Here is a 56,304-nt window from a genome sequence, read left to right as displayed (position 1 = left end):
CTTAACGGGCTTTCGTCTGATCAATGGCGTGCTGTCTCAACGGCAACTGAATGGCGTCAACATGGCGCAATTTGACCATGGCTCATTCTGCGGCAACAACCCAGACTGGCTTGATTTAAACAACAAGCACGACTTTGAATTCACCAATATTCGTTTTTGCAGGTTTCAAGCCAATACGCCCAATCAGGTCACAGCGCATTATGAACAGAACTGCAACTCGGTGATTGAGAACAACCCGGAATCCAATATGTTCTGGATTGCCATGTTCAAAGCCAAAATTGGCAACAACCTGACCGAGGGACAGTACGAGGAGGCCAGGATCATTCACCTGCTGAACACGACGCGGGTAAGGGTTGGATCATGAAAAAGTGGCGCAGCTTGCAAGAGAAATTACAAACCGGCGCACTCGGCGTGTTTGTATGTGTAGTGTTGGTGATTGTGTTCGGGCTCATCAGTCTACAAAACATCACCACTACAAGCCTTGATCTTTATTTGTCCAACTCCAAACAGCACATTGAAGAAGCCCGTCAACTGGCCTATGCCGGCCTTCGGCACTACACCCACAACTTTGGTAACGATGCTGCCATTCAGCAATTAATCGATTCTCACCGCGGCGACACCCGCATCATCGGCGAATGCTCTTTGACGGTTGCCTTGCCTGAAACGTTGAACCCGCAAATACAGTTGGCCAGCCCTGACACACCCGTCGATGTGCGGCAGGACATCGTGATTCGGGGCATTGTGGTTCCTTACAATTGCGACCACGCCATTTCTGATGAAAATTATCGGGCGACTTTTGAAATTGTGGCCAGCGTGAATTGTTCCGGAAGTGACGGTGTAGATTCAGGCTGCGTTAAACGCTCATTTGTATTCAACCGGGAAGACAGCAACGGTCTGCCCTACAATCCAATTCAAACACCGCCACCCCCACCTCCACCGCCCAGGCCACCTGACCCCAATCCGCCACCGCCACCTCCACCAGCGCCACCGGTTCAACACCCACCTCCTTCAGAGCCACCGCCCCGGGAAGAACCCCGGCCACCACCTCCGAAATCAAAGGGTAAACATGAAGTTGGATTCTAGAAAAAACGGGTTTGCAATGGTTGATGCCTTGATAGCTATACTGGTGCTGTCGATTGGTTTGGTGTTGTATGCCAAAAACTGGACCGCCAATTTTGGTGCCAAAAACTCGACCCATGTGCGTTCAATCGCGGCGACTCAGGTTGCGGAAATTGGCAATGTGTTGTTGGCCAATATTTCAGACCTAGACAGGGACACGCCACGTGGGCAAATCATTTCCCGGATGCAACAGTTCTCGGGGCGACTGGAAGACCACTTGAACAGTTATGCGGGTGCAAGAGGCTACGAATGCACCAGCAATGGACCAAGGGCCTTGGGGGCACCCAATAACGCAATTAATGTGAACCAGGCCACCTTGCCCCGAGCATGGTCACAGGGGGCTGCTTCATGCATCAGCATCCGGCCCTTGCCCAGTTTAAACACGCAAACCAACGGGGTTTGGGTGCACATTGAAGCCAGTTGGATTGATGCGCACACACGAGACAACCAAACAGAAAACGTCAGTGTGTACACTCTGGTTAGCCCGCTGTGAGGCTACTTTGAATAAAGTTGTGGGCCCAGGCGGTGATTCAGGCGATCGCTGACAAACGCGTGAATGACTGCAAACTGCTCATCGCCCAAGGACTTTAAGGCAAAGCCGTAGCTTGATGAAGTGGGGCCAGAGTCACGCGGTTTTGAGACCACCTCGGCGTCGCATTCAATCAGGTACTTGCGGTCATCCAGGATAATTTGAAATGCAATAGAAATGGATTGCCCCATGTTGAACGACACCGCTTTGGAAAACAACAGCTCAAGCCCACCTGTGGAAATGTTATCGATCACCGCAGTGATCGACTCGACTGAACCACCTTTACTGTCATTCAAACGAATGGTTGCGGGCAAATCACAATTCACCCGCCTGGCTCGGCGAATGGCCTGCGACTCGAGGTGAGTTTCATGCGGCCATGACATCACAATCAGTGGGTGCGGCGACAACAATACCTTTTCGATCATTGAACTAAAGCGGTAAATGGACAAACCGTAGGTGGCTTGAAATTCCCAAACCTGCCCCTCTTTGGCAAATACGCATTTACCATCCCGCATGGGGTGCGTGATCAAAATGGCTGCTTGAGGAATGCTGCCAATTAAACGAACGTGGAAGGGATCTTTGGCCTGACCGGGCGCGAACATTTTCAGTTGACTGCCCGTTTCGAAGGGGTCCTCGAACGCCTGCTTCGCCGGAAGCATTCTAGGCAAAGCCGTTGAATCAAGCTGAGGTTTGCCAGGTTGAATAACGAAGTTGGAGGCCCACCGGGGATTGTGATATAGGCCCTTGGCAGCCAGTTCATCAAGCTGTTTCTGACTGTTCACCGCTTGGCCTTCAGCCAGCAGCAATACACCACTTCTGTCAAAAATCGCGAATGGCAGCGCTTTACCTATTTCAATGTCGCCTTTGGCCAGTGGCGAAAGGTCTTTGGGATTGTCCACACTGCCTCGCTTGCTTACTCCGCTTTACGGAGTCTCAAATTCTTTGTCTTTTTTCACGGGTTTCACCAGGTCTTCCCTGGTCAGGCCCATCCACATCAACATGGGGCTGGCCACCAATACTGACGAATAGATACCGAACAGAATACCGATAGTTAAGGCCAAGGCAAAGCCATGTAAAGTGGGACCACCGAAAAACAACATAGAACACACCATGATTTGGGTAGATCCATGCGTGATAATGGTGCGTGAAATTGTTCGGGTAATTGCATTGTCAATTGTTTCTGACACTGTCATCCGACGAACTTTCTTGAATGTTTCCCGAATTCGATCAAATACCACCACCGATTCGTTCACCGAATAACCCAAAACTGCCAACACAGCGGCCAGTACCGACAGGGAAAACTCCCAGCCGAAGAAGGCAAAAAAACCAAGAATGATGACCACGTCGTGCAAGTTGGCCACAATCGCTGAAACTGCGAACTTCCATTCGAAACGAAGGGCCAGGTAAATCATGATGCCGATGATGACCACCATCAATGCGATCACGCCGTTTTCAGCCAGCTCCCGACCTACTTGCGGCCCAACAAATTCAACCCGCATCAACTGCACATCTGGGCCGCCCAAACTTAACACCTGTTCGGTCATTGCTTGCTGATTCAGTTTGCCCTCAGTACCCAATACGCCCGACTGCAGATCTTTCACCGCCAGGCGAACCAACACATCACGCGCGGTACCAAAGTTTTGAACCTGGGGTTCGTCAATTCCTGTGGCGCGCAAACCTTCGCGAATTTTCTCGAGTTCAGCCGGCTGGGAATAACGGGCCTCAACCAGCACGCCACCCGTGAATTCCACGCTCAAGTTCAAGCCTTTGGTGGACAGGAAAAACACCGCTGCCGCAAAAGTGAGGAATGAGATGATATTGAAAATTTTGGCATGCCGCATGAACGGAATGTCTTTTGTAATTCTGAATAGTTCCATTTGCTTTTAATTCACTTGGTTCGGTTGGTGTGAGTCACGCTTTTTTTGCGACAGCAGTGCTGTCAGTGGGGCGCCAGATTTGCCCAATGCTGACAGAGTCCAATTTCTTTTTACGGCCGTACCACAGGTTGACCACGCCACGAGACACCACAACCGCACTGAAAATTGAAGTCAAAATTCCCAGGCAGTGCACCACGGCAAAACCACGCACTGGGCCTGAGCCGAAAATCAGCAAAGCCAAACCAGCGATCAAGGTGGTGATGTTGGAATCAAGAATAGTGGCCCATGCACGCTCGTAACCAGCAGCAATGGCTTGTTGTGGCTGTGCACCGTCCCGGAGTTCTTCTCGAATACGTTCGTTGATCAGCACGTTGGCATCAATTGCCATACCCAAGGTAAGCGCAACAGCAGCCAAACCGGGCAAGGTGAGGGTGGCTTGCAACACCGACAACAAAGCAAACAACAGCAACACGTTTACTGCCAAGGCAAACACAGAAAACACACCAAACAACAGGTAATACAGCATCATGAAGATGCCCAAAGCAACAAAACCGTACAAGGTAGAGTTAATACCCTTGTCAATATTGTCGGCACCCAGGCTTGGGCCAATGGTGCGCTCTTCAATAATATCCATGGGCGCAGCCAGCGAACCCGCACGCAGCAACAAGGCGAGGTCAGCAGATTCAACCGTATTCATGCTGCCTGAAATTTGAACGCGCCCACCGCCAATTTCACCGCGAATGACAGGGGCAGTTACGACCTCGCCCTTGCCTTTCTCGATCAGCACAATCGCCATGCGCTTGCCGATATTTTCAGCAGTGATATTCCGGAAAATACGGGAACCCTGGCTGTCCAGCGTCAAATGCACCGCGGGCTCTTGAGTTTGGTTGTCAAAGCCGGCTTGCGCGTCGGTCAGGTTATCACCAGTCAAAATCACTTCCGACTTCAGCAACAAATCCCGGCCACCGCGTTCGGTGTATCGCTCCAGACCAAAAGGCACAATGCCGCTGGCCAAAGCTGATTGCGCTTCAGGGCTATCGTCCACCATCCGAACTTCCAGCGTAGCTGTGCGGCCCAGAATGTCTTTGGCCTTGGCCGTGTCTTGCACACCAGGTAGCTGAACCACAATGCGGTCTGCCCCCTGGCGTTGAATCACAGGCTCGGCCACACCCAGTTCATTAATTCGGTTGTGCAGCGTGGTGATGTTTTGCCGCAATGCATATTCACGCGCCTGCTGTTCAATTTCTGGTGCCAGCGTTGCCACAAGCGCAAATTCCGAGCTGTTCTCAGGCGTGGCCAACTGCAAGTCCGGGTATTCCTTGGCCAAAGCAGCTTGTGCCTTGTTGCGAGCTTCTGCATCGCGGAAAGTCAGGTTAAAGCCAGCAGGCGTGCGCGGCGCACTGGCATACCGCAAATCTTCTTCACGCAGGGTTTGCTTGGCACTGGCCAGCAATGCGTCTTTGCGTTTTTCGAGCGCGGCGTCCATGTCCACTTGCAACAGGAAATGCACACCACCTCGCAAATCGAGGCCCAGGTACATCGGTAGGGCATTGATGTTGGTTAACCAGTCGGGTGAACGAGACAACAAGTTCAGGGCCACAATGTAGTCGGGGTCTGCCGGGTCTGGGTTGAGCTTGCTTTGAAGAAAGTCCCTGGCCTTAAGCTGCTCTTCAGACGAGTTGAACCTGAGTTTAAGCGTTCCACCGCCCAGTGTTTCTTCGAAAAACACCCCGTCGGGCTTGATACCCTGCGCCTCAAGCTGGCTGGACAATTGACCAGCCAGATCAGGAGACAGTTTCAATGTGGACTTGCCACTTGAAACCTGCACAGCAGGCGCTTCGCCATAAAAATTGGGCAGGGTGTACAACACACCCAGCACCAAAACAATGGCGATCATCAGGTACTTCCAGACAGGGTATCGATTCATGACAGCAAATTAACGTGTTTCTTTCAGGGTGCCGCGGGGCAGCAGGCTTTGTACAGCAGCGCGTTGCAGCACAACTTCAACGGGCTTGTCACCCATTTCAGCCACTTCCAGCGTGATATACGACTCGTTGATCTTGCTGATTTTGCCCAGCAAACCACCCGAGGCAATGACTTCATCGCCTTTCTGCAGGGCTTCAACCATGGCTTTGTGTTCTTTCTGACGCTTCATTTGAGGACGAATGGCCAAGAAATAAAGTACGCCAAACATCAAAATGAGGGGCAAGAAGCTTAAAAGGCCACTTTCCGGGCCAGCGGCTGCGGATTGCGCAAACGCGGATGAAATCACAGTCATCTCCTTAAAGTTGTGATGGGTTCGCGCCGAGTATACAACGCTTGACACTTAAAATTCAGACCAAAAGGCTTGACTTGGGTTCCACTTAAAGATTCACTTAGCGATTGTGGGAACAATAAAAACAGGCTTTGATCTATGTCGAGCAAGATTGAACAGGCAACCTTGGGCGGGGGTTGTTTCTGGTGTACGGAAGCCGTTTTCCGGCAACTCAAGGGAATTGAGTTGTGTGAATCGGGCTACAGCGGGGGCAGCGACCCCAACCCCAATTACGACAAGGTGTGCGGCGGGAGAACCGGGCATGCCGAGGTGATTCGGCTGCACTACGACCCCGAAATCATTTCGTTTCGCAAAATTCTGGCGGTCTTTTTTGCCATCCACGACCCCACCACCTTGAACCGTCAAGGCAATGATGTGGGAACCCAATACCGCTCGGTTATTTTCTTTCACACGCCCGAGCAGCGCGACACAGCCGTGGCGTTCGTCGAAGACTTGGAGAAACGGAAAATTTTCCGAGACAAAGTGGTGACCGAGATTTCGCCGTTGCTGAATTATTTTCCGGCTGAGAAATACCACCAGGAATATTTCGAGAACAACCCCATGCAACCCTACTGCGCCTACGTGGTGGCGCCCAAGGTTGAAAAAGCCGAAGACCTGTTCGGCGACCTGTTTAAGCGTTAGTTATCTGGCGTTTATCCATGCAGTTCGCGATGGCCCACGCAGCCATTTGCATGCCCATGGTGGCAGTCACTGTGACCACCGAGCCGTAACCCGCGCAATTCAGGCCAGCCGCTGGTTCGCAGGTGTCACTGCGCTTGACTTGCTCTGCTGAATAAAAAACCGCCACACCCAGTTTTTTCTTGGGGTCTTTGGCGTATCCATGCTCGCGGCGCAGTGTGTACCTCACCTTGGCAAGCAGGGGATCGTTGGTGGTGTCGCGCAAATCGGCCGGTTGCACCAGCCAGGGTTTGGTTTTTCCGCCAGCACTGCCAGACAACACCACGGAAAGGTTCAAACGCTTGGCCCAATTCACCATGGCCACCTTCGCACGCACATTGTCGCAACAGTCCAGCACCACTTTGTATTCGCCAGCCGCAGCAGCAAATTCAGTCAATAGCGCCTGTGCATTGTCTGGCTCCAGAAATGCATCCACCAAGGTAACTTGGCACTGCGGAAAATAGCCATGAATGTGATCAGCCAAAGCCTTGATTTTTTCTCGCCCCAAGGTGGCATCACAGGCCTGAATTTGCCGATTGATGTTGCTTTCAGCAACGTGGTCCATGTCGACCAGCGTAATGCGCCCCACCCCGCTGCGCGCCAAAGCCTCAACTGCCCAGGAACCCACGCCACCCACACCCACCACCATGGCATGAACGAGCTGGTTGAGAAACGCATGTGTGCCATCACCGTACAGGCGACTTATTCCGCCAAAACGTCGATCCAGATCCGAGTGCTCGTCCGTTGGTTCAACCATTAACGTGCTTCCAGATCCACGATGGTGACAGCCACTTCTCGCGTGTCATCGCCCCGCATCACAAGCAGCTTGGCAGTGCCGCCTACGCCGATCGCCTCCAGTGCTTTGGACAGCTGCAACACATTGGCCACTGGCTTGCGGTCTACGGCAATAATGATGTCGCCCACCACACCAGCCTGCAAATCAAAGGGTTTCAAGCCAGCTTGGGCTGCAGGCGAACCTGGCTCAACACCCATGACTGCAATGCCACGAATACCCAGGCGGCGGGCCAGCGACTCATCAGCCACCGCAATTCCGATACCGGGGCGGGGTAAAGTGCCACGCTCAATCAATTGCGGCACAATTTCATTGACCAAATCAACAGGAATTGCAAAGCCAACGCCTGCCGAAGTACCGCTTTGAGAAAGAATGGCGGTGTTGACACCGATCAGGCGCCCAGCGGAATCCAGCAAAGGCCCCCCCGAGTTGCCTGGGTTGATGGCCGCATCGGTTTGAATGACATCGGGTATTTCGCGCCCGTTGCTTACAGGCAGGGTACGCCCAAGGGCGCTGACGATGCCCGCTGTGAGCGTTTTGGACAAACCGAAGGGGTTACCAATTGCAAATACCGATTGCCCCACCAGCAAGTCGCCAGACGTTCCCACAGGGATAGGCCGCAAGTTGGCGGGCTTGTTCACCAAACGGATCACTGCGAGATCGTACGAGGGGGCGATACCCACCAAACGAGCCGGCAGTGGTTCCGAATCATCAAGCTGAACGCGAATGCGACTGGCACCCTCCACCACATGGGCATTGGTCACAATGTGACCGGCATCGTCCCAAATGAAGCCTGAGCCTGTACCTTCAGCCACACGCCTGAAAAACAGTTGACCCTGCACGCTTTCCGTAAAAATGTACGCCACGGAGGCCTTGGACACCTCGAACAGCTCAACCACGCTTTTTTCGCCAGCGGCGAGATCACCCCGTGCCTCCACCACGCGTGGTGTGACATTTTCGGGGCGACTGGTGAACAGGTTTTCGATGCTCGACTGGTTGTAAAGCACATACAACAAGGCCACAAACAACACAAAGGCAAGCAATGCGGTGACTGACGCACCGCGTTGATTCTGGTTCGGTTTCACGAATTTGGATCCTGCTGGTTAACTTCGGGATTCGGGTTGAATTGAAAACGTTGCGCCACCGTGCTTGATTCGATGGGCACCAATTTCAACGTGCAAGTGCGTTGCCCCGTGGACGTGCTTTTATCGCGACGCAGTTTGGTGCGGGCCGCAATCAGGGTATCGGGATCTACTTCGGGCACCGCCCAACTGGCATCGTGAACCAGCTCGCTATTGCTTTCGTGCAGACCCTCAGCAAGAAGGTCCATGTCATTGCTGTGCAACAGACCAATGCCGTGCTCTCCCTCAATCAGCACCCTACCCTGTTCATCCTGATACATGCCCAACGGCCAACACACAAGGCCGGTGTGAGTGCTCAACATTAAAGCGCCGTGCTCCAGCGGGTGAATTCGATACACCCAAGGTGTGTAGGCCAGGTGCACATAAGCCTTTTGAGGGCCATTCTGAAAATAGTAGCGGCCATCGGCCTCACAGCCGTAATTGCGCGCCATGAAATTCAAAATCCGCGGATGGCTGATTGTCAATCCTTCCGGCACCGGCCCGGTGAGCAACCAGTCGCCCTGCAGGCTCAGCTTGAGCCAACCGGCGATGGCCGGCACATTGGGCCAACGTGCCAGTGCTTTTTCAACAAGATCATCCACCACTTGCTCCTGTGTGCTTCGCCGAGTGCTGCGCAAAGAAAGCATCGCACTGCTTGGGCAACCAGTCCAGCCCCAAGCGCAAGCTGCGACCATTGGCAAAGCCCACATGGCCGCCATGCTCGGTAAACAGGCACTTTACTTTCGAAGAAACTTCATTCGGTGTCGGCAAATGTTGACCGCTCATAAAGGGATCATTTTTTGCGTGAATCATCAACGTGGGCACTGCAATGTGTTTCAACAAAGGCTTGGCCGAGGACACGGCGTAATAATGTTCTGCATCCCGAAACCCGTGCCAGGGTGCTGTGACACGATTGTCGAAGTCGAAGAAGTCTTTGCAATTGGCGATGTCTTCAGCCTTGCCCAATTCGGGGAAGCGCTTGACCTTGTCAATTGACTTTGGAATCAAAGTACCTAAAAACATGCGCGTGTACACCAGGTTGAATCCTTTGGCGAGCGACACAGCACCCGCCAGCAAATCAACTGGCGCACTCACAGACGCTGCGGAACTGATTATTTCACCAGCCTGTTCCTGCTGCTCACCCAACCACTTCAACAACACATTGCCGCCCAATGAAACACCGGTGACATGCATGCTTCTTACGCCAGGAAGGGTAGTGCGCAGGCGGCGCAAAATCCAGTCCATTTCGGCAGAATCGCCAGAATGATAGGCGCGCGGCATCCAATTGTTTTCGCCCGAACAGCCCCGAAAATGCACAACCACCCCCAAGGCCCCTGCCAAGCGAGCCTGATTCATCACGGCAAGGCTGTAGTGGCTGCGCGAGCAACCCTCTAGCCCATGAAACAGCACCCAGAGTGTGTGATGTTTTGCCGCGTGTTCAGGAGATTCTGTGAAATCAAGGTCGATGAAATCGCCGTCTGGCGTGTTCCAGCGCACACGGTGATAGTGCACGCTGGGTTTGTTGGCCCAACGAGCGGCCATGATGGTTTGAGAGTGGCCATCGGGAAGCCACCAGGGCGGACGATACACCATACTGCCTAAGCCCGGTTAATGCAGCGTAGGCTGCGGGTCGAAGTCGGACAGGTCGTCCTCGACCATTTCTTCGGAATCCATGGCTGGGCTTGCGTGATGCATCACGATTTTCCAGCCATTCGGTCCCTTGTGATACACATTGGTCGCATTCACCTGCACCACATGGGGTTCACCTCTTGAGCTACTCATCATCACTTGCTCAACAATGTTGTGCACCGACACCATCACGCCTTCTACTCGGTGCACAGGCACCACACGAATTTGCAGAGCGCCCGCAGAAAGAATTTCTTTCCACGAGTCACGTACATCGTGATAACCCTCCACACGTGGGCCGCCAGGGTGAATGCACACCACATGCTCATCATCAGCCCAAAGGTCCATCAGGGCTTCCAGATCGGCCGCTTCGAGTGCCTCGTAAAAAGCTTGCTCGATGTCTTGCGGTGAAGAATGAATAACTTTGGCTCGGGACATTCAACGCACTCCAATGGGTATTAATGTGTTTTGAATGATGTTTTTAACGGGGCTCACTGAAACACCACTGTTTTTGATCCGTTCAAAACCACGCGGTGCTCACAATGCCATTTCACCGCACGGGCCAACACCATGCATTCGGTGTCGCGCCCTCGGGCGGTCAATTCCTCTGGGGTTAATGAATGGTCAACGCGCGCCACGTCTTGTTCAATAATCGGCCCCTCATCCAGATCGGAGGTCACATAGTGCGCTGTTGCCCCAATCAACTTGACACCCCGATCAAAGGCCTGTTGGTAGGGCTTGGCGCCCTTGAAGCTGGGCAAAAAGCTGTGATGAATATTAATCACACGTCCCAACATGTCGCGGCACAATTCAGGCGACAAAATTTGCATGTAACGGGCCAGCACCACCAAGTCAATTTTTTCGCGCTCAATAATTTGGCGAATTTGTGTTTCCTGAAGCTCCTTGGCCTCCGCTTTCACGGGCAAGTGGTAGAACGGCACACCATACGAGGCTGCCAGCAACGCAAAATCCTGATGATTGGAAACAATGGCAGGAATTTCACAAGGAAGCTGGCCACTTTTCCAGCGAAACAGCAGATCGTTCAAGCAATGCCCGAACTTGGATACCATCAGCAACACGCGAGGCTTCACACGGGCATCAAAAAACTGGTATTTCATGGCGAAAGGCGCTGCGACCTTTGCGAAATTGGCCTGCAATTCCACTTCGGTCAACTGGCTTTCAAGCGGCAATGAGAAATGCACTCTCAGGAAAAAGAGATTGGTGGACTCGTCACCAAATTGGGCAGAGTCAAGAATGTTGCACTGTTGGTCAAACAAAAATTTGCTGACGTTGTAAACAATGCCCGTGGTGTCGGGGCAAGAAATTGTCAGGATGTAATCACGCATGGTAAGGCCAGGGTGCGTTGAAAATGGGCTTGTAAGATCATACTCCCTGAGAAGCAGGCACCAGCTGTTCGGACACCATTTTCGGGTGGAGCTTTTTCAGGCAATCGGTGTGGCCCAGTGGGCACTCCCGCTGAAAACAGGGGCTACACTCCAGATTGAGGTAATACACCTTGGCCTTGCTGCTCAAGGGCGGCGTGTGGTGCGGGCTACTGGAGCCGAACACGGCATGCACCTGGACATTCAGGGCAGCGGCCACATGCATCAAGCCGGAATCGTTGGTCAGCAACTGGCTTGCCGCCGACATCAACGCGACAGCCTGCGCCAAACTTGTTTTACCCGCCAGGCTACAGGCGCGGGTTTGCAAATCCAGAGGCAGCAGACCGAGAATTTCCCCACAAAAACCAGAATCCTTGGGGCCACCAAACAGCACAGCCCTCTGGGCGGGGTTGCGCAGCAAAAACTCGGTGGCCACTTCAGCAAAATGCCCGGCTGGCCAGCGCTTGGCTGGACCGAACTCAGCACCTGGCGCAATGGCCAAAAAACCGGGTTGGAGATCAAACTCGGCACATGCCTCAGTGCGCATGCCCGCCTCAACATTCAACACCGGAAACTCAAGTACATCAGCGGAATAAGCCCCAAGTTGTCCGTACCACTCGATCATGGGTGGCTTGGCTTTTTTGGAAGGCTTGGACAGAGCATGCGTCAGCACCGCCGTGCGTAGTTCTCCGCTGTAGCCAACCCGTTTTGGTATGCCAGCAAACCAGGGCACCAGTGCTGATTTCAGGGAATTGGGTAAAACCACCGCCATGTCGAAGCCGCGCCCGGCAAGGGAGGCGCCCACTTGTTTGCGCAAGCGCCACTGTAATTTGCCATGGGAAAAGGGTTCAACCTGCACAGCACGAACAGCGTGGCTGAACTGGTATACAGGTGCTGTCACCGGCGGAGCGAGCACATGAATTTCACAGGGGCGGCCGTCAGCAAACCGCAGGGTGTTGTCTTGATGCAAGGCTTGGATCAGCGACAGGCTCATGACCGCATCGCCAATCCAATTGGGAGCAACAATTAAAACCTTCAATGTGCGTGTACTTTTGCACCAGGCTTCAAGGTATACACCGTGCCGCAATAAGGGCAGGTCGCCTTGCCTGTTTTGGTCACATCCAGGTACACCTTGGGGTGTGTGTTCCAAACCGGCATGGCCGGGTTGGGACAAAACGCGGGCAGCTGGTCGCCGTCAAGTTGCACAGTTTCGTGTTTTGCTTTTTTGTCACTGATCATGATGTTTTACACCCGGGTCAGCCAGTGTTCGTATTTTTCATTTCGACCATACACCACATCGAAATATCGCTTTTGCAATTCTTCAGTGATTGGGCCACGTGTGCCGGCACCGATGGTTCGGTTGTCCAGTTCGCGTACAGGCGTTACCTCCGCGGCAGTACCCGTGAAGAAACACTCATCAGCAATGTAAATATCGTCGCGAGTCAGGCGCTTGCTTTTCACTTCCAGTCCCATTTCACGGGCCAGAGAAATAATGGTTGAGCGGGTAATGCCAACCAGGGCCGAGGCGATTTCAGGCTCAAAAATACAGCCATCTTTAATCACGAATACGTTTTCGCCTGCGCCTTCGGCCACAAAACCATCCACATCCAACAGCAGCGCTTCGTCGTATCCGTCTTGCACTGCCTCGGTATTGGCCAGAATTGAGTTGGCGTAAGTGGCAGCAAACTTGGCACGTGCCATGGTCACGTTCACATGGTGGCGTGCGTAGGACGATGTTTTTACCCGAATGCCTTTCTGCAAACCTTCTTCACCCAGATAGGCGCCCCAAGGCCAGGCCGCAATTGCCACATGGGTTGCTGCACCCTTGGGTGATACACCCATTTTCTCAGAGCCGTAGAAGGCGATTGGGCGGATATAACAGGAATCGAGGTTGTTGGCGCGCACTACTTCGCAACAGGCGTCCATGATCTGCTCACGGGTGTATGGCATGTTCATGCGATAAATGTGGGCCGAATTGAACAGGCGGTCGGTGTGCTCTTTCAACCTGAAAATGGCAGGCCCTTTGTCAGTTTTATAGGCACGTTCGCCTTCAAACACTGACAAACCATAATGCAAACTGTGGGTAAGCACGTGAATTTGAGCTTCACGCCACGGCACAAGTTTGCCGTCAAACCAGATAAAGCCATCGCGATCGGCCATTGACATGCTGAATTCTCCGAAATTCCAAGATTTACCAAACCGTCATATTCTACAACCCAACAAGCACCGATTTGGGCCGATCACGTTGACTCGGTGAAGAATGAACCACTATAGTGCAATCAACCATCATAAAAAAAGAAGTACACCTATGAAGCAATGTCTGGCGAATGCTCAACCCCGTTGGACGCGTAGAAAACAAGAGCGCCCACAAGAACTACTCGATGCCGCACTGACCATTTTCAGCGAAAAAGGATTCGCTGGAGCCCGCCTTGAAGACGTGGCCAAAAGCGCAGGCGTGAGCAAAGGTACGGTCTACCTTTATTACTCCAACAAGGAAGAATTGCTGAAAGCCGTGGTGAAGGAACATGTTTCACCCATTGTGGAAGAAGCAAAAAGCCTGCTGGAACCCGAGAAAAGCTCGGCCACCCTGATTCGCGAAGCCATTCACCTGTGGTGGCTGAAATACGGATCAACCAAGCTGAGCAGCATCACAAAAATTGTGCTTTCTGAGGCCAATGCCTTTCCCGAATTGGCGCGCTTTTTCTATGACGAGGTCGTTCGCCCTTGGTGGGACTACCTGGAATCTGTGCTGAAACGTGGCATTTCCCGCGGAGAATTCACCGACATCGACACGGAGTACGCCGCACAGGTGCTGTGCGCACCCTTGGTAACACTCGGGCTGTGGAAGCGAACCATGGACGGTTGTTGCGGCGTGGAAACCAACCCGATGCGCTACATTGAAGCGCATATTCAAATGGTGCTGAATGGTTTGACCTGCCCGCAGACATCGCGTGTTGCATAAAATTTGCTAAAATAGCGAGTTATCCATTTTCCCCACGCGAGAACCCGCCATGGACTTCGAGAAAGCCCGTTTCAACATGATTGAACAACAAATCCGCCCCTGGAACGTGTTGAACCAGAAGGTGCTTGATTTGCTTGAAATTATCAAACGCGAGAATTTTGTGTGTTCCGGGCTGGAGAAACTGGCCTTTACCGATTGCGACCTTCCCATTCGCGTCAATGGCGCCGACACGGGCGAGGCCATGTTCAGTCCGAAAATGGAAGCCCGCATTCTTCAAGAGCTGGAACTGGGCACACATGAAAAAGTTTTGGAGATTGGCACAGGTACAGGCTATATGGCCGCGCTGATGGCGCAACAGTGCGCCCATGTCACCACCATCGAATTGAACCCGGCTGTTGCTGAACTGGCTCGCAGCAACTTGAAGAAAAATGGCATTACACGCGTGAAGGTGCTTGAGGGCTGTGGATTTCAGCTGGCTCCAACGCTTGGCCAGTTTGACGCCATTGTGCTGTCGGGCGCGACTCCTATCATGCCTGCCGGCTTGCTTGAAGCAGTCAATCCGCTGGGGCGCCTGATGGCAGTGATCGGTCAGGCTCCAGCCATGCAGTTGGTGCTGGCTCGGAAATCCCGCGATGGCCAACTGATTACAACGCCTTTGTTTGAAACCATGACCAAGGTGTTGACCAACGCACCCAAAGCCAGCGAATTCGTATTCTAAGGACACGGGACTCATGACCCAGCCCGATCAACCAGTTCTGATACGACACACATCGGGCTTCAAATACTTGCTGCTCAGCGCTTTGCTGGTATTGCTGATTATTGTAGTTGCCAGCCACTCGGCACGGGCGCAAACCCATACGCCACAAAACGAAACTCCCCAAAACCTACTGGCGCTGTATGGCCTGGCCAAACAGAATGACCCTGCCTTTCGAGCGGCGGCTTCACAATTGCAAGCCGACCTTGAAACTGAAAACCAGGCATTTTCAGCTTTGCTGCCCAACATCAATCTTGGAGCACGTATTGAAAAACAGGACAACACCTATGATGCGTTTGGTATGTCGATTGACGCCAGCCGCAACCCCGGCACCTACAGCCTGGTACTGAACCAGGTACTGTTTCGCCCCCAGGCTTGGGAAACTTACAAACAAAGCCAGTTGAGCGGAGAAGTGGCCAAGCTCAGTTTTCAGCAGGCCGAACAGGACCTTGTTTTAAGGTTGACCCGCGCCTATTTCGATTTACTGACTGCGCAAGACGACCTGGCCAGCATTCGTGATCAAAAGGTCGCCATTACAGAGCAACTTGCTTTGGCTAAAGCCAATTTTGAGGTGGGCAGTGCCACTGTTACCGACCAACAAGAGGCGCAAGCCCGATTCGATCTGACTGTGGCTCAAGAACTGGCTGCCCAGAACCAGCTGGCTCAGCGCAAACTACAACTAGAAACCATTGTGGGCATTCCAGTGGATAAACTGGCCACACTGACACCGACCACGCAACTGAGTGCGCCCACGCCAAACACCGCGGAAGCGTGGGCCCAGCAAGCACGAAACAATAATCTGACAGCTCAGCAAGCGAGGCTGGCAAAACTGATTGCCAAAGGCGAGAGTAACAAGGCCAGGTATGGTCACCTGCCGACTCTTGACCTGACCGCCCAAATGGTTGAGACCGAGCAGCAGATTTTTGATGGCAATAGTGGACGCCCCTTCGACCTGGGTGTGGATAGCACCACGATTGGCTTGGTAATGAACATACCGATTTTCAGCGGTGGCGGTACTCAAAGCCAGGTGCGCCAACAAGCAGCACTGCTGGAAAAAGCGACAAACAATGTAGAACTCGCAAGCAGAAACGCCACGCAGGCTGCGAAGTCGGCATTTTTGGGAGTTCAAACCAGCCTTGCACAGGTCAAAGCCCTTGAAACTGCGCTGGCCTCAAGTGAACTGGCACTGCAATCCAACAAAACTGCCTACGAAGTAGGGATTCGGATCAACGTCGACGTATTGAATGCCCAGCAACAGTTCAATGCCACGCAACGCGACCTGTCAAAGGCCAAGTACACCAGCCTGATCAATATGCTTGAGCTTCAAGCGGTGGCGGGGCAGTTGAATGCTGAAAGCGTGCAGCAAATCAATCAGCTTTTGGTTCACTGAGCCTATCAGCCGCAGGCAATTGTGTTGGCAGGTTCAGCACATCGAAGCTACGCTGGGTAGCCCCACGATGCCCTCGAGCATACGCAAAGGCTGCTTTCTTGGCCTCATCGAAGCCTTGAAAACCACTCAAGTAAAATTCACAGGCAGCCAGCAAATGCTCGAATCGGCGAGCCGCTCTCGCGGCCAGCGCATCCTCTGCAGCTTTGGCAAAATTGAAAGTATTTGGACCCATCCACACCGGGCAACCATAGGCGCAGGCCTCAATCAGGTTTTGCCCACCAAAAGGCAACCAGGAACCACCCAGCAACGCCAGATCAGCCACGCTGTAATAAGCAGGCATTTCGCCCATGGAATCGCCCAACACCAGGCGAGCCTGGCCGAAACCCGCCAAGGCGATATTGCTGCCCGCATTGAATGAGGCACTTCGACGTACAGGACGAGCCACCCCCATGCGCGTGGCTGCCTCAGCCATCAATTCAAACACCGCATCAAAACGTTGAGGGTGGCGTGGCACAATCCACACGCTGGCCTTGGGCATGCGTTTGAAAAACTGACAGCGGTTCAAGGCATCGAGTAACAAAGCCTCCTCGCCCTCGCGACTGCTGGCGAACAACACCACTTGCTCAGCCTGAGCGGCCTCTCGCCAGTCGCGCCCCATGGTTGCCAGATCGGGCTTCAGCGCCACATCAAACTTGAGGTTGCCACACACCGCATCAACAGGTCGACCAATTTTCTCGAACACAGCAGCATCGGCCTGTGTTTGGGCAATCAAGGTGCCTACACTTTGCAATACGGGCCTGCTCACCAGCCCCAATTGCGCCAAGCGCTTACCTGTGTTGGGTGAAACCCGGGCATTGAGCAAGGCAGTGTGCACTTTGGCCTTGGCTGCCCCCAACAGCAAATTGGGCCACAATTCGGTTTCAACCACCCACAGCGAATGTGCGCGCACCTGCTTGAGTGTGCGGGCCACCAAGTAAGGCAAGTCATAAGGCAGGTAAAAAAACTGAACCTGATTCAATGTTGAATAAAGCTGACGGCAGGTGGCCAAACCGGTTGGCGTGGTACAAGAAACTGCCCATTCGTGTTGGGGATACACTTTGGCCCAGTGCTGCACCAAAGGGGAAACGGCATGGGCCTCACCCACTGACACAGCATGCACCCAGATCCGTTTTTGACCCGCAGATACCGCCCTGAACACTGGCAAGCGCGCAAAAAAGCGCTGACCCCATCCGTGCCGATATTCGGGTTGTCGCATACCGCGTTTGAGCAAATACAAAGCCAAAACTGGCTGAAGCAAAAAAAGAATCAGGCTGTAAAGCCACAAAAAGATGCGAGCCGATACACTCAAAGTTTATTTCCCCGTAGCAAACGCGTTGCCGCCTCGAACACCTCGCCCACAGCAGGCTCTCGACCCACATCACCCAAACTAATAGCATGAGGGTTAAAGCGCGGGGCGAATCGCCAGGCCGGCGTGGCAAAAAACAAAGCGACCATGGGTAAATAATGCGCGGCCGCCAAATGCGTTATACCGGTGTCCACGCCAATCACAAGACCAGCCTTTTCCAGGCGGAGACGCAATTCGCCCAAAGCCATTCGGGGCAGCACTTCAACCCGGGCTATACCGGATGCAATTTTTTCTGCCTGCTGTTGTTCAGCATCGCTGCCCCAAGGCAGTTTGACTGCATATCCGAGGTCGGAGAATCGATGTGCCAATTCTCGCCATTTGACGATTGGCCATTTTTTTTCATCACGGGCCGTGGCATGTAAAAACCAGATTTCCGCGCCGCGGGGAATGGCAGGAAGAACCTTTTGAGGGACAACGTCATAGAAAACGGGCTTCCCAAGCAGACGATAGCCCAACAGCCCCGCTGCCAATTCTCGCAAACGCTCGACCGCATGGGCCTGCGGATCCCAGCCAGCCCGCTTGGAATAAAAGAGACAAGCCAGGCTTTCTTTGGCATAAGAAAAACCAGGGCCCATCAGGGTACCCTTGGCCGTGCGCGCCAGCACTGCACTTTTGATCAGACCCTGCAAATCAACAATGGCATCGTATTGCCTGTCAGCCAATCTGTTTCTCAACAGTTTCCATTGCTGCCAGGTGTAACGAAGTCCCTGCTTGCGCCACTTGCGTAAATTAACCGGGACTACCTCGTGAATATGGCTACTGCCACGCACGAGGTCAGCAAATGGCTCCTCCACCATCCAGTCGATCTGAATGGAAGGATCGTGGGCATGAACATCATTCAAAACCGGCAAGGCATGAATGACATCGCCCATGGAAGTGGTCTTAACAATTAAGATACGCTTCATCTAGCGCTTAGGGTGATCGCAACCGCATCATTGTAAGCGGCAAGCGAGTAACCATTCCGAATCCGCTCAGCCAAGGAACGATAAATTTGAACACAGCAGCCAACAACCGCATTGCCTTGTCCGCCGTGCTGATCACCTTGAATGCCGGCAAACAACTCGCTGCAGCCTTGGAAAGTCTGCAATTTTGCGCTGACCTGGTCGTGGTGGACTCCAACAGCAGTGACAACACCGTTGAAGTCGCGGAAAAATTCAGCGCACGGGTGGTGCAGCAAAACTGGCTTGGATTTGGCCCACAAAAACAGTTTGCCGTGGCCCAAGCCAAACACGATTGGGTGCTGTGCCTGGATGCGGACGAACGTGTAACACCCGAGTTGGAACGCAATATACGGGCAGTCATTCAGCAAGCCGAACAGGGGCTTTTACCCACCGATGTTGCCGGGTTTGACATGCCCCGCTGTAACTTTTTTCTGGGTCGCTATCTTCGCCATGGCGAAGGCTACCCGGACTACTCGCGCCGCTTGTTCAACCGACGCATGGCAAACTGGAGCAACGATGCAGTCCATGAGAAAGTGGAAAGCAGCACATCAAGCGCCCGCTTTGAAAAACTTGAAGGTGATTTGCTGCATGAGTCTGCAGAAAGCCTTGAAAGCTACCTGAACAAGCAAAATCGCTACACCAGTATTCAGGCACACACTTTGGCTGCGCGCGGAAAATGGCCAGGGATCAGCAAACTGGTGCTGTCGCCGGTGGTTCGGTTCATCAAGTTTTACGTGGTGCGAAAAGGGTTTCTGGATGGATGGCCAGGCTTTGTACACATCGCTGTTGGGTGTTTCAACAGCTTCATCAAGTATGCAAAGACCCGGGAGTTGATGCAGCAAAAACGTGACCGCTAATTGGCGTGCGGCGTGCGCTCAAAGAATTCCAACATTAATAGTCGGCATTGAAACAAAACGCTGCCAGCGCACAAAGCCCCGGCAGCACTGAACTCTGGATCAGTGACCCAGAATTTTCGACAGGAACAACTGCGCACGCTCGGAGCGTGGTGTGCCAAAAAAGTCTTCTTTGGTGCAGTCTTCAACAATATTGCCTTGATCCATGAAAATAACCCGGTCAGCAACCTTGCGTGCAAAACCCATTTCATGGGTTACGCACATCATGGTCATGCCTTCTTGGGCCAATTCCACCATCACGTCGAGTACCTCATTCACCATTTCAGGATCGAGCGCGGAGGTGGGCTCATCGAACAACATGCAAATTGGGTCCATCGACAATGCGCGTGCAATCGCAACACGCTGTTGCTGACCACCCGACAACTGCCCGGGAAATTTCTCGGCCTGGGCTTTCAAACCCACGCGATCCAACAAACCCAAACCCTTGGCAACAGCCTCTTCCTTCGAACGACCCAGTACTTTGATTTGCGCCAAGGTCAGGTTTTCGGTGATAGTCAGGTGCGGGAACAATTCAAAGTTCTGGAACACCATGCCCACGCGTGAACGCAACTTGGGCAGATCGGTGCCTTTGGCACCCACCGAGATGCCATCTACCGTGATCGTGCCTTCCTGAAAAGGCTCCAGCATATTCACTGTTTTGATCAGGGTTGATTTGCCAGAACCCGAAGGACCGCACACCACCACCACTTCCCCTTTTTTAACAGAGGTTGTGCAATTGGTGAGCACCTTGAAACTACCGTACCACTTACTTACTTTATTGATTTCAATCACAGTGCTCTCCTGTTATCGAATGATTTGAGTTTTTTTCTGGAGCGCCTTGACCAGCATGGACATGCTGAAACAGATCGCCAGATAAACCAGGGCCACAAAGGTGTACATCTCAACCAACGCGCTGTCGCGCTGCGCAATTTTCGACGCAGCACCCAGGAAGTCGGTAACAGACAACACATACACCAGCGAGGTGTCCTGGAACAAAATAATGGTTTGGGTCAACAACACGGGAAGCATGTTGCGGAAAGCCTGTGGCAGCACAATTTTTGCCATGGTCAAGCGGTAGTTCAAACCCAACGCCTGCGCGGCAGCCACCTGCCCTTTGGGAATACTTTGAATACCGGCCCGCATGATTTCACAGAAAAATGCGGCTTCAAACATGATGAAAGTGATGTAGGCAGACCGGTCGGGACCAATTTGCGGCGGACGTTCGTAACCCATCACGGACTGCAGAACCACCGGCACCAGAAAGTAGAACCAGAAGATCACCAAAATCAAGGGAATGGAACGCATGAGGTTCACGTAACCTGCTGCGATCATTGCCAATGGCTTGATGCTGGACAAACGCGCCAATGCCAAAAGTGTGCCGAAGAAAATACCGCCCAGACACGCCACTACGGTAAGCTGCACCGTGTAGCCCAAACCTTGCATGAGGTAGGGCAATGAAGTGCTGATTGCACTGAAGTCAAAGTCGTTCATTATTTACCCCCCGTGATGTAACCGGGCACCGCGGTTCGGCGCTCGACCAAAGCCATGACACGGTTCACCGACATGGCCACAATCACGTACAGCACCGTGGCGGCAATGTAGGCCTCAAAAAACGCAAAGGTAACCTCACCCATTTCACGGGTTCTGAACGTGAGTTCGGTCAGGCCAATGGTTAATGCCACCGATGAGTTTTTAATCAGGTTCATGGCCTCGGAGGTCATGGGCGGCACAATGATTCGGTAAGCCATCGGCAACAACACGAAGCGATAGGTTTGACCCTCGGTCAAGCCCAGGGCATAGCCTGCTGCACGTTGCCCACGAGACAGCGACAAGATGCCTGACTTGACCTGCTCAGCCACCCGGGACGCGGTAAACAAGCCCAGACAAACCACAGAGGCTAGAAATTGTACGAAGGTGGGGTCTTGCTCAATCGACCACTCTTTCAGGGCCGGGATAAACTCTGGCACGACAAAATACCAGAGAAAAAATTGAACAATCAACGGGATGTTGCGGAATAATTCCACATACGCATTGCCCAGAAACGCCAGAGGTTTGCTGGAGGCTGTGCGCAATACACCCATCAAAGAACCCACAGTGAAGGCAATGACGCCCGCAACTGCAGATGTGGCAAGGGTCCACAGCAAGCCGGAAAATAACATTTCCCACCAAACCAGGGTTTCGCCTTCCACGATCGGCTGAAAAAACAACAGCCAATTCAGGTCGCTATTCATTTTGGATACTCCCGAGTCAATATTCTCGGCCAATACAAGTAAAAGGCCGGCTCACGTTTAAAACGCACAGCCGGCCCGTGACTGACTAGGGCTGGTTATTTAACGCCTTTGTCGTTTGGATTCGCGAATGCTTCCTTCAACAACGGAGACATCGGGAAGTTCAGGTTCACGTTCTTCGGAGGAATCGGGTTCATGAACCACTTGGTGTACAGCTTTTCAGCTTCGCCAGACTTGATCATGCCGTTTACGGTTTCATCGAGCAAAGCCTTGAACTGAGGATCATCTTTGCGCAGCATGATGCCGTAGGGTTCTGTACGCAGAATTTCGGGCAGGAACATGAACTCATCGGGGTTTTTGCTTTGAGCAACCAAACCAGCGATCAGAATGTCGTCCATCACGAAAGCCTTGGCGCGGTCGTTGGCCACCAACAGGAAGCTTTCAGCATGGTCTTTGCCGTAAATTTCCTTGAAGTTGATATTCGCACCCTTCTCGTTTTGCTTGATCAACTGAACCGAAGTAGTACCGGAAGTTGTTGCAATAGGCTGTCCATCCAGATCAGCCAGCGACTTGATGCCACTGTTTTTCTTCACCACGATTTTCACGCTGGTGATAAAGGTGCTGTTTGCGAAAGAAACCTGTTCCTGACGCGCCACGGAGTTGGTGGTAGAACCACATTCCATGTCAATGGTGCCGTTTTGCAACAAAGGAATGCGGTTTGCAGAAGTAACCGGTTGCAATTGCACATTCAGGCTTGGCATTTTCAACTTGGCTTTGACTGCATCAACAACCTTGTTACACATGTCCATGTGGTAACCGATGGGTTTTTGGTTGTTGTCCAGGTATGAAAATGGAACGGAGGACTCACGGTAACCAACCACAATGGTTTTGGTTTCGGTAATCTTTTTCAAAGTACCCGTGAGATCTTGGGCAACTGCGGGCTGAACAGCGGCTACACTGGCCACGGCCAACGCTGCTGCGAGGAGATTCCTTTTCATTTTTGCTCCTTGAATGAAAAAATTAAGCACAAACTGTGCACACACCCTACGCCATGCGAACCAGGTTCGAGGCGGTACTAAAGTTTTATTCTCCGAGGACGGGTGAGAACCTCGGGTCTGAGTATTTCATTCAACTGCTGCTCTGACAGTAAGCCTTTTTCGAGAACAAGCTCGGAAACCTTCCGGCCAGTCTTCAGTGCAGTTTTTGCAATCTCAGATGCTTGATCATAGCCTATGTAAGGGTTCAGTGAGGTGGCCAAACTGGCTGATTCCTCGACCCTTTGACGCAAAAGTGATTCATTTGCGGTAATCCCTAATACGCAATTTTTCGTCAGCGTTTTACAAGCGGCGGTTAAGTGATAAATACTCTTGAACAGGCTCCATGCAATGATGGGCTCAAATGCATTCAATTGCAGTTGTCCGGCCTCGGCTGCCATGGTCACGGTGACGTCGTTTCCGATCACCTCAAACGCGACCTGGTTGACCACTTCGGGGATCACCGGGTTCACCTTGCCAGGCATGATGGACGAACCCGCAGCGCGTGGCGGCAGGTTGATTTCGTTCAGGCCGGCTTGGGGGCCAGAGGACAACAGACGTAAATCGTTGCACATTTTGGACAACTTCACGGCCACCCGCTTGAGCACCCCGGAAAGTTGAACAAATGAGCCCGTGTCCTGGGTAGCCTCTACAAGGTCTGCGGCGGTTACGAGGCCCAATTGGGTAATTTCTTCCAGATAATGACGCGCGCGCGCTGCGTACTCCGGATCGGTGTTGATGCCAGTACCAATGGCAGTGGCACCCAGATTGATTTCAGAAATCAGGCTGGTCGCTTCGCGCAGGCGCGCCATGTCTTCACCCAACATGACCGAGAAGGTTGCAAACTCCTGGCCCAAAGTCATGGGCACGGCGTCTTGCAACTGGGTGCGGCCAATTTTCAGGATTTTCCGGAACTCGAAAGCCTTTTCGCCAAATGCTTCTTTGAGTTCGTCCATGGCAAGCAACAAGCCTGAGATGGCGTTGATCAGACCAATTTTTACCGCGGTGGGGTATACATCGTTGGTGCTTTGCGAAGCATTGACATGCTCGATGGGATGCACCATTTTGTAATCGCCTTTTTTACCACCCAGAATTTCGATGGCACGGTTGGCGATCACCTCGTTGGCATTCATGTTGGTGGAAGTACCTGCCCCACCCTGAATGACATCTACCACAAACTGGTCATGAAGCTTGCCGGTACGAATTTCCTTGCAAGCTTGGGTAATGGCTTTGGCCAAGTCGAGGGGAATAGTATCCAGGTCTGCATTGGCCTTGGTGGCCGCCCATTTGACTGCGGCCAGTGCGTTGATCAGCTCGGGCGCGTTGAACAGCGCGAATCCGGTAATTTGGTAATTGTCGAGGGCTCGACTGGTGTGTACACCCCAGTAGGCTTCGGCGGGAATCTTCTTTTCACCAAGAAGATCTTTTTCCACGCGATGCTCTGAGTGCTGCTTGACCATGTCATCCCCTGACGAATTTGAATGTGGGCCATGCTAAATCTTTAGTGGCCTGCACTCCAATACTTAATCAGCATTAAACCATGCATTTCCCGCATATCCAAAGAAACCCTAATAAGGGTTATCCACAGAGAGGGATCAGTCTGGCCAATAATGCCAAATTAAATCCACCTGTTCGTGGGCAGCGGAATTCTCGGTGTGGCGGTGAATGCGGCGATACAGGCGAATTTCCATGTCGGTGTAATACGGCCCCGGGATTTTGCAAAGACCAGAACCGGGTACCACCGCGCTTTCAGGCAACCAGGCCACACCCAAACCCGCTTCGCACATCGATTTCAAGCTTTCAGACATGTCTGTTTCAAACAGCGATTTTTTCAGGAACAGCGGCCCCGCTTCCATCGCAATATCAGTCATCTTCGACAGGTAAGCATGCTTGGAATACGACAGGTAAGGCACAGGCAAAGGCGCCAGCGGGTCTAGGGAATAAATCGGATTGCCCTCAGCGCTTGCTGCGCTGTAAGGTGCAAATCGTTCAATACCCAACACCCGCACTTCAAACTTGCTGGGATCGAGTTCAATCGGTTCTCGACTGTGGTGGTAGCAGATCAGAAAATCGCTGGCACCGTCGGTGAAGTACAGCACTGCATCGTGCACATTACTGGCTGTCAATTGAAAACTCAGGTCAGGCAGTCGGTCGACCAGCTTGGTTTTCAAACTGCGAACCCAATGTGGCGCTTTGCTACAGGCCAAGGTGTGCGGCACCACCAGGCGAATGGGCTGCCGGCTTTGCAAGCTGCCACCGCGAACAATGGTGCGGGCTTGCCGAATTTGCTCCAGCATGGTGAGCGCCTGCTCGTAGAACACCTCGCCTTGTGGGCTCAAGCGTGTGGGGTAAGAGCCCCGGTCGATCAATTCACAGCCCAGCCAGCCCTCAAGCGCCTGTATACGCCGCGAGAAAGCGGGCTGTGTGACGCACCGCAAGTTGGCCGCTTTTGAGAAGTTCTTGGTTTGGGCCAGCGTAATGAAATCTTCAAGCCATTTGGTTTCCATGGGCAGACGCGTTGGGTTGACTGTGCTGTTGAATCAGCCACATTCGGGCGTATTCACCATTCTTGTCAAGTAGTGATTCATGGCTGCCACTTTCAATGACCTCACCCTGACTAATCACCAGAATTTGGTGAGCATGCACCACCGTGCTTAAGCGGTGGGCAATGATGAGCGTTGTGCGGTTGCGCGACAACGTTTGCAGCTCTTGCTGAATGGCACGCTCGGACTTGGAGTCCAGGGCTGAAGTGGCCTCATCGAATATCAGGATGGCCGGGTTTTTCAGGATGGTGCGGGCGATCGCCACGCGCTGTTTTTCCCCGCCGGAGAGTTTCAGCCCTCGCTCACCCACCTGTGTTTTGTAACCATCGGGCTGATTCACAATGAATTCATGTATGTGAGCAGCCTTGGCGGCAGCCTCAATTTCAGCCTGTGTGGCATCAGGTCTGCCATAAGCAATGTTATAGGCAATGGTGTCGTTGAACAGCACGGTGTCTTGGGGAACAATGCCGATGTTCTTGCGCAGTGAAATTTGCGCCACATCGCGAATGTCCTGGCCGTCGATGAGGATGGCGCCGTCGGTGACTTCGTAAAAACGATACAGCAAGCGTGACAAGGTAGACTTGCCCGCGCCACTGTGCCCCACCACCGCCACGGTGTGGCCTGCAGGCACAGTGAACGACATGTTTTTCAACACCATTCTGCGTTCGTCGTAGGCAAAGTTCACGTTGCGAAATTCAATCGCGCCACCGTTCACTTTCAAATCAGGGGCACCGGGCTTGTCTTTGACTTCAAGGTTTTCGTCCATCAAGCCAAACATGCGTTCAATGTCAGCCAGGCTTTGCTTGATTTCACGGTAGATCACACCCAAAAAATTCAGCGGAATGTACAACTGAATCATGAAGGCGTTGACCAGTACCAAATCACCCAAAGTCATGGAGCCATCGAGCACACCGGCTGTTGCCCGCCACAACACCAGCGTGACAGCAATCGCAATGATCGCGCTTTGACCAGTGTTCAGAAGGGTGAGGGATTTTTGTGAGCGAATGGCAGCCTCTTGCCAGGCTGCCATACTTTTGTTGTAACGCTTCGATTCAAATGCTTCGTTGCCGAAGTACTTCACGGTCTCGTAATTGATCAGCGAATCCACTGCCCGCACATTCGCTTTGGAGTCGAGATCGTTCATGGTGCGGCGGAAATGCAGTCGCCACTCTGTTATTTTCACGGTGAAGAAAATGTACAGGGTTAGCGCAACTGCCGTGATGACCGAGAACCAGATGTCGTAATTGATGAACAAATAGCCCACCACCAGCACAATCTCGATGAGCGTGGGGAGAATGCTGTAAAGGGTGTAGCTGACCAGGCTTGAAATGGCCCGGGACCCCCGCTCGATGTCTCGGGTCACTCCACCGGTTTGCCGATTCAAATGAAAACGCAGTGAAAGTGCATGCAGGTAATCGAATACCTGAATGGCAATGGCCCGGACTGCATTTTGAGTTACCCGGGCAAACAGGAATTCGCGCAGTTCGGTAAACACGGTGGTGGATAAGCGCAACAAGCCATACGCGACCAACAACACGATTGGCATGGAGGCAGCAGCCAGCAAGGCGTTGCTTTGCAAAAGCGGCGTTAACTCATCAATGATCTCCTTGAGTACCAAAGGCACGCCCATGTTGGCGACTTTGGCAAGCACCAGGCAGGCGATCGCGAACATGACTCGCCATTTGTATTCCCAAAGGTAAGGCAAAAGCTGGGCAATGGTGCCCCAGTCGCTTCGTTTTCGGGGTCTTGGCGGGGCGGATTCCACCGGTGCGGTTCTGCGCATGCGATACTTCTCGGTACAAAAAAAGAGGCGATGGGCAATGCTACCATTCGCCCAGCCAATCAAAAACGCAGGAGACAATTTCAAATGGCAAGTATTCAGAACAAAGTGATCGTAATTACCGGTGCATCCGAGGGCATTGGTGCCGCGTTGGCCATCAAACTGGCCCCGGGCAACAAACTGGTGTTGGCAGCACGCCGACTGGAAAAACTGCAGGAAGTTGGAAAGCAGGTTGAGGCGGCGGGCGGCCAGGTGCACTGTGTGGCCTGTGACGTGATGGAACAGGCCCAATGCGAGAACCTGGTGGAAGAGTCTGTGAAAGCCTTTGGCGGCATTGACATGATTGTGAACAATGCGGGTGTTTCAATGCACGCCTGGTTTGAAGACATCACCGATTTGGGCACCTTTGAGCGACTGTTCCGCGTGAACGTGATGAGTATGGTTTGGATTACTCACAAGGCCCTGCCTCACATCAAAAAATCCAAAGGTTTGATTGTCGGCGTTTCCAGCCTAGCCGGTAAAACTGGCGTACCTGCCCGCACCACCTATTGCACCAGCAAGTTTGCAATGAGTGGTTTTATGGAAGCATTACGCATTGAGCTGATGGGCACTGGCGTAGATGTATGCGCCATTTTCCCGGGTGTGGTGGACACCGAAATTCGCCGCAACGGCTTGAACCCGAATGGCGAACGGGCCGGTGTTTCGGGCCTGCGCGAAAAAGGTGCCATGACTGTTGAGCAATGCATCAACGAGATTGTGGACGCGATGGTTGAACGCAAACGCGAATGGGTGATGACCGCGAAAGGACGTTTGGGACTGAAGCTGAAACCTTTCGTACCAGCTGTTATCGACAAAATGGCCAAAGACGCACTGGACGATGAACACGGCGGCAAGAAATCAGCCTGAGAGCCGCCATACCCAGGTTCAGGCGCTGAACAGAATCACCGCCTGAACCGAGCCAGCCAAAATTGCCAAGGCCAAAGCCACACCCAGCACAGTGACGGCTTTGCGGTTGGATTCAATTTGTGCCACCAGCTGTGTATTTTGACTGGCCAATTCTTTGATCACCTCAGCGGATTGAACCACCTGGGCCTGCAAATCGGAAATGGTTTGTTCCGCGGCATAAAGGCGGTGCTCCAGTTGTTCGACTGCGGCAATATCAGTGGCCACAAGCACATCGGTCACCTCACTGCCGTTTTCATCGTAAACCTTTTTCTTGGACACGCTGTTCCACAGCTTGACCGCACCATCGGCGACCTTGGGCGCATTTTTAATGACCTCGCCCCAAGGCACCATTTGCAACACCGTTACCCAACCTGCAGCCATCACTTCCTCAACTCATGGACTCAATAAAAAACCATTATCGTCTGTTTCATGAAATTGGGTTGGTAGCGAGCACCTAGAATGAAATGCAGACTCTAGGCGCCCAGCGTTACAATCAACGGCTAAACCAACAACAAAGCGCCTGAACATGAACACACCCAAACCAATTTTGTTACCCGTCGACCGAGAACCCGTGATCCGGGTTATTCCGATGCCGAAAGACTCCAACGCGTCGGGCGACGTGTTTGGCGGATGGATTATGGCGCAAGTGGATCTGGCTGGTTCTGTACCCGCCACAGCACATGCCAAAGGCAGAATTGTGACCGTGGCGGTGAACGAATTTATTTTCAAGGAACCCGTGTTTGTGGGTGATTTGTGCAGTTTTTATGCCGAAGTGGTGAAAGTGGGCAGAACCTCGATGCAAATTTATGTGGAGGTATTTGCCCAACGTCGCTTGAAACCAGATGATGTAGCCAAAGTAACTGAGGCGTATGTCACCTATGTGGCGGTAGACGAGAACCGGAATTCCCGCCCTGTGGACCCACTTAAATAACAAAACCCGCTTTAGAAGTGCGTGAGGTCTTGTTGATGCATTTCAAATGCAAACTCGACTTCATTCACATGCTGCCAGGAGCTTTGACCCTTGGCCTGCTTGCGCGACAATTCAATTCGGTAATCGTACCGATCGGGGCGATACAGGCCTTTAAGCACCTGCACAGGTCTGCCATTTTCGTCATAAGCCACTCTCGAAATAGCCAATAACGGTGCACCCACGGGGACACCCAAGGCATACGCCACCGAGGCATCGGCGAGCCTCGCAGAAATGGTTTGACGGGCTTTGGCCACTTTGACCCCAGCTTCCTCAAGCAGCACCAGTATTGGAAACTCCCGCAGACGGCGACGGCAAATGCGCCCTGACAAATCTTGAGGAATAAAACTGGTTAAGTGGGCCACGGGCTGACCATCAAGCTGACGAATGCGAATCAGTTTTTCGACAATGGCATCGCTGGGCAAGTGCAAAAGCGTCGCGATATCGGGTGGCGGCAAAATGCGCTTGGAGGTGATGAGTTGTAAATCGGAAGAATCGCCGCTGGCCTGCAGACGCATAGCCGATGCACTCAGCAACTGGCTTTGCCCCACCGAAGAATTGCGTGACTCGGTGCGCGGCTTGACGAATGTGCCCTTGCCTCGCCCCCTCGCAACCAAACCCTCTTTGACCAAGTCTTGAAGTGCTCGACGCATGGTGACCCTGGACACATTGAACTGCTCGGCCAGCACCAATTCACCGGGCAATGGCTTGGTGTCGTAGTGACCTTCGATAATGCGCTCTCGCAGTATCAGATAAATTTGGTGGTAAAGGGGAACGACCTGATTCGGGTCTAATTTGCTGTCACCGAAATTCGATTCTTCTGGGGATGCGGCGGGAAACTGACTGTCCATTCGTACTGTCCAAATGCTACTGGGCTACGACATGGATAATACAACACAATGCAACTCAATTCATACTGAAGACATGCATGGAAGAAACAAGGGCCACTGAAACAATGCTTCAGTGGCCCTAAATCACGGTGCGTCTGTTTCAGACTTATTCTTCGTGGAATGCTTCTTCCCGCTTTTTGCGAATAGAAGGCATGAACACCACGATCAGGGCAATGGTTGCAATGGCCAGCATGGTTGCACTGATTGGGCGTGTCACCAACACCGAGAAATCGCCACGCGAGAGCAACAAAGCCCTGCGTAAGTACTCCTCCATCATTGGACCCAAAATAAAGCCCAGCAACAAAGGCGCAGGCTCGCACCTCAATTTCGAGAAAATGTAGCCCAAGACACCGAAACCTGCCAACAGGTACACATCGAACAGCTTGTTACCCAAGCTGAATACCCCGATACAACAGAACACCAGAATCATGGGGTACAGGAAGTGATACGGCACGGAGATCATTTTCACCCAGATACCGATCAAGGGCAGATTCAGGACCACGAGGAACAGGTTACCGATCCACATGGAAACAATAATGCCCCAGAACAAGGCTGGCTGCTCGGTCATGACCGCGGGACCCGGGGTAATGCCTTGAATGATCATGGCGCCGATCATCAGGGCCATGACCGGGTTGGACGGAATACCCAGGGTCAGCAGAGGAATGAACGAAGTTTGTGCGCCCGCATTGTTGGCCGACTCGGGGCCGGCAACACCCTCAATAGCACCCTTGCCAAACTGCTCGGGTGTTTTCGAGATTTTCTTCTCGATGGAGTAAGAAGCGAACGAGGCCAACATGGCGCCACCACCGGGCAAAATACCGAGCAAGGAACCCAAACCAGTGCCGCGAACGATAGGCCAGGCCATACGCTTGAGGTCTTCCTTGTTGGGAAGCAACCCTTGAACCTTGGACACCATGGCAGAGCGCAGGTGTTCTTCTTCGAGGTTCTTGATGATTTCGCCCAAGCCAAACATACCCATGGCCAGAATCACAAAGTTAATGCCCTCGGCCATGTAGGGTGTATCGAAGGTGTAGCGTTCCATGCCCGAATTCACATCGGTACCAGCCATGCCCATGAGCAATCCAAGCACGATCATGCCAAAGGCTTGCAGCAAAGAACCGCTGGCCAGCACTACGGAGGCGACCAAACCTACCACCATGAGTGAGAAGTACTCGGCAGCACCAAACTGCAAGGCGATTTCAGCCAAAGGTGGTGCAAACAAAGCCAGCAACACAGTTGCGAATGTACCAGCTACGAAAGAGCCGATTGCTGCAGTGGCCAAAGCCTTGCCCGCTTTGCCTTGACGAGCCATTTGGTAGCCATCAAGCGCAGTGACCACCGAGGACGATTCACCTGGCAGGTTAACAAGGATAGCCGTGGTGGACCCCCCATATTGCGCGCCGTAATAAATTCCGGACAACATGATGAGCGATGACACTGGCGGCAAACCGAAGGTAATTGGCAGCAGCATGGCAATGGTGGCTGTGGGACCCAAGCCGGGCAATACGCCGATTGCGGTGCCCAAAAATACACCAATCAGGCAGAACAGCAGGTTATTGATCGTGAAGGCTGTTTCAAGACCAATTGAAAGATTAGCAAGAAGTTCCATGTTTACATTCCAAACCAAGACCCAAAAATGGGCAGCGGAATACCCAGGCCTTTGACGAACACGAGGCTACAAAAAATAGCGGCGCCAAAAGCAATCACAAGGGTGAACTTCCAATTGAAAAATTTGCTGGCCATCGCAGAAATACCGAACACCGCCATGACTGCAATTGCAAGACCTGCACCTTCCACCAACACGGCAAAAACCACGATGGAAATGGTGACGTATAAAATTTTCGAGAAGGCAAAGCCTTTCAAAGGTTCGCCTTCAACTATGAAGGAGCGAATCAATGAGGCAGCGCCGATCAAAATGAGCAAACCACTTAATACTTTGGGGAAATAGCCAGGGCCCATGCTGATGGCTGTGCCCATTTCATAGTCAGCAGCCATGTACAAAGCTGCTGCACCGATAATCAGGTACAGCAGCCCAGCCCAAAAGTCTCTTAAATCTTTTGGCATTTTAGGTTCTCAGAATAGATCAGTCAGCGTACTGACCAGCTTTGTCGATAATTGGCTTCCAGCGTGCAATTTCAGCATCCAGATGCTTGCGGTGTGCAGCAGGTGTGGCCTGATCTTGAGGCACTGGCTCGGTGCCCAATTCAGCAAAACGTGACACGACAGCGGGATCTTTCAAGGCAGTTTGCAAAGACTTGCTCAAGCGATCGATGATGGGCTTGGGTGTGCCTTTGGGAGCATACAAACCGTGCCATACACCCACTTCAAAGCCGGGCAAGCCTGCTTTGTCCAGCGTTGGCAAATCGGGCAGGGAGGCAACTGGCTTTTTGGTGGTTACAGCGTAGGCCTTGATTTTTCCGCCCTTGATTTGGCTGGTGGTGTTGGTGGTTTGGTCACACATGAAGTCGACCTGACCGCCCAACAAATCGTTCATGGCTGGGCCAGTGCCTTTGTAAGGCACGGTTGTGAGGTCTACGCCCACAGCAGTCTGGAACAACATACCGCACAGGTGAGAAGCAGAACCAATACCTGCATTCGCGTAAGTTACTTTGTCTTTGTTTGTTTTGATGTAAGCCAGCAATTCCTGCATGTTTTTCGCAGGCATGTTGCCACGGGCCACAATGGTCATGGGCACGTCAGTGACCAAACCAATGGTTTCAAAGTCGGTCGATGCGTTGTAAGACAATTTGCGGTAGAGCGAAGGCGCAGTAGACTGGCCAATGTGATGCAAGAAAATGTTGTAGCCATCAGGTGCTGAACGGGCTGCTTTGCCGGCAGCCAGGGTGCCACCAGCACCGCCCAGGTTTTCAACAATCACCTGTTGACCGAGATCTTTGGACATGGACTGTGCAATCAAACGACCAACCGTGTCAGTTGGGCCACCCGCTGCAAATGGAATCAACATGGTGATGACTTTGGATGGGTAAGCATCCTGGGCTTGCACGGAACCCATCAAGCCCAACAGGGCAACTGCCAATACGGATTTAATCGATTTCTTCACGGAACTCTCCTTGTGATTGGTATCAGAATGTCAACTGCGACAGCTGTTTTTCTTATTGAATTTCCACACATATTCGCGCAGGTGGATGGAGTATCAGCATGCCCGTGACGTGCAGCAATTGTGGTTTTCCATATACGCAGAAACCACAGCATGAGCCATTCGGAGAGAAGTTCAAATGAAAAAATGCAGCGTCATCGACACTGAAAAAACAATACCGTTCCGGAACAAAACTAAATACCCCCGAAAGAGGCAACGAAGGAATGGATTATTAGAAAATTAATTTGCAAATCGATATTAATCGGAAGGAAAAATACGCTGACTTTCCTGACAAAAAACAGGCAGAAAGCGGGCTTTCATTCTTGGCAAGCACACATTATTTTTTTGTTTGGGTGTTCAGCCAGTCATTCAAGGCAGTTGCAACCACCTGATTAATACCTTCATCGGTACTCACCGCGTGTTCGCGCAGGCGACTTACCAAATCGGCGGGCAGACGGTAATTAACCGGCACCAGCTTGCTGGCAGGAATTTCTGCAGCGCGCTCGCGTTTGGTGTTTTGCACTTTTGAAGCTTGACCGAAACGGTCGGGAAGACTTTCAGATTTCAGTGAACCATCAAGTTTTTTGGCCATATTTTTAGCCATATCGGTGGATTTGAGCGCCATGAGGTTCCTGAGGAAAGGGGCAGATCGGGAACGAAGTATAGCGCCAAACCACGCCCCGAAGTGTGCAGACGGTTAAGCCGAGGTCAAGCCCGCTTGATCAAGCGAATCAACATCAACAACACCACTGCACCAACAGTGGCAACCACGATGCTTCCCAGCAGACCACCGCCACTGGACACCCCCAGTGAGTTGAAGAGAAAGCCACCCACAAAAGCACCGATGACACCAACGACCAGATCGCCGATCAAACCGAAACCACCACCCCGAACCAACTTGCCAGCCAACCAGCCCGCAACAATACCCACCAACAAAAAGACCAACAGACTCATTTTATTCTCCTAGAACGAATGGACGAAACGTGGAGACGTGACCAAATCGCCAGAACACAGGTCGTTTTTTTCGTAGTCGGCAACCAATGCCGCCGCCTGATCGAAATGCTCGGAGGCAACAAAAACATTGGCAAAGCCGGTGGGGGAAAGATCGCCAACTGCACCCTGCAGGAAATGGCCACCCACATAAGTGGGTATTTCACAGGCGTTCAACATACCGGCAACAATGTGCGCCTCGATAATATTGCCTGCTTTAAAAACAATTTCCATGGTGCCCCCTTGTTGCACAAGACTAGCCCAAACAAGGGAGCAGGTAAACACAACTGCTCGTTGAGGCTTACCGCGCAGTGACGCGAAGCACCTTACCATCCGAGCTGTCAGTCAACAGGTAAATTGCACCATCGGGGCCTGTGCGAATGTCTCTAAAACGCGCCCCCACCTCTTTGAACAATACTTCTTCCTCAGAAGCTTTGTTGCCTTTTAACATTACCCGACTCACTTGCTGGGCCTTGAGTGCACCCACCAACAAGTTGCCTTTCCACTGTGGGAACATGTCGCCGTCGTAGACGGTGATGCCGGAGGGCGCGATGGACGGCACCCAGTAGATTGCGGGTTGCTGGGTACCCTCGTATTCTTTGTAGGGCGAAATTTGGGCGCCGGTGTAATCGATACCGTAGGTGGCTTTGGGCCAGCCGTAATTGGTACCCGGAGTAATTACGTTCACTTCGTCACCACCACGCGGGCCGTGCTCGTGGGCGATCAATCGTTTGTTGACGGCATCGTAGGCCAAGCCCTGAACATTGCGATGACCATAGCTGTAAATTTCAGGCTTGGCACCTTGCTGCCCTACGAACGGATTGTCTTTGGGCACAGAGCCGTCGGCATTGAGCCGAACAATTTTCCCGAGGTGATTCGATAAATTCTGCGCCTCCTCGCGGTAGCTGTAACCATCACCCAGCGTCACGATCAAGGTATTGTCGGGCAGCCATGCCATGCGCCCACCGTAGTGGGCACTGCCTGATTTTGCCATTTGGGAACGGAAAATTTCTTTGACATTCGCAAGACTATTTTCACCAAACTTGGCACTGGCGACACAAAGATGGTTTGCACTGCGAGTGCCGCAAGCATAACTGAGAAAAATTTGCTGGCTTTGCGCAAAATCGTGGGCAGGCAAAACATCAAACAAACCCGCCTGACCTCCATAAAACACTTTCGGTACACCCGTGATTGGGGTGTTGACCAATTTGCCATCGGCCGCTACCAAGCGCAGCTGGCCAGGCTTTTCAGTGATCAGCGCGCGGCCGTCTGGCAAAAAGGCCATGGACCAAGGGCTATCCAGGCCATTGGCGAAAGTCTCGATCCTGTAAGGTTTGCCAGATTGAGCCTGAGCCTGTTCGGGTGGCAGCGCAACACCGGCAATGAGTAAGGCGAGAATTGCTGGACTGGCCGACAGTTTGCGAGAAGACCATTTAGCGAACAAGGCACCCGACACGGCTGCAGCTGCGAGCATGGAGAACATGCCGCCAGCGGTGCGGGTGGATGAAATAAGTATTGGCATTGGTGCAATCATGTCGACCACTTTGAAAGTTACCCACAGGCCCAGGACAGCACCGAAAACACACCAAAAGGTACGCCATGCAGTGCCGGTGAAACGCGTAAACAGCAATGCGACGGCCTGAGATACCGCAAAACTGCACCCGAAAATGACTGCATAAACCGGCGAGAAGTTCCCGAGATCGTGCACAGTGGTGTAAAACCGCGTGCCCAATGGAATGGCCACGCCCAACCCTTGAAGCGCCTGTAAATTGACTTGAGATTGCACCAAGGTACCCAGCAGGGATCCCACCAGCCACACCAAGAGCCAAACCAGAAAAACCGAAAACCGTTTATTTGCGTGATTCATGAAAGCATGCCCAAGGCGACCGGCGCGTACCCAGCCTGATTCGTTGATAGAAATAATTTCACAGAATTATTGTGGTTGTCGCCCATATGAAATGGACTGGACCACTCCCCCGCGAAAGCGAACAGTGGCAATCAGATTCCCCTGCCCCCTGTCGTACACCCACAGTTCGACTGGCAGGCAAGGCACCACCGATTGCGCAAACGGAGAGGGAACAGGTTGCAGGGTACCGGGAAAATAAACCGGATCACAAAAAGTATCTTTCAAAGCCGGCTGCCCGCATTTGTAGAGCACGGACACTCTGCTGTCGCCTTCATAGGCACTGCCCTGTGAACACCGCAAAGACTCTGCTTTGACTGGCGAAACCAGGAAAAACAGAACAAACATTCCGACTGTGTGCAGTGCATGTTTCATGGTTCAACTGTCTCCTTCGTGATTTCGACAGCTCAGAAAAAACGAAAGTTCAGTGAACACGCAAATCAGCCCTGAACGTTTAACCGTAAACCGCGACCACTTGATAACCCAGCGAGGCCAGTTGACCATCGGGAGTCCACAGCTTGGCGCTTTGATTCACGTAGCCGTCGGAGCCGGCTTTGGTTTCCATGTCGATTTGAAACCAGCCCTCACTGTCAATATTGGCAGGAATGGGCGGCAACTCAAGTGACCAACTCACTGAGCTGGCCATGACAGGGCCTTTAAAGTGACTTAGGCAGGGCGTGGGTGGACCATCACTGAGCATCACAATCAGCACTTCAGGGCTCAGATTTTTGTCGGTGGCACGAATGTAAATGCCGCTTTCCCAAAACGGATTACCCATGTAAGGAATGCTGCCCAAGGCCCAGCGCATTTCAACATGCTGCAAAAAGTTGGGTGTAATTTTTGGAATAAAGGGCAAGGCGGGAACATCGCCGACCGCTTTGGGCAAGGGTTGGTGCTTCGGGGTTAATACCGGGAGCGCGGTTTCACGCGGAGCACCGAATACACCCACCACCAAACCAGCCAGTGTTTCATCGCTGTAAATTTCGCATTGCACTTGACTGACACTTTTGCCTTGCCGAAGCAAACGCGTGCGGTACACCACATCACCAGCGGGCACGGGGCCCACAAAATTGGTTTGCAATGCACGCAAAGGCATGTCGATGCCCAAGGTGTCGCGCATGGCGACTACAGCAAGGGCTGACAAAAACCCACCGAACATGGTGCGGCCTTGCATCCAGTCCTCTGTGGCGGTGAACGTGACTGTGTCACCGCTCAGGCGGCGGCTGGACAGAATTTCGGAAAGTGCAACGGTCATGCTGAGCCTTTGGTGCGGATTGGATTAGTTTTCGAACTGCTTGAAATTTGGCGCGCGTTTTTCGCCAAAGGCCTTGAACGCTTCTTGCGCCGGGGCTTGCGGAATCATGCTCATGAACAAATGCCCTTCTTCGGCCATTTTCTCTGAAATTGCTGATTTGTTCACAGACTTCATCAGACGCTTGGTGGTCAGCAAACTGGTGAGTGGCAGGTCGAGCAGCTTTTTCACTTGCGCTTGCACGTGTGCATCCAGAGTTTCTGGTTCAAGCACGTCGGAAACAATGCCGGTGTCATAAGCTTTCAAGGCGGTGAAGATATCGCCCAGCAACAGCAGCTCGGCCGCTTTTTGATAGCCGGCGGAAATGGGTAACAACAGGCTGGACGCTGCTTCCGGGCACAAGCCCAATTTCACAAAGGGCATGGAAAACTTCGCTGTGCTTGCCGCGTACACCAAATCACAATGCAACAGCACAGTGGTGCCAATGCCGATCGCCAAACCTTGAACCTGCGCGACCACGGGCTTGGGGAATACGGAAATCATGCGCAGAAAACGAAACACCGGTGCGTCGAGATCGGTGGGTGGGTTGTTCAGAAAATCGCCCAGGTCGTTGCCCGCAGAAAAACAGCCTTCATGGCCTTTGAGCAACACCACTTTCACGCCACTGCTGTGCGTGGCATCACGAAATGCATCCGCCAGCGCGGTGTACATGGCGTTGGTGAAAGAGTTCTTGCGTTCTGGCCGATTGATGGTGATGGTCATCAAGCCATTGCTGGTTTCTGTTTGAATATCCACTGCCGTATTCCCTGTCTGTTTTTGTTGTTAGAACTAAAAAAAACGGGTGAAGGTTTGCACCCACACCCGCTTTTATTCGCGCCGAAATTACACGCGTTCGAAGATGCCTGCTGCACCCATGCCGGTGCCGATACACATGGTTACCATACCGTATTTCAGGTTGTGGCGACGCAGTGCATGCACCACGGTGGCTGCACGAATTGCACCAGTTGCACCCAGCGGGTGACCCAAGGCGATTGCGCCGCCCATGGGGTTCACTTTTGCGGGGTCGAGCTCCAGGTCTTTCATTACAGCCAGCGATTGCGCAGCAAACGCCTCGTTCAATTCAAACCAGTCGATGTCGCTGGTTTTCAAACCTGCGGTTTTCAACACGGCGGGAATCGCTTCCTTGGGGCCGATGCCCATAATTTCTGGAGGCACACCGCGCACCGCAAAGCCGCGCCACTTGGCCAAGGGGGTCAGGTTGTAGCGCTTCACAGCTTCTTCAGAAGCCAAAATAAGTGCGCCCGCGCCGTCGCTCATTTGCGAGCTGTTGCCAGCGGTCACAGAACCTTTTGCAGCAAACACCGGGCGAAGCTTGGTGAGGCCTTCAATGGATGAATCGGCACGGGGACCTTCGTCCAGCTTCACTTCTTTGGTGCTGGTCTTGATTTCACCAGAACCCAAATCAGGTGTGGCTTTAACCACGGTGAATGGTGTGATTTCATCGTTGAACTCGCCAGCCTGTTGAGCGGCGATTGCTTTTTTGTGGCTGTTCAAGGCGAATTCGTCTTGTGCATCGCGGCTGATGCCCCACTGCTGCGCTACTTTTTCAGCAGTCATGCCCATGCCGTAGGCAATACCCAGGTTTTCGTCTTTCTGGAAAATTGCGTTGTTAAAGCTGGGCTTGTTGCCGCTCATGGGTACCATGCTCATGCTTTCAGCACCAGCGGCAATCATGACTTCGGCTTCGCCCATGGCGATTGCATTGGCGGCCATTGAAACCGCGGTAATGCCCGATGCACAGAAGCGGTTGATGGTCACGCCGCCCACGGTGTTGGGCAGACCTGCCAGCAACACAGCGATACGGGCCATGTTCATGCCCTGCTCGCCTTCGGGGAATGCACAACCCACGATTGCATCATTAATGGATGCGGGGTCGAGCGTTGGCACCTGGGCCATGGCGCTGGCAATGGCGTGCACCAGCAGGTCATCGGGGCGAGTGTCTTTGAACACGCCACGCGGGGCCTTGCCGATTGGGGTACGCGTTGCAGCGACGATGTAAACATCTTTACAAGTTTGAGCCATGTTTGCTCTCCTTAATTAGTTACGCACTGGCTTGCCGGTTTGCAGCATGCCCATGATTCGTTCTTGTGTCTTGGGGTTGTCGAGCAACTTCACGAAGTGCTTGCGTTCCAGGTTCAGGAACCATTCTTCATCCACCAAGGAGCCTGTTTCAATTTCGCCACCGCACACCACTTCGGCAATCACACAGCCCAAGTGGAAGTCGTAAGCAGAGATGAAACCACCGTCGCGCATGTTGACCAGCTGCGCCTTGATCGTGGCGTAGCCTGATTTGCCTGCGGCTGGCACACCCTTGATTTTGTGGGGTGGGCGATAGCCGCCGTCGAACATGGCGCGTGCGCGTGAAATGGCGACATACAACAGTTCATGGCTGTTGAAAACGATTGTGTCAGATTCCTTGATGAAGCCCAGGTCGCGACATTCCATGGCCGATGTGCCCACCTTGGCGGTTGCAGCGGTCATGAAGCCGTCTTTCAGGAAAGCCAATACATCGGCTGAACCCGCTTTTTGAGCTGCCAAGCCGGCGTTGACAGCGATTTCTTTCAAGCCACCGCCGCCGGGGATCAGGCCTACGCCCACTTCCACCAGGCCCATGTAGCTTTCCAGGTTGGCCACACGTGCAGCACAGTGAATTGCAAATTCGCAACCACCACCCAAAGCCAAGCCAGTTACAGCGGCCACAGTGGGAACCTGTGCGTATTTCAGCGCCGCAGTGCCTTTCTGGAATTCAGCCACCATGGGTTCGATGGCCTTGCCACCGCCCTGCATGAATGCGGGCAACATGGCTTGCAGGTCAGCACCTGCGGAGAAGGGCTCATCCGGGCTCCACAACACCAAACCCTTGTAGCTTTTCTCGGCCAAGGCAATGGCTTCGTGGGTGCCAGTGATTACATCGGGGCCAATCGCGTGCATTTTCGTTTTGATGGACAAGATCAACACGTCATCATGACCAGGTGCAGTCCAAATGCGAACCGCGTCGTTTTCTTTGATCGTGGTGCCACCGTTGTGACCCGTCACGGTTGTTTCGCCCAACACTTTGGCGCGGAAAATTTGACGCTTGTACACCGGCAAATCTTTGCGGGGCACGAATGAATTGGTGGCTGGGCTGAATGCGCCGGCGGTGCTGTAAACACCACCGTTGTCGGCCACGGGGCCTTCAAAAACCCAGGCGGGCAGCGGTGCATTGCACAGTGCTTCGCCTGCATCAATATCGGCCTTGACCCATTCTGCAACCTGCTTCCAGCCTGCGGCTTGCCATGTCTCGAATGGACCTTCCGTCCAGCCGTATCCCCAACGCAGTGAGAAGTCGACTTCACGTGCTGTGTCTGCAATTTCATTCAGGTGGAATGCGATGTAATGGAAGGCGTCGCGGAAAATTGCCCACAGGAATTTGGCTTGTGGGTGCTCGGAAGCGCGCAGTGCGGCCATGCGTTCGGCCACATTGCGGTTCTTCAAAATCTTCAGCACTGCTTCGTCGGCCTTGCCTTCAGAAGGCACATAGCCGCTGGTGTTGGCATCGAACACCATGATCTGCTTGCCTTCTTTCTTGAAGAAGCCACCTTTGGTTTTCTGGCCGAGCGCGCCTTTTTCAACCAGGGTTTTCAACACGGCAGGTGTTGCATAGCTGGGTGCAAACGGGTCGTTGGGCAATGTGTTTTGCATGGTTGCAATCACATGGCCCATGGTGTCGAGACCCACCACGTCGGCGGTGCGGAATGTGGCTGATTTTGCACGGCCCAGTTTGGAACCGGTCAGTTGATCAACGATGTCGAATGGAATGCCGTACTTCTGCGCTTCAGCCATGGTCGCCAACATGCCAGCCACGCCCACACGGTTGGCCACAAAGTTGGGTGTGTCCTTCGCTGTGATAATGCCTTTGCCCAAGGTGGTGGTCAGGAAAGTTTCCAGGTTGTCCAGAATGTCCTGACGTGTGGTGCTCAATGGAATGAGTTCGCACAGGTGCATGTAGCGGGGTGGGTTGAAGAAGTGAACGCCACAGAAGCGGGCTTTCAAATCTGCATCAAAACCTTCGCTCAGCTTGGAAATGCTCAGGCCAGAGGTATTGGTCGCAAAAATTGCAGTGGCGTTGATGTGCGGCGCCACTTTTTTGTACAGGTCGTGTTTCCAGTCCATGCGTTCGGCGATGGCTTCGATCACCAAATCGCAACCCTGCAACAACTCAAGGTGCTCTTCGTAGTTGGCGGCTTGCACGTATTGCGCAACATCTTTCGCGCCAAAAGGTGCGGGCTTCAGTTTGGTCAGGTTCAAAATGGCTTTGTCGACGATGCCATTCTTGGGGCCTTCCTTGGCGGGCAGATCAAACAGCACCACGGGCACTTTGGCATTGGCACAGTGGGCTGCAATTTGTGCACCCATCACGCCAGCGCCGAGCACGGCGACTTTGCGAACGATGAAATTGGACACGCGTGTCTCCTTCGAGTTAATTGGTTTGAACGCCCGCGGCCATTTGCAGGCCGCGGGGTACTACGGGACAGGTTTCTTAGAACAGGTCAGCTTCCATTTCCATCAGGCTGCTGGAACCGGCACGCGCCTTGCGAATCAACATGGCGGTTTCGGGCAACATTTTCTGGAAGTAGAAACGGGCTGTGTGCAGTTTGGCGGTGTAGAACTTGTCGCCACCGGACTGTTTTTCCAAGGCGATTTTTGCCGCTTTCGCAAAGAAGTAGGCGTAGAACAGGTGACCTACAACACGCAGATAATCCACGGCAGCAGCACCCACTTCATCGGGGTTTTGCATGGCCTTACCGCCAATTTCCATGGTCAGTTTGCTGACCTTGTCGCCCAGGTCGGCCAAGGGTTCAATGAACTCTTTCATGGCTGGGTTATTGGCTTCCGCTTCGCACAAGGCGCGCACCATTTTGCCGAACTTCATCAACTTGGCACCACCGTCGCCCAGCACTTTGCGACCTAGCAGGTCGAGTGACTGAATGGTGTTGGTGCCTTCGTAAATCATGTTGATGCGGCTGTCGCGAACATACTGCTCCATGCCCCACTCGGCAATGTAGCCATGGCCGCCATACACTTGCATGCAGTGTGAAGTGGCTTCCCAGGCGTTGTCGGTGATGAAGGCTTTCACGATTGGCGTGGCCAGGGCAACCATTTCAGAAGCTTCCTTGCGTACGGCCTCATCGGGGTGGCTCAGTTCTTTGTCCAGCTCCAGCGCAGTCCACATGCACAGTGCGCGGCCACCTTCGGCGTAGGCACGGGTGGTCAGCAACATTTTGCGTACATCGGGGTGAACCAGAATGGAATCTGCAGGCTTGTCTGCAGACTTGGGGCCGGTTAATGAACGGCCTTGAATACGGTCTTTGGCGTACACCACAGCGTTTTGATAGGCCACTTCGGTCAGGCCGAGGGACTGCATGCCCACGCCCAAACGGGCCGCGTTCATCATCACGAACATGGCGGCCAAACCACGATGGGGTTGGCCAATCAGCCAGCCTGTTGCACCGTCCAGGTTCATCTGGCAAGTGGCGTTGCCGTGAATGCCCATTTTGTGTTCAATCGCGCCACAGAAAATCGGGTTGCGCTCACCAATTGAACCGTCTGCATTCGGAATGAATTTGGGTACCAGGAACAGCGAAATGCCTTTGGTGCCAACGGGCGCATCGGGCAGACGTGCCAACACCAGGTGAATGATGTTTTCAGCCATGTCGTGTTCACCAGAGCTGATAAAAATTTTCGCGCCGGTAATTTTGTAGCTGCCATCGGCCTGGGGCTCGGCCTTGCTGCGCAACATGCCCAGGTCGGTGCCGCAATGGGGTTCGGTCAGGCACATGGTGCCGGTCCACTCGCCGCTGGTCAGTTTGGGCAAGTACAGGTCTTTCTGTTCCTGGCTGCCGTGCTCGTGCAGACAATCATAGGCGCCGTGCGTCAGGCCGGGGTACATGGTCCAGGCTTGGTTGGCGCTGTTCATCATTTCGTAGAACGCCTGGTTCACAGTGACTGGCAAGCCCTGGCCACCGTAGTTGGGGTCGCAGCTTAGCGAGGCCCAGCCGGCTTCCACGAACTGCTGATAGGCCTCTTTGAAGCCTGTTGGGGTTTTCAGGGAATGGTCAGCCTTGTTCAAGGTACAACCTTCAGAGTCGCCCACGGCGTTCAGGGGTTGCAGCACTTCCGCACAGAACTTGCCGCCTTCTTCGATGATCTGGTTCACCGTGTCGGCGTCAATTTCTTCAAACGCGGGAATGGCTTTGAAAGTGGCTTCTGCGTTAAGCATTTCGTGCAAAACGAATTGCATGTCGCGGATTGGGGGCGTGTATTGGCTCATTTAAGGTCTCCTGGTACTACTGGCTCAGAATTTCTGACTGGGTTTGCTGGTAATGCTGAATCATGCGTTCGAAGCCTTGACTGGCTCGCTTCACAGACAAGGCGTCGCCCATCAGGCGACCTTGCTGGTGCGCTGCCAGAATCAGGCCAACCATCTCGAAAACGAGTTGATCCGCATGGGCCTGATTGGCTGGTAAATGATTTTCTTCGATGGCCTGTGCCGTGGCACGGTGCATTTCTTTTTGCCAGTCGCGATGCATTTTCACCAGGACATCGCGAACCGCCCCTGGCCTGTCGTCGTATTCTGTCGCGCCTGAAATGTAGATGCAACCACTGTCGATTTCCTTGCCGATTCGGTCAAGCCAGCGCATGAAAATTGCACGCAAGCGCGGCAATCCACGGGGCTCTTTCAGGCAGGGAAACAACACGGCGTTGATGAATTGGGTCTCGTACTCTTGCAGTACGGCAATTTGAAGTTCTTCACGCGAGCCAAAGTGGGCAAACACACCACTTTTGCTCATGGCCATTTTTTCTGCAATAGAGCCAATGGTTAAACCCTCGAGTCCCTGTGTGGACGCGATTTCGAGCGCCGCCTCAACAATGGCGGCTCGGGTTTGTTCACCTTTGCGCATATAGAAAATAGACCGAACGTTCGTTTTTTTATGAGTGTACGCTATTTCTTCAGGAAAAAGGGAATGGGCCAGGTTAGAGAATTTACTCTAGGGTAATACAAACGCGATTTTATTGTTCAAATAATTTGAATAAACAGTGCAAAAACCCCTGCTCGATTTAGTCCGCTTGGGCGCGCATGATTCACCCATCGATTCAGTGAATCGCCAACCCACTACGGAGAATTGAAATGACTACAGCAAACACAACACACGCAGGTACCAATGTGCTGGACAACGCCTTGAATACCTCAGCCCCCACCATCGCCCTGATTGGCCGGGTTCTATTGGCCGCCATGTTTGTTCTGGCTGGATTCGACAAGATTGGGGGATTTGAAGGCACGGCCGGGTACATCGGTTCTGTGGGTCTGCCTTTTCCAGAAGTACTTACTATGCTGACCATTGCGGTTGAAATTGGCGCGGGGCTGGCCTTGATCGTCGGCTTCCAGGTAAGAATTGCAGCGTTGCTGCTGGCTGGCTTCACCTTGGCGGCCTCGGTGCTGTTTCACAACTACTGGGCCATGCCTGCTGAACAAGCCTATGTGCAGCAACTGATGTTCATGAAAAATATCAGTGTGGCGGGTGGCCTGCTGATGATTGTGGCCTTGGGCGGCGGCGCGCTGGGTTTGAACAAAGGCAAGTAAAGTTTCAGACCACTGGAAATACTGCTTCACCGGCCTGGGGATTCACTGAATACCCGCCGGTGAAAGCACCAAATGAAGGCAAGATGAGCTGGTCTGTTTTCAGGTAGAAGCATGGCAACCGGGCTCGGCTTCTACCCTTGCCGTTTAACACCACCACGGGGTGCTCATGCCCGGCCAATACCAAAGCGCTGGGCACTGTTTGCGGGTGATGGCACAAAGCAAAACCACCCAACATGAAAGGCTCTTCGACCACGGCAATGTTCAAACTTACAGGTGGATCGCCCGCCTTGCTGTCGTGGTTGCCTCGAATCAAGGTCATTTGAATATTGCTGTGCTGCTGGCGCCATTGCTGCAACTTTTCCAGTAACTCTGCGTTGTGCGCTGCCTTGGCGTGCAGCAAATCGCCCAGAAAATAAACCGAAAGCGGTTTGAATTCTGCAATGCATCCTGAAAGCTTATCCAGGTTCTCCTGCGTAGTGCCGGCCGGCACAGGCACACCAAGGCTTCGAAATGTTGCTGCCTTGCCCAAGTGAATATCAGCAACAAACATGGCTTGATGCGCTGGCGAAAACACCACTTTGTGGTGCGACAGCTGAAGCGCACCAAAAGGTGTTTCAATTGAATGAGTCGAATAATTTGCTGACAACAAATGCACGGTGAAAATAACCTGAGTCGTAGTTTTTAATCTTTTAGGCCTGAGCAGCTTTCTCCAACTCAGCCACCATGCGCGCCACCCGGTCACTTAGTTTTTCAGTACTGACAGTTTCGCGCAATCGCTCAATCAGCAGTGGAAACGCAAAGGGTGTGGGGCGATCAATCAATTTAAAAGCCAGCGTTTTGCACTGAATTGCACGAAGAGCAGACTCCATCCGCTTCAAATCAAGTTCTTGTTCAAGCGCCTCACGCTGGGCCTGATCGAGCAACAAGTTTTGTTGATCGTGCTTTTTGAACACCTCAAAAAACAAGCCGCTGGAGGCTTGTAATTGCTTCGCACTTTTTCCGGCCCCGGGGTAGCCCTGAAAAACCAGTCCAGCAATTCTCGCAATTTCTCGAAAACGTCGCTGGGCAAGTTCGGAAGCATTCAAACAGGCCAGCACATCTTCAAAAAGATGGTCTGTTGAAAACAAAGGGGCCTGGGCAAGGTCGCCCGCTACCCATTCATGCCAGTTCACAGGCTCGGCGCTCAACAACTCAAACCCATAATCATTCATGGCAATGGAAAACGTGCCTGGTTTATTGCGCGAAGCGCGCCACGCCAGAAGGCTGGCCAAGCCAATGTGCACTGTGCGTCCCTCAAATGGATATACAAACAGATGGTGACCTTCTTTGCTGTGCATCTCTTCGATCAGCAGATTGCCCGTGTTGGGCAAAGCACTCCAGCGCATTTGCAAAGCCAGCAAACTTTCCAGCGCGTGCAATTCCGGCAAGGCGATCTTTTTTCCAGAAGAAATGGACTGGTGTGCCAACTCCAGCATTTGCAGCGATGCATGGGCAAGTTCGCTGCTCAAGGGCATTTTACCGCCCTGCCACTGCGGCACCGTGGCCTTTTTGCGATTGGCTTTGCGCACATAGGCGGTCATGTCACGCACCTTCACCAATTCAAGCACACGGCCTGCGAAACTAAAACAATCGCCGGTTTTCAGGCGTGCAATAAACCCCTCCTCAATGGTACCAAGGCGACCACCAGTCATCCACGCCACGTGCATGGCCGCATCGGAGACAATGGTGCCCACCGACATGGCATGCCTGCGCGCAATATCACGCCGCGGCACTCGGTAAATGCCTTCTTCATCAGCGGCCACCCTTTGATAGTCCGGATAGGCAGCCAGGCTTTCACCACCCTTTTCTACAAATATCAAAGCCCAATCGAACTGGGTACGACTCAAATTTTCATAGGCAATCGTGGTGCGAACTTCAGCAAACAATTCATCAGGCTTGAATCCCGTGCCCATGGCCACGGTAACCAAGTGCTGCACCAACACGTCCAGCGGTGCCTGCGGGCTAAAGCGCGATTCGATCTGTTTTAGTTGAGCCGCATGGCGGGCCGCGGCGGCCTCAACAAGCTCAAGTGCATGGGTGGGTACCACGGTAATTCGGGAGGGTCTGCCGGGTGCGTGGCCAGAACGGCCTGCACGTTGAAGCAGACGGGCAACACCTTTGGGCGAACCAATTTGAATTACGCGTTCTACGGGCAAAAAATCGACACCCAAATCAAGTGACGAGGTGCACACCACCGCCTTCAAACTGCCGCTTTTCAAACCCTGTTCAACCCAGTCGCGCACGGTTTTGTCCAGCGAGCCATGGTGTAAAGCCAGTAAACCGGCGTAGTCGGGCCGAGCTTCGAGCAAAGCCTGATACCAAATTTCGGCTTGGGAACGCGTATTGGTGAAGACCAGGGTAGATGCAGACTGGTCAATTTCGCGCGCCACAAACTCAAGCTGATTCAGGCCCAAATGCCCACCCCATGGAAAACGCTCAAAGGTGTCTGGAATCAGGCTATCGATCATCAACTGTTTGGGTAACTTGCCTTGAACCAAAGTGGACTTGCTGTGGTTTTTCACTGGGTGCAACAGCACATCCATGGCCACCTGCAAATTACCCAAGGTGGCACTTAAACCCCACACCTGCAAGCCGGGGTTAATACGCGCCAGGCGCGCGATGGCCAGCTGCAGTTGCACGCCACGTTTGTTACCGATCAGCTCGTGCCATTCATCAACGACCAACACTTGCAGCTTGCTTAAATTGGGTTGGCTACTGGCGCGTGTGAACATCAGGGTCAGGCTTTCAGGCGTCGTGACCAATGCAAAAGGTGGTTTGCGCAAAATGGCCGCTCGCGCAGCTGAATCGGTGTCACCGGTTTGCAGGGCCACGTCGCAATCGCCCGCCAATGCGGAAAGCGATTTTTGCAAAGCCTTGGTGCTGTCTGCAGCCAAGGCACGCATGGGCGTTATCCACATGACACGTGTTGCTGCGCCCCGCGGCGCTGGAGTCTGCGCCAGTCTTAACAAGGCACCCAGCCACACTGCCAGGGTTTTACCTGCACCGGTAGTGGCATGCAGTAAACCACTGTGCCCTTTCTGGAAGGCATTCCACACCTGGAGCTGATAATCAAAAGGCTCCCAGCCTTGTGCATGGAACCAGGCCTTCACGCGCTCAAGGTTCAGTTCTCGCAACGGTGGCATGGTCAATTCAGCATTGTTGGCCACTGCGCTGCTGGATTGAATTTCCGACTGAATCAAGGCTTGCTGACTTGCTTTTTCTCCAGCTTTCTTCTTGCGACGCAAGGCCTTGAGTTGGGTGCCCACATTGGGACCGGGTGGAATGCCTCGAAATTCAGACATGGTGTACTGCAAAGTTAAATCGATGTTCGATTGTGCCATGCTGCCTACGCGATAAGATACGCGGGTTGAGAAGTGGTCTGCAATTTGAATAATTCAAACGATCGTTTGATTTATTGCAAGTGGCTTTGTTATGATGGACCTCCCAATACCATCGACAAGTGACCATGAGCATGCCAACCCCAAACACCATCAAAATCGGCGGCGCCTGCGGCTTTTGGGGCGACAGTAGCCAGGGTACCGAGCAACTGCTGAAGGTCCCGGGGATTCAATACATCACCTACGATTACCTCGCCGAGCTTACTTTGGCCATTATGGCTGGCATGCGCATGAAAAACCCGGAGCATGGTTATGCACTGGACTTCATTGATCTGATGAAGAAGGCCTTGCCCGTGGCCAAATCCAAAGGCATCAGGATTATTGCGAATGCCGGCGGACTCAACCCCGCAGGCTGTGCGGCGGCCTTGCAGCAAGCCATGACGGAAGCGGGTCACACGATTCGGATTGGTGTGGTCAGCGGAGATGATGCGACTGGCACACTGGGCCAGCTGCGCAAAGATGGCGTTGAGTTGAGAGACCAACATTCGAATCAGGCAGCACCGCCGTTTTTTCTCACAGCCAATGCCTACCTGGGTGCGTTTCCAATTGCTGCAGCGCTGGATGCGGGTGCTGACATTGTGATTACCGGCCGTGTGGTCGACAGCGCGATGGTGTTGGGCGCACTGGTGCATGAATTCAAGTGGCAAACCACTGACTTGAACCCGCTTGCCCAAGGGAGCCTGGCCGGCCACATCGTAGAGTGCGGAGCCCAAGCCACCGGCGGACTTTTCACAGACTGGCAACAAGTGCCCGACTGGGCCAACATTGGTTACCCGATTGTTGAAGTTTCTGCCGATGGCAGCTTTGAATTAAGCAAACCAGAAGGCACTGGTGGCTTGGTGAACAAAGCCGTAGCCACAGAGCAATTGCTTTACGAAATTCATGATCCGGCCAACTATGCGCTGCCCGATGTGGTGTGCGATTTCACCACAGTGAACATTGAAGAAACCGGTTCAAACCGGGTACGGATTTATGGAGCCACTGGCAAAGCCCCCAGCGACTTGTACAAAGTATGCGCTACTTATCCCGAAGGATTTCGGTGCATTGGCATGCTGTCGATCGTGGGGTTTGATGCACATGCCAAGGCAAGGCGTACAGGCGAAGCCATTCTGGAACGCACGCGCGCCATGTTCAAGCGCCAGGGTTTGGCAGACTACACGCGCACGTCCATCGAAATTATTGGCAGCGAAACCGATTTGGGCCCGCATGCCCAAGTGCAGTTGGGCCACGAGGCCATGATGCGCATCGCAATTACACACAGCGACAAGAAGGCCGCTGCAATTTTCTCCCGCGAAATTGCGCCAGCTGGTACCAGCTATGCACCAGGCACGAGCGGAAACTTTGGCATGGGACGCCCCAATGTAACGCCCCTGGTGAAGATGTTCAGCTGCTTTGTGCCCAAACACATGCAAACCGCTGTGGTTCAAGTAGGCGGCGAGCCTGTTCAATACCTGGAGCCGGAACACCCCAAAGCACGCGTTGAAACGCACCCGATTACTGAAAGGTCATTTGAAAAAGTCACAGTGCCCCGCGAGCTATTGGGCAAACCCTTGATTGAAATCGCACACGGTCGCAGCGGCGACAAAGGCGACACCAGCAACGTGGGTATTGTGGCCCGAAAGCCTGAATATTGGGCTTTGCTGCAGCATTTGCTGCGCCCCGAGAATGTAAAAAACTACCTGGCGCATTTGGTGAAAGGCGAGATTCACACTTTCGAGCTACCTCAAGTTCAAGCTTTTAATCTCGTTATGAAAGAAGCGCTGGACGGCGGAGGAATGACCTCGATGAGAAATGATCCACTGGGTAAAGGCATGGCCCAAGTGCTGCTAAACATGAAAATAACCGAATAATCTTCACCTGTTTGAAGGGGTACACCACGTTGGGCGGACCCCCTAGCTAGTTATCTTTTTCCTACACGGTGTCTCCGTTAGTGAAAGTGTGAGGCGAGATCCAGAGAGCGCCTACTACACCCAACACACAGGAGAACACCATGCAAGTCAAACAGATCGCAATCGTTGCAGCTATCGCTTCCTCTTTCGCAATGCCCATGACAGCTCAGGCTTCTGACATTGCTACCTTGAATGGCTGGGGCGCTTTGTTCGCTGCTGCACATTCAGGTCAGCAAGCGTCTGCTCAAGGTCAGGCACAAGGCGAAATCAAGGTAAGCCTGTTTCAGCGCCAGCAACCACCAGCAGCCCAGCCTGCCCCAGAAGCAGCTCCACAACCAACACCCGTGGCTGAACCAGCACCCACCAACGAACCTGCACCTACTGCTGAAGCCCCGGAGATGGAACAACCCGAAGCTGGCGACCAAACCGCTGCGACCGGTGACAACGTGGGTGAGTCGGCCGAAGCTGGCCAGGACAACGCAGGCCAAGCCATGGCAAGTGCCAATGCCAGCTTGAGCGCCACAGTTAATTTGAGCGGCGAGCAGTTGGGCCAGGTACTTAACACCGTTGACGGCGTGTATCAAACAGCAGGTACTGTGGTTGAAGGTGTGACTGGTGGTGTATTGGGCACCGTGCAAAACGTGGCCAACATGACCTCTGGTGCAAACCTGGCCGCAGACATGGCAAGCACAGGTTCACTGGACATTACAGGCTTGGCCACTGCCAACCTGGCCGGCAATTTGAGCGCAACAGCCAGCATGATGAATGCCGGTCAGTTGGGTGCCATTACCGCCATGACCTCAAGCCTGATTCAGAACGTGATTGCTTCACGCCCAGCGTCACTGACAGGCTTGTTGCGTTAATCGCAAGCCCTGCAATAAAAAAGCCCTTGCTGCTTAAACGCAAGCAAGGGCTTTTTCTCATTGGCAAACTTCAGGCGTGTTGAGACAGAAAAAAGGCAACCACTTTGTCAGAAAGCGTATCCAGATTGTCGCCTTTCTTGGGCTTGTACCAAGTCACCATGAAGTTCATGGCACCCAACACCATCAAGCGCGCAAACTTGGTGTCCCCACCCAGAAAACCCGCATTGTGCAAACCATTGACCGCATTTTGCCAAATTGCATCATATTCATCTTTGGTGGCAATCAGTCTGCGTTGATGTACCTCGTCCAGGCAACGCCAGTTGTAAAGCATCACTGGAATGAAGTCGTTTCCGTCTTCAAGAATGATGCTGAGGTGCACTTTCACCAAAGCGCGAAACTGCACATCTGCCGGTAAATTGGGTTTGACAACAGCGCGCGTTTTCTCAAGCCCCTGGCGCAAGCCTTCCTCAACCACCGCCACCAGAATGTCTTGCTTGCTGGCAAAATGATAAAAAGGGCTGCCACATTGCATGCCCACTGCATTGGCAATCGCCCGCATGCTGGCGCCATCGTAACCCTTGTCACGAAAAAGCTTGGCGGCTGCGCGAACAATGTCGCCACGCCTTCCATCATCATGTTTTTGTTCTTTCAGTACTCTAGCCACAACCCAGTCCTTTTTTTATGTTGTCAGGTCCAGCACCATCCACTGGTGGGGAATACCCACCTCCATGTGGGCATCTCCACACGGCGCAAAACCATGTCGACTGTAAAATTCGATCGCCTGCTGTTGCGCACTCAAGCGCACGCGCGGCAAATTTTTTTCTTTGGCAACCGCCAGCAATGCCATCAACATGGCACTGCCGATTCCCCGGCTTCTGAATTCGGGGAGCACGGCCATTCTGCCAATTTTTCCTTCGGGCAACAGCCTGGCGGTTCCCACTGACCTATCGCCTAGCCAGGCCAGCACATGTGTTGAAACCGAATCGTGTTCATCCCATTCTTCGGATTCATCAATACCCTGTTCTTCGACAAAAACAGAACGGCGAATGGAACTGGCCCACTCGCCGTTGATCAACCAACTGGAACAGTCAATCCGAATCAACGAATCGATCAGCCCAATGCAGCGAATTCAGCGTCAACTGCTTCCAGCATTTCCTGGGTAATCAAACCACCGGAAAAATTGGCAACAACGGCCAAGGGGAAACCTTTGCCCATACCAATTTGTGGATGTGTGGAAATGCCGGGCATGTGTTTTTCCAAAATCGCTGCGGTCTCTGGGTTGTCCAGCAAATCGCCCAGTTTGGATTGGGTAGAAAAAGCCATGTAAATCGTCTCCTAGAATTTTAAATGAACCCACAATTCAAACAAACGCTTGAATTATTTCCTCATTCTAGACCAAGAATCGATCAGCTGTAACGCTTTTTCAATGCTGCCACTGCATCAGTGTAAATCTTGTCGAGATCCTTGGGATCCGAGATGGAAATTTGAAGATTTCGCACAATGCCGTCTTTCAGGCTATACAACCAGCCATGCACCGTGAGGTCTTGTCCGCGCTCCCAAGCATCCTCAATCAAGGTGCTTTCGCACAAGTGTTTTACTTGCTCAATCACATTCAGTTCGCAGAGTTGGTCATGGCACTTTTGCTCCAAGGCTGCGTCGCAGGTTACCAGCCCGTGCCTGCGTGCCAACTGGTGAATGGGGCGAACCCAAGCGTCTGCCAAACCCACCCTGTCGCCTCGCATGGCCATGCGCACGCCAGAACAGCCATAGTGACCACACACAATAATGTGTTTCACCTTCAAAAACTCGACAGCGAACTGGGTGGCTGACTGGCCATTCAAGTCGCCATGAAACACCTGGTTCGCCACGTTGCGGTGTACAAACACCTCGCCGGGTTGCAAATTCACAATGGTGTTGGCGGGTACGCGACTGTCAGAGCAACCAATCCAGAAGTACTCCGGAGATTGCTGATTCTCCAGGCGTTTGAAAAACTCAGGGTCTTTGTCCACTTGAGCAGCGGCCCAAGTTTGGTTGGCATCAAGAAGGTGTGAAAGGTCTTTGGACACGTTGTTCGCCTGTTGGAATCAAGACCTGCATTTTACTGCAGCGCAGCATGCTTTAACATTGGGGGGAGCCCGAGGTGACACTTTTGCGTCACCCCGTTGTTGGCAGAAAATGAAGAGCAGGTTTTACTCGACCTGTGACACGTAGCTGACCGACAGAACATCGTCGGGGCTGGCTGTGCTGCGGCCTTTGGTATAACCAAACTGCAAGGCAGACGTCGTGTCCAGTGCGTAGACGGCTGAAATTGCCCGCTCCTTGCGCTTCTCGGTGCCGGCCAGCAGTTCATCGCGCTGGGAGGTGGTCAGGTTAATGAACAAAGAATCGCCCAAGGGGAAATTCACACCCACGGTGCTGTAATTGCCGTTGAGCAAGGGCAGTTCAGGTGTGTCGCCATAGTACTGGCGCCCCAACACGGCAGTCAGGCCAAAACCATTATTGAAACGGTAAGCAAGGTCGGTCTGAATACCATAGTCGGTTTTGCCGGTTCCAAGCCCCCGGTCTTCATTGCCGCTGGCAATTTTCACCAAGCCAGTTGCCGACATGGCAAAGCCCTTGGTTTGAATGCCGCCGATAATGTCGGTGGTATACGTGGCCACCATATCACCAAGGCCCTGCTCACTGCGCCGTGCCGGTCCATTGGTACCAGTCACAGTGCCAGCCACCAGAGTACCTGGGCCTTCCAGTGAAATGTAAGGTACAAACAAGGAGGCGCGGTACCCCTCGCCCACCAGGGTTGCACCCAGGGTGAAAGACCTGGCCTTGATTTCCTGTGCTTGACCAAACTTGCCCGACAAACTGTCGAAGCTGTAAGTCATCAACAAGCCCGGAGGGGCTGCGATTGCTGCTGTGCTGGCTGCTGTCAAAGTGCAGGCCAATGCGAGTCGAATAAAAGATTGCCCCATTAACTGTCTCCTTTTTTTGAAACAGTATAGGGGCAAAAGCACAGCTGCTGGAATACTTCAAAAGGTGGTTGGGAAAGTACCTACAAAATTCAGGTATTACATGGCATTGCTTGCATTGTCAGCTTTGCGTTTGTTGTAACGGTCCTTCATTTTCTCTTTCCATTCCGCGCGAATCACTTTGGCCTTCTCACGCTGCTCGGGTGTCAGTACTTTGTAGATCTCGTGCTGGGTGCGCAGCATGCTCAATTTGGTGGCACGCTCCTGTTCCTGTTGCTGGGCAATCAGGCGCTCCGCTTTGGCGGCATCAAAAGTGTCTTGCTCCACAATCGACTTCATTTCTTCGCGGTGTGCACGGCGATCGCTCATGGCTGTTTTCATCTCGGTCCTTTGCTTGTCCATAATCTGTTTCACCTGCGCCTGTTGCGCCTCGGTCAAATCAAGCTGTTTCAACATGCCCATGCCACCATGCTTGTGATGGTGACGCATTTCCGAATGCTGCTTTTTGCCACCTTCCTCGTGATGACCTGCGTACGCACTCATGGGAATCGCCATGGCCATTGCAGTGACAGCAATCATTTTCTGGATGGTCAGTCTGGATACATTCATTTGTCTACTCCTTGTGTAATCGACAACTGCATTGTGCAAAACCGGCTTGTAAACGAGGATGTAGGCTGTGTAAAGATGGGTAAAGCGATTGCAAACAATTGCGCATCAACCCAAGGCGCCTAGTAATATTGAAGCCATGACGAAAATACTTCACATCGACGACGACATTGAACTGGGCGAAATGCTGTGCGAATACTTGCGCGGCGAGGGCTTTGAGGCAGAGCATTGCGCCAACCCAATCGAAGGTTTGAAAAAACTGGCGGACGAGCAATACCAGTTGGTGGTGCTCGATGTCATGATGCCGCAGCAAAGCGGGCTTGAAACCCTGAAGCAGATTCGCTTGAAGTACAACACCCCCGTGCTGATGCTGACTGCGCGGGGAGACAACATTGACCGCATTGTGGGCCTTGAACTGGGTGCTGACGATTACGTACCCAAACCCTGTCTGCCTCGCGAAATCGTGGCCCGTGTCCGCGCCATTCTGCGGCGTGCCAGTGACTCCAACAGCGCACCCAAACAGGCACTTCAACTGGGTCCACTTGAAGTACAACCGGCCAAGCGAAAGGTGCTGTTGCACGGCACCGAAGTGGAATTGACCAGTGCCGAGTTCAACCTTCTGGAGGTGTTGGCCAGCCATGCAGGCCAGGTAGTGAGCAAAGCGGCACTGAGTGAACAGGGTTTGGGACGTCCGCTGGAGCGCTTTGACCGCAGCATTGATGTGCACTTGAGTAGCCTGCGCAACAAGCTGAACCTGAACAGCGACGAACTGCCGCTGACCCTGCACACCATACGCGGTCAGGGCTATCAGCTCAGCCTCGATTAACCGGGGCGAGGCACATGGGCAAGCTGTTCTGGAAATTCTTCTTCGGTTTTTGGCTGTGCCTCATTGCAGCAGCGGTAGCCACGGGCACTGCGCTTTACCTGATGCGGGAAAAGCCAGCCAGCAGCGATATTGCTGAAGGCCCGCGTGCGCAATTCATGCTGGAAACCATTCAGGAAGTACTCGAAGGCAAAGGGCCCGATGCCTTGCGTCATTTGCTGGACCGAAACCGCCAGCGAACCGGCAACGCCATCCCGGTGTTTGCCGTGTCGAGTGAAGGCCAGGAAATTTTAAGCCGTGAAGTACCCGAGAACATTCAGCAAAGAATCTCAGCACTGTTCACCAACAACGAACCAACCGAACAAGGTATTTTGAGGGTGACAGCGCAGGATCAATCGGAATGGATTCTTTTCATTCCACGCAATCGCCGACATGCAGAACCCTCAAACCAGGACGGTGCCAACACGGTTGAATCTGAATCCTCTCAAGCCGACAAACGCAAACAACGTGAAGCCCTGGAGCCTCCGCTTCCACCTGTACCGGGTGCCGGGCTATTTGCTGCCTTTTTGGCCAGCCTGTTGTTTGCAGGCGTGCTCGCCTATACGTTCAGCAGACCACTGAACACCTTG

General features: G+C 53.0%; 61 protein-coding genes (2 of these 61 running past the window's edge). 15 read left to right on the top strand and 46 right to left on the bottom strand.

Annotation, left to right across the window (positions count from 1 at the left end):
- The 3 genes in view from LMED105_RS06860 to LMED105_RS06850 are tightly spaced (each overlapping or abutting the next) and all read left to right on the top strand, a layout consistent with a single transcriptional unit that may run on beyond the window.
- Positions 1-364 carry the 3' portion of a hypothetical protein gene (locus LMED105_RS06860; protein ID WP_008249620.1) on the top strand. It extends 356 nt beyond the left edge of the window, so the window shows 364 of its 720 coding nt (coding positions 357-720); its start codon lies beyond the left edge, outside the window; the stop codon is at positions 362-364.
- Positions 361-1,083 (top strand): hypothetical protein, encoded by a 723-nt coding sequence (locus tag LMED105_RS16905; RefSeq protein ID WP_040512630.1) that lies wholly within the window; start codon positions 361-363, stop codon positions 1,081-1,083. The genes LMED105_RS06860 and LMED105_RS16905 overlap by 4 nt, the downstream gene beginning before the upstream one ends.
- Positions 1,067-1,612 (top strand): hypothetical protein, encoded by a 546-nt coding sequence (locus tag LMED105_RS06850; RefSeq protein WP_156799580.1) that lies wholly within the window; start codon positions 1,067-1,069, stop codon positions 1,610-1,612. The genes LMED105_RS16905 and LMED105_RS06850 overlap by 17 nt, the downstream gene beginning before the upstream one ends.
- A 2-nt stretch (positions 1,613-1,614) precedes the next feature.
- Here the strand turns inward: LMED105_RS06850 and LMED105_RS06845 are convergent, their stop codons facing one another.
- From LMED105_RS06845 to yajC, 4 genes are read right to left on the bottom strand one after another with little or no spacing between them, the layout of a single operon-like run.
- The gene (locus LMED105_RS06845) at positions 1,615-2,547 is read right to left on the bottom strand and encodes a flagellar brake protein (protein WP_008249616.1); all 933 of its coding nucleotides are present in this window, start codon (positions 2,545-2,547) and stop codon (positions 1,615-1,617) included.
- A gap of 24 nt (positions 2,548-2,571) precedes the next feature.
- Positions 2,572-3,525 carry a protein translocase subunit SecF gene (gene secF / locus LMED105_RS06840; RefSeq protein WP_008249615.1) on the bottom strand — a complete coding sequence of 318 codons (954 nt, stop codon included), beginning with the start codon at positions 3,523-3,525 and terminating at the stop codon, positions 2,572-2,574.
- Between the two features lie 34 nt (positions 3,526-3,559).
- Positions 3,560-5,452: a protein translocase subunit SecD gene (secD, locus tag LMED105_RS06835; protein ID WP_040512628.1), complete on the bottom strand. Its 1,893-nt coding sequence runs from the start codon at positions 5,450-5,452 to the stop codon at positions 3,560-3,562.
- A gap of 9 nt (positions 5,453-5,461) precedes the next feature.
- Positions 5,462-5,803: a preprotein translocase subunit YajC gene (yajC, locus tag LMED105_RS06830; RefSeq protein ID WP_008249612.1), complete on the bottom strand. Its 342-nt coding sequence runs from the start codon at positions 5,801-5,803 to the stop codon at positions 5,462-5,464.
- A 135-nt stretch (positions 5,804-5,938) separates the two neighbouring features.
- Between yajC and msrA the strand changes: the two genes are divergently transcribed.
- Positions 5,939-6,481 (top strand): peptide-methionine (S)-S-oxide reductase MsrA, encoded by a 543-nt coding sequence (gene msrA / locus LMED105_RS06825; RefSeq protein WP_008249610.1) that lies wholly within the window; start codon positions 5,939-5,941, stop codon positions 6,479-6,481.
- On the opposite strand, the gene LMED105_RS06820 is transcribed toward msrA, so the two are convergent.
- Genes LMED105_RS06820 through LMED105_RS06780 form a run of 9 tightly spaced genes read right to left on the bottom strand, consistent with a single transcriptional unit; the run spans position 6,471 to position 13,605 of the window.
- A complete protein-coding gene (locus LMED105_RS06820; RefSeq protein ID WP_008249609.1) occupies positions 6,471-7,274 on the bottom strand; it encodes a ThiF family adenylyltransferase in 804 nt (267 codons plus the stop codon). The two genes, msrA and LMED105_RS06820, sit on opposite strands and share 11 nt — an antisense overlap.
- A complete protein-coding gene (locus LMED105_RS06815) occupies positions 7,274-8,395 on the bottom strand; it encodes a S1C family serine protease (RefSeq protein ID WP_008249608.1) in 1,122 nt (373 codons plus the stop codon). The genes LMED105_RS06820 and LMED105_RS06815 overlap by 1 nt, the downstream gene beginning before the upstream one ends.
- Positions 8,392-9,033 (bottom strand): DUF2946 family protein, encoded by a 642-nt coding sequence (locus LMED105_RS16230; RefSeq protein WP_198006807.1) that lies wholly within the window; start codon positions 9,031-9,033, stop codon positions 8,392-8,394. Before LMED105_RS16230 ends, LMED105_RS06815 begins: the two co-directional genes overlap by 4 nt.
- Positions 9,026-10,024, bottom strand: a complete 999-nt coding sequence (locus LMED105_RS06805) for a YheT family hydrolase (protein ID WP_008249606.1) — start codon at positions 10,022-10,024, stop codon at positions 9,026-9,028. The genes LMED105_RS16230 and LMED105_RS06805 overlap by 8 nt, the downstream gene beginning before the upstream one ends.
- Before the next feature lie 15 nt (positions 10,025-10,039).
- Complete coding sequence (locus LMED105_RS06800; protein ID WP_008249605.1) at positions 10,040-10,495, bottom strand: nuclear transport factor 2 family protein; 456 nt, start codon at positions 10,493-10,495, stop codon at positions 10,040-10,042.
- Positions 10,496-10,548: 53 nt separating this feature from the next.
- Positions 10,549-11,403 (bottom strand): formyltetrahydrofolate deformylase, encoded by an 855-nt coding sequence (purU, locus tag LMED105_RS06795; RefSeq protein ID WP_008249604.1) that lies wholly within the window; start codon positions 11,401-11,403, stop codon positions 10,549-10,551.
- A 37-nt stretch (positions 11,404-11,440) separates the two neighbouring features.
- Positions 11,441-12,478, bottom strand: a complete 1,038-nt coding sequence (gene waaF, locus LMED105_RS06790; protein ID WP_008249602.1) for a lipopolysaccharide heptosyltransferase II — start codon at positions 12,476-12,478, stop codon at positions 11,441-11,443.
- Positions 12,475-12,678: a zinc-finger domain-containing protein gene (locus LMED105_RS06785; protein ID WP_008249601.1), complete on the bottom strand. Its 204-nt coding sequence runs from the start codon at positions 12,676-12,678 to the stop codon at positions 12,475-12,477. The genes waaF and LMED105_RS06785 overlap by 4 nt, the downstream gene beginning before the upstream one ends.
- 6 nt (positions 12,679-12,684) lie before the next feature.
- On the bottom strand, positions 12,685-13,605 hold the full coding sequence (locus LMED105_RS06780; RefSeq protein ID WP_008249600.1) for a branched-chain amino acid transaminase: 921 nt from the start codon (positions 13,603-13,605) through the stop codon (positions 12,685-12,687).
- Between the two features lie 142 nt (positions 13,606-13,747).
- On the opposite strand from LMED105_RS06780, the gene LMED105_RS06775 reads away from it, so the two are divergent.
- From LMED105_RS06775 to LMED105_RS06765, 3 genes are read left to right on the top strand one after another with little or no spacing between them, the layout of a single operon-like run.
- Positions 13,748-14,401 carry a TetR/AcrR family transcriptional regulator gene (locus LMED105_RS06775; protein WP_008249599.1) on the top strand — a complete coding sequence of 218 codons (654 nt, stop codon included), beginning with the start codon at positions 13,748-13,750 and terminating at the stop codon, positions 14,399-14,401.
- A gap of 49 nt (positions 14,402-14,450) precedes the next feature.
- Positions 14,451-15,119: a protein-L-isoaspartate O-methyltransferase gene (locus LMED105_RS06770; RefSeq protein WP_008249598.1), complete on the top strand. Its 669-nt coding sequence runs from the start codon at positions 14,451-14,453 to the stop codon at positions 15,117-15,119.
- Between the two features lie 13 nt (positions 15,120-15,132).
- Entirely contained in the window at positions 15,133-16,545 is a 1,413-nt protein-coding gene (locus LMED105_RS06765; RefSeq protein WP_008249597.1) for a TolC family outer membrane protein, read from the top strand.
- On the opposite strand, the gene LMED105_RS06760 is transcribed toward LMED105_RS06765, so the two are convergent.
- Together LMED105_RS06760 and waaC are read right to left on the bottom strand one after the other, a co-directional pair.
- Positions 16,523-17,893: a 3-deoxy-D-manno-octulosonic acid transferase gene (locus tag LMED105_RS06760; protein WP_008249596.1), complete on the bottom strand. Its 1,371-nt coding sequence runs from the start codon at positions 17,891-17,893 to the stop codon at positions 16,523-16,525. The two genes, LMED105_RS06765 and LMED105_RS06760, sit on opposite strands and share 23 nt — an antisense overlap.
- Positions 17,890-18,855 carry a lipopolysaccharide heptosyltransferase I gene (waaC, locus tag LMED105_RS06755; RefSeq protein WP_083797122.1) on the bottom strand — a complete coding sequence of 322 codons (966 nt, stop codon included), beginning with the start codon at positions 18,853-18,855 and terminating at the stop codon, positions 17,890-17,892. The genes LMED105_RS06760 and waaC overlap by 4 nt, the downstream gene beginning before the upstream one ends.
- 86 nt (positions 18,856-18,941) lie before the next feature.
- On the opposite strand from waaC, the gene LMED105_RS06750 reads away from it, so the two are divergent.
- Positions 18,942-19,748, top strand: coding sequence for a glycosyltransferase family 2 protein (locus tag LMED105_RS06750; protein WP_008249593.1), 807 nt, complete (start codon positions 18,942-18,944; stop codon positions 19,746-19,748).
- 99 nt (positions 19,749-19,847) lie between these two features.
- Here the strand turns inward: LMED105_RS06750 and LMED105_RS06745 are convergent, their stop codons facing one another.
- From LMED105_RS06745 to LMED105_RS06715, 7 genes are all read right to left on the bottom strand, one after another.
- Positions 19,848-20,576, bottom strand: coding sequence for an amino acid ABC transporter ATP-binding protein (locus tag LMED105_RS06745; protein ID WP_008249591.1), 729 nt, complete (start codon positions 20,574-20,576; stop codon positions 19,848-19,850).
- A 12-nt stretch (positions 20,577-20,588) separates the two neighbouring features.
- Positions 20,589-21,275, bottom strand: a complete 687-nt coding sequence (locus LMED105_RS06740; RefSeq protein ID WP_008249590.1) for an amino acid ABC transporter permease — start codon at positions 21,273-21,275, stop codon at positions 20,589-20,591.
- Entirely contained in the window at positions 21,275-22,015 is a 741-nt protein-coding gene (locus tag LMED105_RS06735; protein WP_008249589.1) for an amino acid ABC transporter permease, read from the bottom strand. The genes LMED105_RS06740 and LMED105_RS06735 overlap by 1 nt, the downstream gene beginning before the upstream one ends.
- A 95-nt stretch (positions 22,016-22,110) precedes the next feature.
- Positions 22,111-23,010: a transporter substrate-binding domain-containing protein gene (locus LMED105_RS06730; protein WP_008249588.1), complete on the bottom strand. Its 900-nt coding sequence runs from the start codon at positions 23,008-23,010 to the stop codon at positions 22,111-22,113.
- A gap of 77 nt (positions 23,011-23,087) precedes the next feature.
- Entirely contained in the window at positions 23,088-24,506 is a 1,419-nt protein-coding gene (gene aspA, locus LMED105_RS06725; RefSeq protein WP_008249587.1) for an aspartate ammonia-lyase, read from the bottom strand.
- Positions 24,507-24,641: 135 nt separating this feature from the next.
- Entirely contained in the window at positions 24,642-25,553 is a 912-nt protein-coding gene (locus LMED105_RS06720; protein ID WP_008249580.1) for a LysR family transcriptional regulator, read from the bottom strand.
- A complete protein-coding gene (locus LMED105_RS06715) occupies positions 25,534-27,372 on the bottom strand; it encodes an ABC transporter ATP-binding protein/permease (RefSeq protein WP_083797127.1) in 1,839 nt (612 codons plus the stop codon). The genes LMED105_RS06720 and LMED105_RS06715 overlap by 20 nt, the downstream gene beginning before the upstream one ends.
- 84 nt (positions 27,373-27,456) lie before the next feature.
- Here LMED105_RS06715 and LMED105_RS06710 point away from each other — a divergent pair, with 84 nt between their 5' ends.
- Positions 27,457-28,275: an SDR family oxidoreductase gene (locus tag LMED105_RS06710; RefSeq protein WP_008249565.1), complete on the top strand. Its 819-nt coding sequence runs from the start codon at positions 27,457-27,459 to the stop codon at positions 28,273-28,275.
- Positions 28,276-28,293: 18 nt separating this feature from the next.
- On the opposite strand, the gene LMED105_RS06705 is transcribed toward LMED105_RS06710, so the two are convergent.
- Positions 28,294-28,695, bottom strand: coding sequence for a hypothetical protein (locus LMED105_RS06705; protein WP_008249564.1), 402 nt, complete (start codon positions 28,693-28,695; stop codon positions 28,294-28,296).
- 145 nt (positions 28,696-28,840) lie between these two features.
- Between LMED105_RS06705 and LMED105_RS06700 the strand changes: the two genes are divergently transcribed.
- A complete protein-coding gene (locus tag LMED105_RS06700; RefSeq protein WP_040512623.1) occupies positions 28,841-29,245 on the top strand; it encodes an acyl-CoA thioesterase in 405 nt (134 codons plus the stop codon).
- Between the two features lie 11 nt (positions 29,246-29,256).
- Here LMED105_RS06700 and LMED105_RS06695 read toward each other — a convergent pair whose 3' ends face one another.
- The 15 genes from LMED105_RS06695 to LMED105_RS06625 form a co-directional block, all read right to left on the bottom strand.
- A complete protein-coding gene (locus LMED105_RS06695) occupies positions 29,257-30,132 on the bottom strand; it encodes a GntR family transcriptional regulator (RefSeq protein ID WP_008249562.1) in 876 nt (291 codons plus the stop codon).
- Positions 30,133-30,277: 145 nt separating this feature from the next.
- A complete protein-coding gene (locus LMED105_RS06690) occupies positions 30,278-31,780 on the bottom strand; it encodes a tripartite tricarboxylate transporter permease (RefSeq protein WP_008249561.1) in 1,503 nt (500 codons plus the stop codon).
- A 2-nt stretch (positions 31,781-31,782) separates the two neighbouring features.
- Positions 31,783-32,235, bottom strand: a complete 453-nt coding sequence (locus tag LMED105_RS06685; RefSeq protein ID WP_008249560.1) for a tripartite tricarboxylate transporter TctB family protein — start codon at positions 32,233-32,235, stop codon at positions 31,783-31,785.
- A gap of 19 nt (positions 32,236-32,254) precedes the next feature.
- Positions 32,255-33,184 (bottom strand): tripartite tricarboxylate transporter substrate binding protein BugD, encoded by a 930-nt coding sequence (locus LMED105_RS06680; protein WP_050771181.1) that lies wholly within the window; start codon positions 33,182-33,184, stop codon positions 32,255-32,257.
- Between the two features lie 421 nt (positions 33,185-33,605).
- Complete coding sequence (locus LMED105_RS06675) at positions 33,606-33,860, bottom strand: hypothetical protein (protein WP_232222722.1); 255 nt, start codon at positions 33,858-33,860, stop codon at positions 33,606-33,608.
- 116 nt (positions 33,861-33,976) lie between these two features.
- Complete coding sequence (locus tag LMED105_RS06670) at positions 33,977-34,222, bottom strand: GlsB/YeaQ/YmgE family stress response membrane protein (RefSeq protein WP_008249557.1); 246 nt, start codon at positions 34,220-34,222, stop codon at positions 33,977-33,979.
- Between the two features lie 9 nt (positions 34,223-34,231).
- On the bottom strand, positions 34,232-34,492 hold the full coding sequence (locus tag LMED105_RS06665; protein WP_008249556.1) for a DUF2007 domain-containing protein: 261 nt from the start codon (positions 34,490-34,492) through the stop codon (positions 34,232-34,234).
- Positions 34,493-34,559: 67 nt separating this feature from the next.
- Positions 34,560-36,125: a PQQ-dependent sugar dehydrogenase gene (locus tag LMED105_RS06660; RefSeq protein WP_083797121.1), complete on the bottom strand. Its 1,566-nt coding sequence runs from the start codon at positions 36,123-36,125 to the stop codon at positions 34,560-34,562.
- Between the two features lie 66 nt (positions 36,126-36,191).
- Positions 36,192-36,536, bottom strand: a complete 345-nt coding sequence (locus tag LMED105_RS06655; RefSeq protein WP_008249553.1) for a DUF2845 domain-containing protein — start codon at positions 36,534-36,536, stop codon at positions 36,192-36,194.
- Between the two features lie 79 nt (positions 36,537-36,615).
- Positions 36,616-37,416: an acyl-CoA thioesterase II gene (locus LMED105_RS06650; RefSeq protein WP_008249550.1), complete on the bottom strand. Its 801-nt coding sequence runs from the start codon at positions 37,414-37,416 to the stop codon at positions 36,616-36,618.
- 24 nt (positions 37,417-37,440) lie between these two features.
- A complete protein-coding gene (locus tag LMED105_RS06645) occupies positions 37,441-38,208 on the bottom strand; it encodes an enoyl-CoA hydratase (RefSeq protein WP_008249548.1) in 768 nt (255 codons plus the stop codon).
- Positions 38,209-38,295: 87 nt separating this feature from the next.
- Positions 38,296-39,495, bottom strand: a complete 1,200-nt coding sequence (locus tag LMED105_RS06640) for an acetyl-CoA C-acyltransferase (protein ID WP_008249546.1) — start codon at positions 39,493-39,495, stop codon at positions 38,296-38,298.
- A gap of 15 nt (positions 39,496-39,510) precedes the next feature.
- Positions 39,511-41,916, bottom strand: a complete 2,406-nt coding sequence (locus LMED105_RS06635) for a 3-hydroxyacyl-CoA dehydrogenase/enoyl-CoA hydratase family protein (RefSeq protein ID WP_008249545.1) — start codon at positions 41,914-41,916, stop codon at positions 39,511-39,513.
- 76 nt (positions 41,917-41,992) lie between these two features.
- A complete protein-coding gene (locus LMED105_RS06630; RefSeq protein ID WP_008249538.1) occupies positions 41,993-43,783 on the bottom strand; it encodes an acyl-CoA dehydrogenase C-terminal domain-containing protein in 1,791 nt (596 codons plus the stop codon).
- 16 nt (positions 43,784-43,799) lie between these two features.
- The gene (locus LMED105_RS06625; protein ID WP_008249535.1) at positions 43,800-44,414 is read right to left on the bottom strand and encodes a TetR/AcrR family transcriptional regulator; all 615 of its coding nucleotides are present in this window, start codon (positions 44,412-44,414) and stop codon (positions 43,800-43,802) included.
- A 227-nt stretch (positions 44,415-44,641) separates the two neighbouring features.
- Here LMED105_RS06625 and LMED105_RS06620 point away from each other — a divergent pair, with 227 nt between their 5' ends.
- Positions 44,642-45,094 carry a DoxX family protein gene (locus LMED105_RS06620; RefSeq protein WP_008249533.1) on the top strand — a complete coding sequence of 151 codons (453 nt, stop codon included), beginning with the start codon at positions 44,642-44,644 and terminating at the stop codon, positions 45,092-45,094.
- A gap of 4 nt (positions 45,095-45,098) precedes the next feature.
- Here LMED105_RS06620 and pdeM read toward each other — a convergent pair whose 3' ends face one another.
- Positions 45,099-45,749 (bottom strand): ligase-associated DNA damage response endonuclease PdeM, encoded by a 651-nt coding sequence (pdeM, locus tag LMED105_RS06615; protein ID WP_008249532.1) that lies wholly within the window; start codon positions 45,747-45,749, stop codon positions 45,099-45,101.
- 34 nt (positions 45,750-45,783) lie between these two features.
- A complete protein-coding gene (locus LMED105_RS06610) occupies positions 45,784-48,435 on the bottom strand; it encodes a ligase-associated DNA damage response DEXH box helicase (RefSeq protein WP_156799578.1) in 2,652 nt (883 codons plus the stop codon).
- A gap of 164 nt (positions 48,436-48,599) precedes the next feature.
- On the opposite strand from LMED105_RS06610, the gene LMED105_RS06605 reads away from it, so the two are divergent.
- Both LMED105_RS06605 and LMED105_RS06600 read left to right on the top strand, forming a co-directional pair.
- A complete protein-coding gene (locus tag LMED105_RS06605; protein ID WP_008249530.1) occupies positions 48,600-50,381 on the top strand; it encodes an acyclic terpene utilization AtuA family protein in 1,782 nt (593 codons plus the stop codon).
- A gap of 140 nt (positions 50,382-50,521) precedes the next feature.
- The gene (locus LMED105_RS06600; protein ID WP_156799577.1) at positions 50,522-51,283 is read left to right on the top strand and encodes a hypothetical protein; all 762 of its coding nucleotides are present in this window, start codon (positions 50,522-50,524) and stop codon (positions 51,281-51,283) included.
- A gap of 70 nt (positions 51,284-51,353) precedes the next feature.
- Here LMED105_RS06600 and LMED105_RS06595 read toward each other — a convergent pair whose 3' ends face one another.
- The 6 genes from LMED105_RS06595 to LMED105_RS06570 form a co-directional block, all read right to left on the bottom strand.
- Positions 51,354-51,947: a TetR/AcrR family transcriptional regulator gene (locus tag LMED105_RS06595; protein ID WP_008249528.1), complete on the bottom strand. Its 594-nt coding sequence runs from the start codon at positions 51,945-51,947 to the stop codon at positions 51,354-51,356.
- A gap of 15 nt (positions 51,948-51,962) precedes the next feature.
- Positions 51,963-52,385 (bottom strand): GNAT family N-acetyltransferase, encoded by a 423-nt coding sequence (locus tag LMED105_RS06590; protein WP_008249527.1) that lies wholly within the window; start codon positions 52,383-52,385, stop codon positions 51,963-51,965.
- Between the two features lie 8 nt (positions 52,386-52,393).
- Positions 52,394-52,606 (bottom strand): hypothetical protein, encoded by a 213-nt coding sequence (locus LMED105_RS06585; protein ID WP_008249526.1) that lies wholly within the window; start codon positions 52,604-52,606, stop codon positions 52,394-52,396.
- 83 nt (positions 52,607-52,689) lie between these two features.
- Complete coding sequence (locus LMED105_RS06580) at positions 52,690-53,349, bottom strand: carbonic anhydrase (protein WP_008249525.1); 660 nt, start codon at positions 53,347-53,349, stop codon at positions 52,690-52,692.
- 123 nt (positions 53,350-53,472) lie between these two features.
- A complete protein-coding gene (locus LMED105_RS06575) occupies positions 53,473-54,249 on the bottom strand; it encodes a hypothetical protein (protein ID WP_008249524.1) in 777 nt (258 codons plus the stop codon).
- 96 nt (positions 54,250-54,345) lie between these two features.
- Positions 54,346-54,855, bottom strand: a complete 510-nt coding sequence (locus tag LMED105_RS06570) for a Spy/CpxP family protein refolding chaperone (protein WP_008249523.1) — start codon at positions 54,853-54,855, stop codon at positions 54,346-54,348.
- Between the two features lie 136 nt (positions 54,856-54,991).
- Between LMED105_RS06570 and LMED105_RS06565 the strand changes: the two genes are divergently transcribed.
- Both LMED105_RS06565 and LMED105_RS16225 read left to right on the top strand, forming a co-directional pair.
- A complete protein-coding gene (locus LMED105_RS06565; RefSeq protein ID WP_008249521.1) occupies positions 54,992-55,678 on the top strand; it encodes a response regulator transcription factor in 687 nt (228 codons plus the stop codon).
- 14 nt (positions 55,679-55,692) lie between these two features.
- A protein-coding gene (locus LMED105_RS16225) for an ATP-binding protein (RefSeq protein ID WP_008249519.1) crosses the window boundary here: on the top strand, positions 55,693-56,304 show its start. The gene runs 798 nt beyond the window's last position; 612 of the gene's 1,410 nt are visible here — the first part of the coding sequence; it begins with the start codon at positions 55,693-55,695; its stop codon lies off the right edge, out of view.

The sequence above is a fragment of the Limnobacter sp. MED105 genome, from assembly GCF_000170915.1.
Taxonomy (GTDB): Bacteria; Pseudomonadota; Gammaproteobacteria; order Burkholderiales; family Burkholderiaceae_B; genus Limnobacter.
This window is presented reverse-complemented; position numbering and strand designations above follow the sequence as displayed.

Bases quoted from the DNA above. Each gene is read 5' to 3' on its own strand.
- LMED105_RS06675 (WP_232222722.1), bottom strand. From the start codon at position 33,860: ATGGCCAAAAAACTTGATGGTTCACTGAAATCTGAAAGTCTTCCCGAC.
- LMED105_RS06665 (WP_008249556.1), bottom strand. From the start codon at position 34,492: ATGGAAATTGTTTTTAAAGCAGGCAATATTATCGAGGCGCACATTGTT.
- LMED105_RS06720 (WP_008249580.1), bottom strand. From the start codon at position 25,553: ATGGAAACCAAATGGCTTGAAGATTTCATTACGCTGGCCCAAACCAAG.
- LMED105_RS16905 (WP_040512630.1), top strand. From the start codon at position 361: ATGAAAAAGTGGCGCAGCTTGCAAGAGAAATTACAAACCGGCGCACTC.
- LMED105_RS06570 (WP_008249523.1), bottom strand. From the start codon at position 54,855: ATGAATGTATCCAGACTGACCATCCAGAAAATGATTGCTGTCACTGCA.
- LMED105_RS06805 (WP_008249606.1), bottom strand. From the start codon at position 10,024: ATGGTGTATCGTCCGCCCTGGTGGCTTCCCGATGGCCACTCTCAAACC.
- LMED105_RS06820 (WP_008249609.1), bottom strand. From the start codon at position 7,274: ATGGTTGAACCAACGGACGAGCACTCGGATCTGGATCGACGTTTTGGC.
- LMED105_RS06680 (WP_050771181.1), bottom strand. From the start codon at position 33,184: ATGGGTTCCGTGCAAGCCCAGGATGCTTACCCATCCAAAGTCATCACC.
- aspA (WP_008249587.1), bottom strand. From the start codon at position 24,506: ATGGTCAAGCAGCACTCAGAGCATCGCGTGGAAAAAGATCTTCTTGGT.
- msrA (WP_008249610.1), top strand. From the start codon at position 5,939: ATGTCGAGCAAGATTGAACAGGCAACCTTGGGCGGGGGTTGTTTCTGG.
- LMED105_RS06565 (WP_008249521.1), top strand. From the start codon at position 54,992: ATGACGAAAATACTTCACATCGACGACGACATTGAACTGGGCGAAATG.
- secD (WP_040512628.1), bottom strand. From the start codon at position 5,452: ATGAATCGATACCCTGTCTGGAAGTACCTGATGATCGCCATTGTTTTG.
- LMED105_RS06775 (WP_008249599.1), top strand. From the start codon at position 13,748: ATGAAGCAATGTCTGGCGAATGCTCAACCCCGTTGGACGCGTAGAAAA.
- waaC (WP_083797122.1), bottom strand. From the start codon at position 18,855: ATGAAGCGTATCTTAATTGTTAAGACCACTTCCATGGGCGATGTCATT.
- LMED105_RS06765 (WP_008249597.1), top strand. From the start codon at position 15,133: ATGACCCAGCCCGATCAACCAGTTCTGATACGACACACATCGGGCTTC.
- LMED105_RS06600 (WP_156799577.1), top strand. From the start codon at position 50,522: ATGCAAGTCAAACAGATCGCAATCGTTGCAGCTATCGCTTCCTCTTTC.
- secF (WP_008249615.1), bottom strand. From the start codon at position 3,525: ATGGAACTATTCAGAATTACAAAAGACATTCCGTTCATGCGGCATGCC.
- LMED105_RS06850 (WP_156799580.1), top strand. From the start codon at position 1,067: ATGAAGTTGGATTCTAGAAAAAACGGGTTTGCAATGGTTGATGCCTTG.
- LMED105_RS06800 (WP_008249605.1), bottom strand. From the start codon at position 10,495: ATGTCCCGAGCCAAAGTTATTCATTCTTCACCGCAAGACATCGAGCAA.
- LMED105_RS06605 (WP_008249530.1), top strand. From the start codon at position 48,600: ATGAGCATGCCAACCCCAAACACCATCAAAATCGGCGGCGCCTGCGGC.
- LMED105_RS06690 (WP_008249561.1), bottom strand. From the start codon at position 31,780: ATGGAACTTCTTGCTAATCTTTCAATTGGTCTTGAAACAGCCTTCACG.
- LMED105_RS06735 (WP_008249589.1), bottom strand. From the start codon at position 22,015: ATGAATAGCGACCTGAATTGGCTGTTGTTTTTTCAGCCGATCGTGGAA.
- LMED105_RS06670 (WP_008249557.1), bottom strand. From the start codon at position 34,222: ATGAGTCTGTTGGTCTTTTTGTTGGTGGGTATTGTTGCGGGCTGGTTG.
- LMED105_RS06585 (WP_008249526.1), bottom strand. From the start codon at position 52,606: ATGGCTTTTTCTACCCAATCCAAACTGGGCGATTTGCTGGACAACCCA.
- LMED105_RS06785 (WP_008249601.1), bottom strand. From the start codon at position 12,678: ATGATCAGTGACAAAAAAGCAAAACACGAAACTGTGCAACTTGACGGC.
- LMED105_RS06575 (WP_008249524.1), bottom strand. From the start codon at position 54,249: ATGGGGCAATCTTTTATTCGACTCGCATTGGCCTGCACTTTGACAGCA.
- LMED105_RS06715 (WP_083797127.1), bottom strand. From the start codon at position 27,372: ATGCGCAGAACCGCACCGGTGGAATCCGCCCCGCCAAGACCCCGAAAA.
- LMED105_RS06685 (WP_008249560.1), bottom strand. From the start codon at position 32,235: ATGCCAAAAGATTTAAGAGACTTTTGGGCTGGGCTGCTGTACCTGATT.
- LMED105_RS06740 (WP_008249590.1), bottom strand. From the start codon at position 21,275: ATGAACGACTTTGACTTCAGTGCAATCAGCACTTCATTGCCCTACCTC.
- yajC (WP_008249612.1), bottom strand. From the start codon at position 5,803: ATGACTGTGATTTCATCCGCGTTTGCGCAATCCGCAGCCGCTGGCCCG.
- LMED105_RS06650 (WP_008249550.1), bottom strand. From the start codon at position 37,416: ATGACCGTTGCACTTTCCGAAATTCTGTCCAGCCGCCGCCTGAGCGGT.
- LMED105_RS06710 (WP_008249565.1), top strand. From the start codon at position 27,457: ATGGCAAGTATTCAGAACAAAGTGATCGTAATTACCGGTGCATCCGAG.
- LMED105_RS06770 (WP_008249598.1), top strand. From the start codon at position 14,451: ATGGACTTCGAGAAAGCCCGTTTCAACATGATTGAACAACAAATCCGC.
- LMED105_RS06705 (WP_008249564.1), bottom strand. From the start codon at position 28,695: ATGGCTGCAGGTTGGGTAACGGTGTTGCAAATGGTGCCTTGGGGCGAG.
- LMED105_RS06610 (WP_156799578.1), bottom strand. From the start codon at position 48,435: ATGTCTGAATTTCGAGGCATTCCACCCGGTCCCAATGTGGGCACCCAA.
- LMED105_RS06655 (WP_008249553.1), bottom strand. From the start codon at position 36,536: ATGAAACATGCACTGCACACAGTCGGAATGTTTGTTCTGTTTTTCCTG.
- LMED105_RS06695 (WP_008249562.1), bottom strand. From the start codon at position 30,132: ATGGACAGTCAGTTTCCCGCCGCATCCCCAGAAGAATCGAATTTCGGT.
- LMED105_RS06625 (WP_008249535.1), bottom strand. From the start codon at position 44,414: ATGCGCAAAGGTGAACAAACCCGAGCCGCCATTGTTGAGGCGGCGCTC.
- LMED105_RS06620 (WP_008249533.1), top strand. From the start codon at position 44,642: ATGACTACAGCAAACACAACACACGCAGGTACCAATGTGCTGGACAAC.
- LMED105_RS06780 (WP_008249600.1), bottom strand. From the start codon at position 13,605: ATGTCAATGGCCGATCGCGATGGCTTTATCTGGTTTGACGGCAAACTT.
- LMED105_RS06730 (WP_008249588.1), bottom strand. From the start codon at position 23,010: ATGAAAAGGAATCTCCTCGCAGCAGCGTTGGCCGTGGCCAGTGTAGCC.
- LMED105_RS06700 (WP_040512623.1), top strand. From the start codon at position 28,841: ATGAACACACCCAAACCAATTTTGTTACCCGTCGACCGAGAACCCGTG.
- LMED105_RS06660 (WP_083797121.1), bottom strand. From the start codon at position 36,125: ATGAATCACGCAAATAAACGGTTTTCGGTTTTTCTGGTTTGGCTCTTG.
- LMED105_RS06630 (WP_008249538.1), bottom strand. From the start codon at position 43,783: ATGAGCCAATACACGCCCCCAATCCGCGACATGCAATTCGTTTTGCAC.
- LMED105_RS06640 (WP_008249546.1), bottom strand. From the start codon at position 39,495: ATGGCTCAAACTTGTAAAGATGTTTACATCGTCGCTGCAACGCGTACC.
- purU (WP_008249604.1), bottom strand. From the start codon at position 11,403: ATGCGTGATTACATCCTGACAATTTCTTGCCCCGACACCACGGGCATT.